The organism is Halomonas sp. KHS3 (assembly GCF_000830495.1).
Taxonomy (GTDB): Bacteria; Pseudomonadota; Gammaproteobacteria; order Pseudomonadales; family Halomonadaceae; genus Vreelandella; species Vreelandella titanicae.
The window spans coordinates 459,072-500,059 of record NZ_JWHY01000004.1 but is presented as its reverse complement, the minus strand read 5'-3'; the positions used below and the strand labels follow the sequence as shown (position 1 = coordinate 500,059).

Genomic DNA, 40,988 nt, shown 5'->3' with positions numbered 1-40,988 from the left:
TAGCGTTGCACTACTAGTAACTTGAACGCTTCATTATGTTTCGTCATGAAAAACACCCCAATCGTTGGATGAGCGTCCAACTTTTGGGGTGCAGTTCAGAAGCTGCCCTTTTGGGTTTATAACATTCACGCCCTGCGTCTACTTAGTATCGGCTAAACGGCGCTCAAACAGCGCCTGTCGCTCTTCAACATCGGGTTGGTAGCGAACGCTGATAAAACTTAGCGCGCGCAGGGCATCCTCGGGATGCTGGTCATCGCGCAGCGCCATGGCAGTAAAACCACAACGGCGCATATACTCCAGCTGATCGACCAGGACATCACCCACCGCGCGCACTTCGCCGCTATAGCCGTAGCGCTCGCGCAGCAGGCGGGCGATGCTGTAGCCACGGCCATCGGTGAAGGCAGGGAAGTCAATAGCGATGGCTACGGCATTACCAAGCTGTTTGCCTAATTCGGCCGTCAGCTCGGTATCGCTGGTGAGTAGTGGTGCCAGCTCAGCGTCTTCCTGATTGGCCTGCCACAACGCCAGCGGCACAAACGCTGGGCGCTGTTCGGGCAGGGTGTCTGCATCGTAGGAAACACACCAAGCGTTTTCCGCCGCAAGCTCGCCATTGAAAATCAAGTGATCGACATGAACCGGTGTCTGTTCAACCGCTTCAGCTTGCGTCTCAGCTGTTTTATTAGGCATAGACACGCTCCTTAAAGGGTTTTAGGCCAATACGGCGGTAAGTATCCAAGAAGCGTTCGTCCTCATGGCGCTGCGACACATAGACTTCCAATACTTTTTCAACCACATCCGGCACGTCTGAGCGGAAAAAGGATGGGCCTAAAATCTTACCAAGCGAGGCATCGTCGGTGGAGTTGCCGCCAATCGATATCTGATAGAACTCTTCGCCTTTTTTATCCACGCCCAGGATGCCGATATGACCCACATGGTGGTGGCCACAAGCATTCATGCAGCCGGAGATATTCAGATCCAGCGGGCCAAGGTCATACAAGAAGTCGAGGTCTTCAAAACGTTCCTGCAGCGCCTGGGCAATGGGAATGGAGACCGCATTAGCCAAGCTGCAGTAGTCGCCTCCAGGGCAGCAGATAATGTCGTTGAGCGTGCCCACGGTGGGGTTCGCCATACCCAACGCTTCAAGCTCTTCCCACAGCGCTTCCAGTTCATCGACCGGTACGTCAGAAAGCACCAGGTTCTGTTCGTGGGTAACACGCACTTCACCAAAGCTGTAGCGATCGGCTAAATCTGCGACGGCTTCCATTTGGTCAGCGGTGACATCCCCAGGCGCGTGCTCGCGGCGTTTCAGTGACAGCGTTACGGCCTTATAGCCGGGCACTTTGTGGTCGGTCACGTTGTTGGTGACAAAGCGTGCGAAGCTGCGGTTTTCAGCGCGCAAGCGGTCAAAATCCTCGTTAGCGCTCTCTGCAACCGGGCGACGATCAGGCTCAGGGAAGTGAACTTTGGCTGCGTCGACGGCTGCTTGGTTAAGCGTTTGCGGGCCGTCTTTCAAATGCGCCCACTCTTCTTCCACCCGGCGACGGAACTCCTCAATACCCAGGGCTTTTACCAGGATTTTAATCCGCGCCTTGAACTTGTTATCCCGGCGACCAAACTGGTTGTAAACCCGTACACAGGCTTCCAGGTAGGTGAGCAGATGCTGCCAGGGCAGATCTTCACGTACCACGTCTGCAATCATAGGAGTACGGCCAAGGCCGCCGCCGGCTAGCACTTTCACACGCAGCTCGCCGTCGTCGTTGTGCCATAGACGTAGGCCAATGTCGTGCACTTGAATCGCCGCACGGTCTTGGGCCGCACCGCTGACCGCGATTTTAAACTTACGCGGCAGATAGGCGAATTCCGGGTGCAGAGTCGACCACTGGCGGATTAATTCGCACCAGGGACGTGGATCTTCCACTTCATCGTTGGCGATGCCGGCAAACTGGTCGCTGGTGGTGTTACGAATGCAGTTACCACTGGTTTGAATCGCGTGCATTTGTACTTTGGCGAGATCTGCCAAAATATCCGGCACGTCTTCAAGGGCAGGCCAGTTGAGCTGCAAATTTTGCCGGGTGGTAAAGTGGCCGTAGCCGCGGTCATAGCGGCGGGTGATCTCAGCCAGGGCACGCAGTTGGCTACCCGCCAGCATGCCGTAAGGAATCGCAATACGCAGCATAGGCGCATGGCGCTGAATATAGAGGCCGTTCTGCAACCGTAAAGGGCGAAACTCCTCTTCTCCCAAACGCCCGGCGCGGTAGCGTTCCATTTGGTCGCGGAACTGAGCGACACGCTCGTCAACCAGGGTTTGGTCGTGAATATCATAACGGTACATGTGGCACGATCCTGCTAAAAAGCGAAATGGTCACGTTGAGACGGACGTTAATGTAGCGTCACCTTAACGCGGGCGTCATATTCTTCAAAAGAATATATAATTATCTTTTTATCTCTAAAAGCTATTTAGAACACCAATTACGGGTCAGGCAGACTGTTAGAAAGCAGGGGCCAGCCAGCGGCGTCGTTGCCATACCCATAAAAAGCCGGCTGAGTTTATCAACCGATAGAGCAGTTGCATAAGCCAGATACCTAATAAGCCCTGGTCTAAACCAATCCCGACCCACCAGGCCAGGGGTAAAAAAAGTAGCCACTGCATCCCCAGGGTCAACATCATCACCGTGCGTTGAGCGCCCGCGCCCATTAAGGCCTGGGCGAGCACTAAAGCGGCGGCATCCAGCACAATCATCACGCCGGTTATCTGCAACGGGAGTTTACCCAGCGCCACTAGCTCGCTACTGCTGAAAAATATCCCAAGTACCTGTTCAGGTATCACTAACATCGGCAGCGCCAGCACAAGTAAAAGTAGCCATGCGACTCGCAGCGCATCCAGACCCCAGCGGTGGGCTTCGTGCTGAGCATCGCGGCCTAATGCCTCACCCACCAAGCTCATCGCCGCAACGCCAATCCCCACCCCCGGCAAAATTAGCAGCAGTGAAAGATTAATCAACACATGGCCAACCGCGACACTGGCCGTGCCTAGCTGGCTAAGTAACCAAATGAGTACCGCATAACCCGCTGCAAATAAAAACTGCTGCAAAGAGTGAGGAGCGGCAAGTACCAAGGTCGTGCGCAGGGTGGCTAAGCAAGGTATGCGTGTCAAAAAATGCTGGATAGATGGGCTTTTTATGCTCACCCAACACCAAACAATCAAGCCAATAAACAGCGATAGTGTTGTACCAGCACCCGCACCGCTCGCGCCCATTTTGGGTAGCCCGGCGAATCCATAGATCAACCCCGCACTGGCCGCCACATTGATCAAGTGAACCGCCACAATGATACGCAAGTAGAGATGCGTTTGCTGGCGACCGTTCCAGTAGCCACGAAAGCAGAGCGTTAGCGCAATGGCCATTAGTGACACCACCCGCCAACGAAAATAGTCAACGGCGACGCTTTGAACATCATCGGCTTGGCTAATCAAACCAATCAGCAGCGGTGCTTGCCACCAAGCCCAGACGGACAGCGGCAGGCCAACCACAAGCCCAATCACCAGCCCCGAGTTAAGCGGATAGGCAATATCCGCGTGGGCAGCCCCCTCGCGCTGGGCGGTTTGTGACTGCACGCTGGAGGAGAGGCCAAACACAAGAGCACTGAGCATAAACATGGCGTAACCGCCCACGCCAACACCCGCAAGCGCTACCTCGCCTAAATGCCCCACCAGAACGGCATCGATCAAGTTAAGCATGCTCTGGGAGAGCATGCCCAACATGATCGGAAAAGCTAAGCGCATGACCTTGCCATGGCGACCGGGGACAAACAGCATTAATTAGCTCGGGTCGTAGGAAAGTACTGGTGAGAGCCAGCGCTCCATCTCCTCAAGGGGCATCTGTTTACGCTCGGCAATGGCCTCGACCTGATCCCGGGTAATCTTACCAGTGGAGAAGTATTTCGACTGGGGATGGGCAAAGTACCAGCCGGAAACCGCTGCCGCAGGCCACATGGCGAAGTTCTCGGTCAACGCCAAACCGGTATTCTCGGTGGCATCGAGCAACCGGAATAGCGTGGCTTTTTCGGTATGATCCGGGCAGGCAGGGTAGCCGGGGGCAGGGCGGATGCCCTGATACTTCTCAGCGATCAGGGCATCGTTGTCCAGCGTTTCTTCCGGTACATAACCCCAAAACTCTTTGCGTACCCGTTCATGCATGCGCTCGGCAAAGGCCTCCGCAAGGCGATCCGTCAACGCCTGCACCATAATCGCATTGTAGTCGTCGCCTGCCGCCTCATAAGCTTTGGTGAGCTCATCGACACCGTGCCCGGTGGTGACCGCAAAGCCGCCAATCCAGTCGGCTTTGCCACTCTCTTTGGGGGCAATAAAATCGGCCAGGCTGTAGCAGATACCGTCACGGCCTTTGGTGGTCTGTTGACGGATATGGAAGAGACGTTCGACGACTTCGCTGCGTGACTCATCGGCGTACACCTCGATGACATCATCATCAACACTATTGGCGGGCCACAGGCCGATAACACCACGGGCCTGAACGCGCTTTTCATCGACCAGCTTGCGTAGCATCACTTTGGCGTCTTCAAACAGGTTGCGGGCTGCCTCGCCGACGACTTTGTCGTCGAGAATTTTGGGGTACTTGCCCGCTAGCTGCCAGCTCATAAAGAACGGCGTCCAGTCGATGCGTTCGATCAGTTCTTCCAGATCGTAATCATCGAAGGTTTTTAACCCCAACATATTGGGCTCGGCGGGGGTGTGGTTGTTCCAGTCGGTGCGAAAACGCCGCTTGCGCGCCTGAGTGTAGTCAAGATCCGCTGCTTTGGGGCGGCGCTTGGCGTTACGCTCGCGAACTTTTTCGTACTCTTCACGGATCTCGGCGACGTAAGGTGTTTTTAAAGCAGGCGTCAATAATTTGCCCGCTACGCCAACGGCCCGGGAGGCGTCGGTAACGTAAATTACCGGGTGTTCGTACTGCGGCTCGATTTTTACCGCGGTATGCGCTTTAGAGGTGGTGGCACCGCCAATCAGCAGCGGTAGATCCATACCCCTGCGCTGCATCTCTTTGGCAACGTGCACCATTTCATCCAGCGACGGGGTGATCAGCCCGGAAAGACCGATAATATCGGCGTTATGCTCCTTGGCTGCCTGCAGGATCTTGTCTGCGGCGACCATGACACCGAGATCGATCACCTCGTAGTTATTACACTGCAAGACCACACCAACGATATTTTTACCAATATCGTGGACATCGCCTTTGACCGTGGCCATGACGATCTTGCCTTTGGCTTTGGTCTCTTCGCTCTTTTCGGCTTCGATATAGGGGATTAAGTAGGCCACGGCCTGTTTCATGACCCGCGCAGACTTAACTACCTGGGGCAGGAACATTTTGCCGTCGCCAAACAAATCGCCGACCACGTTCATACCATCCATCAGCGGGCCTTCGATGACCTCAATAGGGCGTTCGGCCTCGGCGCGGGCCTGTTCGGTGTCATCCTCAATATACACCGTAATACCTTTAACCAGCGCGTGTTCGATACGCTTGTTAACCGGCCAGCTGCGCCACTCAAGATCCTCTTTTTTAGCGGCACCGCTGCCGTCGCCTTTATACTTATCGGCAATATCCAGCAAGCGCTCGGTGCCGTCGCTGCGGCGATTGAGCACCACATCCTCTACTGCGTCGCGTAGCTCGGCGGGGAGGTCGTCGTAAACAGCGAGCTGGCCCGCGTTGACGATACCCATGGAGAGTCCTGCGCGGATGGCGTGATAGAGAAAAGCCGAGTGGATCGCTTCGCGCACCGGGTTGTTGCCACGGAACGAGAACGAGACGTTAGACACCCCGCCAGAAATCATCGCGTGGGGCAGGTTTTCGCGAATCCACTGGGTCGCTTCGATAAAGTCGACCGCGTAGTTGTTGTGCTCCTCGATGCCGGTGGCGATGGCAAAGATATTGGGGTCAAAGATAATGTCTTCGGCGGGGAAGCCGATCTCATCCACCAGCAGGCGGTAGGCGCGCTGACAAATTTCAGTTTTGCGGGCGAAGGTGTCTGCCTGGCCCTCTTCATCAAAGGCCATAACGACAATGGCAGCACCAAAGCGGCGGCACTTGGTCGCCTGTTCGCGGAAGGCGGCTTCGCCCTCTTTAAGCGAGATGGAGTTCACCACCGCCTTGCCCTGGACGCACTTCAGGCCGGCTTCGATGATCTCCCACTTGGAGGAGTCGATCATAATCGGTACCCGGGCGATATCCGGCTCACCGGCAATCAAGTTAAGGAAGCGCTCCATGGCTTCCTTGGACTCGAGCATGCCCTCGTCCATATTGATATCGATGACTTGCGCACCGCTTTCGACTTGCTCCAGGGCGACCTCTAACGCCGTGGTGAAGTCCTCTTCTACTATCAAGCGCTTAAAGCGCGCCGAGCCGGTGACGTTGGTGCGCTCGCCGACGTTGACGAACAGCGAATCGGCTTCAATATTGAACGGTTCTAGACCGGATAAACGGCAGGCGCGGCTGCGCTCAGGAATGACCCGGGGCGCCATATCTCGAACAGAATCAGCAATGGCGCGAATATGCTCGGGCGTGGAGCCGCAGCAGCCACCGATAATATTCACCAACCCGCTGGCAGCAAACTCGCTGACAATCTCCGACATCTCTTCCGGCGTTTGATCGTACTCACCAAACTCGTTGGGCAGGCCCGCATTGGGGTGGGCGGAGACAAAGGTATCGGCTTTGGTAGCGAGCTCTTCCAGGTAAGGACGTAGCTCCTCGGCACCCAAGGCACAGTTCAAGCCTACCGACAGCGGCTGAGCATGGCGTACCGAGTTCCAGAAGGCTTCGGTGGTTTGACCTGAAAGCGTACGCCCCGAGGCATCGGTAATGGTGCCGGAGATCATTACCGGCAAGCGCTCGCCGCGATCATCGAACAGCTCTTCCAGGGCATAGATCGCGGCCTTGGCGTTAAGCGTATCGAAGATGGTTTCGATCATGATCAGATCGGCACCGCCTGCAATCAGCGCTTCAGCGGCTTCATAGTAGTTCTCACGCAGCTCATCGAAGGTGACGTTACGCTTGGCGGGATCATTCACATCCGGCGATAGCGACGCGGTGCGCGAGGTGGGGCCTAACACACCGGCAACATAGCGGGGCACGCCGGTTTCAGCGGCCACTGCGTCGCAGACCTCACGAGCCAGGCGCGCTGATTCACGGTTGAGTTCAACCACCAGCGATTCCATGCCGTAATCAGACTGTGACAGCTGAGTGCTATTAAAGGTGTTGGTCTCAATAATGTCGGCACCGGCTTCCAGGTAGTCACGGTGAATCCGCGTGACCACTTCGGGGCAGGTTAGCGCGAGCAGATCATTATTGCCTTTGAGATCCGAGGGCCAGTCGCTAAACCGTTCGCCGCGAAAATCTTCCTCGCTCAACTGGGCATTCTGCAGCATGGTTCCCATGCCGCCATCCAGAATCAGGATACGTTGGGCAAGGCGTTGGGTGAGGGTTGCGATCAAAGCACTATCAGCCATGGCAGGGGGAGTTCTCCAGCGTCACAGTCGTCAAAGGGGATGTTGTTATCGTCGGAAAAGCAGCATCTGTCGTTATAAGGCGCATAATGATAACAAAAGGGATGGCAAAAGGCGCCCCTACGGAGGCTATACGCAAGATAAGGAAAGATAATTAATAGTCGCTCGTAAAAAGAGCTGTTTAAAATAGCCGACTAAAACAGTCGGGATTGTGTCAGCGCGCTGTTTTGCTTACCATAGACACAAATGACATGTGAAGTGGCGCCGCCACTACCACGGGAGGAAGACAGCCCTCATGACCACGACTAGCGAAAAAGAAACCAGTGTCGATACCCAAGGTATTGATATTACAAACAGTGCGCAAGAATACTTGGCAGAACTGCTGGAAAAGCAGAACGTTGAGGGTATTGCCGTACGCATTTTCATTACCCAGCCGGGCACACCCTACGCGGAAACCTGCCTGGCTTACTGCCGCCCCGGCGAAGAAGAGCCTACCGATGTCACGCTGGAGCTCGAGAAAATCAATGTATTTCTCGATAAAAACAGCTTAGCGTTTTTGGAAGAAGCGGTGGTGGATTTCAACGCCGACCGCATGGGTGGTCAGCTGACGATCAAAGCACCCAACGCCAAGATGCCTAAGGTCAATGCCGATAGCCCGCTGGAAGACCGTATCAACTACGTACTTTACAGCGAGATCAATCCTGGGCTGGCGGCCCACGGCGGCGAAATCAAGCTGGTGGAACTCACCGAACAGCAGTACGCAGTGTTGGCCTTTGGCGGCGGCTGCCAGGGTTGTGCAGCGGTTGATTTAACCCTGAAAGATGGCGTTGAGAAAACCCTGATGGAGCGCATTCCAGAGCTTGCCGGTATTCGCGACGTTACCGATCACAGCGATACCACCAACGCTTACTACCGCTAAATAAGCGATAGTAAGGCTCAAAAAAGCCCAGCTTGAATCGCTGGGCTTTTTTACTACGTCTCCAGGTTGATTACTGGCCTGGCTCACTGCCCTGTTTTGAAAGCGCATCGGGTAGCGCCGTTAGCTGTGTTTGCAGCGCTTCCATGCGGCTCCAAAGCTTCTCTTGCCACGCTTGCTGTAGCGCAGCTTCGCGCTCGGCATGCTGCTGGGCTTGGCGATCTAATGCTGCCTTCGCCTCATCTAGCTGCTCGGTTAACACTTGTTGCTGCTTCTCCAGCGATGTAATTTGCTGCGTCTGCTCACCAAGCTGTTGTTCGCGCTGGCTAGCCTCCAGCTGCAGAGTGTGCAGGGCCTGCTGCTTTGCCTTTAGCTCCTGACTCAATGCCTCAATACGCTGCTCAGACTGCTGCAGACGTTTTTGGAAAGTCTTCTCTTCCTGGGCGCGCGTCTGCTGAGCGCTATCCAGCATCGCCATTAGTCTTCCTTCAGCCGCCTCATGGCGCTGCTCCTCTTGTGCTAACCGCTGCTCCCACGCTACCTGCTGCTCGCTGAGGGCATTGCTATGCGCATCGCGCTGTGCATCTGCTTGGCTCTCTAGCTGTTTTTGTACCTGCTTCAGTTGAGTTACTTCTTCTTGGGATGCTTCGGCTTGTTGATGCCAGTGATGTTCGCTGGTTTGACTGGCGGCTAATTCCCGATTTAACGCTTCCAGGCGCTGCTCCATATGACGCAAGTGCTCGGCGAGGGCGCTTTCGCGCTGTTCGGCGTTAGCGGCCTGCTGTTTAGCGTCCTCCGCGAGCTGCTGGGCCTCTGCCACTTGGCGATTGGCATCTTCGCGATAATGGAGCAGCGCTTGATTCGCTACCTCCTGGGCCTCGCGCCATAGCTCGCTGGCCATGGTCACCACGACTTCCGGCACACCCTTGGGCGGCGGCACGTCGCGATTCTGTTCCCGCTCACTGCGCCACAAGCGGAAGTGATCACTAATCGTCGTGAAGCTGCCGGTGCCCAGCACATCGCGAATACGCTGCACGCTGGGCGTGTCGCCCCGGGCCAACAGGGCATCAATGGCTTGTTGAACATCGCTGTACTGAATGCCGTTGCGGGCCATGAAATGATCCTTCCTTGAGAGCTTCTGTAACCACCATTGTCGGGACTTGTCGTATAAAAGGCAACAATTACGTATTATGTAATACGTAATTTTATTTATGATAATGTGCATAAATTCAAGATTACCCGTATTATCTTGAATTTATAGGGCTACAGGAGCACACTTAAGGCCAGATAATATAAACATCGGCTAAAAAGAAGAGAGTGGCGACGGGCATGGCGAACGAGGTTATTACACCCACTGGTCAACTACAGATATTGAAAGATTCGCCAAATGGCGGACGTATTAGCGCCCAAAACGATGCCCAGGCAGTGACCGCATGGCTTGAAGAGTACGTGGATAGCCCACAAACCTGGAAAGCGTACCGTCGCGAAGCGGAGCGGCTGCTGCTCTGGCTCGCCAGCCAAGGGCACACGCTGGCCGATATCAACCGCGAAAACCTGCGCCGCTTTGAAGCCTTTCTCGCCGACCCACAGCCAAGCGAGCAATGGGTAGGGCCCTCCAAACCCCGCGCGCACCCGTCGTGGCGGCCATTTCGTGGCGGTTTATCACCCGCCAGCCAACGCCAAAGCCTGGTGATACTGCAAGGGATGTTTGCCTGGTTGGTGGAAGCAGGCTGGGTTCACCACAATCCGTTTCGCTTGATGCGCGATAAATCGCGGCGCCTGAATAATCAAACGCCGCGTGTTGAGCGCTATTTGGAAAGTGATTTGTGGGCGTGGCTGTGGGAGTGGCTGAATAGCCCGTTAGAGGCTGGGGAGGGCAGTCGTGCCCGTTTTGAACATTCACGACGGCGCTTTATCTTTGGCTTTGCCTATTTGCTGGCACCGCGCATCAGCGAGATGGCCGATGCACGTATGGGGGATTTCCAGCGCAGCGAAGGGCGCTGGTGGTGGCATGTGGTGGGCAAGGGAAACAAGATGGCGCGCATTCCGTTGCCTGACGATATGCTTGATTGTTTGCGCCAGTGGCGCCATACGCTGGGATTGCCTGAATACCCTGAGCAGTTTGAAGCTGAAGCACCGGTGCTTCGCGCTCTGGATGGACAGCGTGGCCTGGGCCATAACCAGCTTTATCGGCTTATTCGCGCAACGTTTCAGCAGGCGGCACAAGCACTTGAAGATATTAACGGAGCATCGGAACATGTGACCGCGCTTAACCTGGCAACGCCGCACTGGTTACGGCACACATCGATCACCCATCAGGCTCAATCGGGTATTAGCCTGCGTCATCTGGCCGAAAGCGCTCGACACGCACGCCTCGACACCACCTCACGCTATCTCCATAGCGAAGACAACGAGTGGCATCTTGAACAGCAGCGACATCGATTGACTGTTTCCGACACAACCTCCCTCAAGACACCTTCGAGCCGTTATAATGGCCACAATGAGTAACCCTATGACGCAAAATGTCAGTCGCCAATATTCAGCCAATTCCAATAGAGAAGGAAATAGCATGAGCACTTCCGGCGCCGAACAGGCCCAGCAAGAGCTAATCGAAGATTTCGAAATATTTGATAACTGGATGGATCGTTATCAGTACATTATCGATATGGGCAAGCAACTGCCTGACTTTCCCGAAGAGTGGAAACTCGAAGAGTTTAAGATACAGGGCTGCCAGTCAAACGTGTGGATGCGCCATGAGGAGGAGGGCGATAAGCTGGTGTTCAAAGCGACCTCCGATGCCGCCATCGTATCCGGCCTGATTGCCGTATTGCTGCGCATTTACAGCGAACGCACCGCCGCTGAGATTCGTGCTACCGAGCCACACTTTTTGGCGGATCTGGGATTGGATAAGCACCTTTCACCTACGCGCAGCAACGGCCTGCATGCCATGCTGGAGAGGATCTACGCGGTAGCGCAGCAGAAGTAGGAAAACAAGCTAGCGAGGGTGATGGTCACAGCAAGAGGGCGGCGATCCCTTTTCGTCATCCTCGCGGCAAAGCTGTTCGCTGCGGCCACCGGGCACCGGATCCATACCGCCAGGATTGCCCGGGTGGCACTTAACGATCCGCTTAACGGCCATCCAGCCGCCCTTGATGGGCCCATGCACCTGAATCGCTTCAATCGTGTAGGACGAACAGCTCGGCCAGAAGCGGCAGCGCGGGCCTAAAAGGGGGCTGAGCGTATATTGATAGACTCTAACGCAGCCAATCATCACCTTCATCAATACCCAACGCGGGCCTGAGCGCAGGGCTGATATTAACCGAGTCATAGCTTGCATAGGCAGAACTAGGTTTTTTTGCCGTACAGGTCGTCAGGATCAATCAGCGGATTGCTGGTAATTGAGGCCTGCTCTCCATCCACGGCAATATAGAAACAGCTGCGCCGCCCGGTGTGGCAAGCAGGCCCTGTTTGTTCAACTTGCAACAACAGCGTATCACCATCGCAATCCAACGCAGCAGAAACAAGCTGCTGCTGCTGGCCCGATGACTCACCCTTGCGCCACAGTTTTCCCCGCGAGCGCGAATAGTAGCAAACACGCTGGGTGGTTAACGTCTCTTCCAGCGCCTCACGGTTCATCCAGGCCATCATCAACACTTCGTTAGTATCGTGCTGCTGAGCAATGGCAGGGATCAAACCATCAGCATTAAAACGCACCGCGGCTAGCAAAGTGGCCACAGCGGGAAGACTATCTTCTGGGGCAGCACGCTCGAGTTGCTTAAACAGAGCATCCGGCGCGACGTGATCAAAACGGGACATAAATTACTCGCTAACTGTTCGGCAGTCCTGACAAAGCCCTTGAAGCTCAATGGTTTGGCGCTCAACGTTAAAGCCCTGGCGTTTTGCCAGCGCCGCCAGTTGATCGCTTATCTCGTCCAAGTGCAGCTCTTCGACATAGCCGCAGTGACGGCAAATCAGTAGTTGAAAACCATGCGCATGCTCTGGGCAAGCGCAGGCCACGTAGGAGTTCTGCGACTCAATGCGATGCACCAAGCCTTGATCAATCAAGAACTCAAGCGCCCGATAAACCGTCGGGGGGCGGGCAGCAGCATGCTCAGTAGAGAGCTTATCGAGCAGGTCATAGGCTTTTAGCCCGCCGCCATTTTCGGCGATCATCTCCAGCACGCGTCGGCGAATAGGGGTGAAGCGGACGCCGCGGATATGGCACTGAGACTCCGCCTGCTGTAGTAGTGTACTCGCTTGGGTCATGGGCAACTCGTTGAACGTTGTTAGCCTAGGCTCTCGTTAGTAGTCTACGCGCCGGTGGAAGCGGTGTCAGAGCTTTCTACCGATTCGCTGTCTACCAGCTCACTTTGTCGCGCAAAATGGTGCTGGGCAAAAGCTACCCGTTGTTTAGCGGGCACGCCATCGGGTTGACGTTCAATCAGATCGAGGCGACGGCGCAAACCTTCACCATTGGTCATTTGAATAGCCAAGCCAGGCCTGGCGTTGAGCTCAAGCAGCATCGGCCCGTATTTACGATCCAGCACCATATCAGTACCCAGGTAACCTAGACCGGTCATTTCATAACAACCCGCCGCTAAGTTAAGCAGCGTTTCCCACTGGGGAACGACCAAACTTGCCAGATCGTGCCCCGTGTCCGGATGACTAAAGCAAGGGCGGTCAAACTGAACGGCGCGCAGGGCAGCCCCGGTAGCGATGTTCAAGCCAACGCCTACCGCCCCTTGGTGCAGGTTAGCTTTACCGTCGGATGCTGCGGTGGAAAGGCGCATCATGGCCATCACCGGGTAGCCCTTGAAGACGATAACCCGGATATCAGGAACACCTTCATAGGTGTAATCCATCAGGCTTTCATCGAAATTAATCAGTGTTTCAATCACCGCCACATCAGGCGAGCCGCCCAATGAGTAGAGCCCTGACAGAATATTCGACACATGTCGCTCAACGTCGGTAAGAGAGAGCGTGGTACCACTAGGCTTGATAAAGGCGTTATCTTCGACCTTTTCAATCACCAGGATGCCCTTACCGCCGCTTCCCTTAGCAGGCTTGATGACGAAGCCCGCGTGCCCCGTGAGCATGGCGCCAATATGCTTAACGCCAAATTGGGTTGTTACGGTGCCAATCAGCTCGGGCGTGGTAATCCCATACTGCTGAGCCAGTAGCTTGGTTTTAAGCTTGTCATCGACAAGGGGATAGAGACGGCGGCTATTATATCGGCCAATGTAGCGAATATTACGCCGATTCATGCCGATAATACCTTTATCCCGCAGGCGCGTGGGCCACGTCCAATTCTTCAGCCAACTCATGAGGGCTTCTCATCGTCAGTGATCGGCTTGAAGCGACGCAGCTCCAATAAACGGTAGCCGGTGTAATTGCCCAGCAGCAAGATCAACGCCATCAATATCAACTGAACGCCCAGGAAGTTGAAGGTGATATGACGTACCCAGGGATTATTCATCGCCAGGTAGGCAAGGATAGCCGTGATCAAACTGCCGCCGCCTTGGATTAGCACCTGCTTAGGGCCTTCCTCTTCCCAAAGTATCGACATCCGCTCGATGGTCCAGGCCAGGATGATCATCGGGAAGAAGGTGATCGTTAAGCCAGCACTGAGCCCCATGCGGTAGGCCAATACGGTGAAGATCGAGATAATCGCAATCACCGTTATGATCACCGCCGAGACCCTGGCCACCAGTAATAAATTCAAGTAGGAGAGATAGTTACGAATAATCAGACCGACGGCAACGATAAGCAGGAAGCCAATCAAACCCGTAGGAAGGGTGGTTTGAATGAAGGCGAGGGCGATCAGCACCGGCATAAAGGTACCGGACGTTTTGATGCCCACCAGCACACGCAAAAACACCACCATTAACGCACCAATGGGAATCAGCAAGATAGTTTGGAATAGCGCTTGCTCCTCCAGTGGCAGGCTGTGAATGGAGAAATTCAGTAGCGTATCTTCAGAGTAGTGGTTGCGCACCGCCGCCGAAGCAGGCTGGTCATGGGTCATCATTGAGAAAGAAACCCGTGAGTTGGTGCCGCCCTGAACTTCTAATACCGCTCGACCACCGGTTTCCCATAGCAGCAGGTTGTCAGGCTTACCTTGCTCACCCGTCAGTGGATGGAAAATTGACCATTCTTCACCTGACTCGTTAAACACCTGAATCCAACTGCTAAGCGTTTGGCGACGACGACCATCTTCCAGAAGCAGGCCGCTCACTTCACGCGCTAATACGCCTGCCTGGTTTAGCAACCGCACCACCAAGGCCGCCGGATTCTCTTGCGTCAGCAGCAGACGGGCATTTTCAGATTGACGCTCGCCGTTAATATCACGTATTAACTCACGGGCGAAGGTGGCGTTATTGGCACTGCGCGCCCAGGCTTGTTCGATAAGCTGATTAGCCGCAGTGTCATAGGGGCTTTCCCAAGGCGTTGTGACGGGGATTTCAGGGGGTGTCTGCACCGGCGAGCGAGCATCTTGAGATACCAGCATCTGAACCGAGTAGTATAATGTTTGGCTACCCACTGCTTCACGAATAGTCCAGCGGGCGGTGCGGCCTAAATCATCCGCCTGATAAGCAAGCCCATACCCTGATGATGCGGTGTTTTCAGTCAGTACACGGTAGCCTGCCTGATGGGAAGGCAACGCCAAGTCGACCTGGACGGGGCCGTCCTGAGCATTAAAGGTAATGCCCGCCTCAATCTCCCACACCTGGCGCTGTTCACCAGGCAACCATGGAATTTCAAACTGCACATGGCGGTGCACGCTGGTCGCTACGCCCGCGACTAGCAAAAGGCCGACAATAATATAGAACATTAACCGTGACATGGAGATTCCTTTCCTCGTGAAGCGTCAGAGCGGTTACTCTTCGCTATCGTCTTCGTCAACTGCTTCATCTTCAGCAGCTTGGTCCGCTGGTTCGCCACCAGGAAATTCGGGGCGCTCATGCAAGTAAGTATCGGCTACATCAATTACCGCAATATCCATCAAAAAACGCCGTCCTAGCAGCACTGGATAATCAAGATGAGAGCGGTCATTGAGGGTAAATTCGACATTTTCACGAATCGGCCCTAGAGTCATTAACAGAGAAATGACGGGGCGTGACTCTTCGCCAGAGGCTTGAACAATGCGCACTCGGCGCACGATAGGCGCTTCAACCCACTCATCGCGCTGCGACTCAACCGCCACGTCGTCGTCGTTCAGCGCCAACTTGAAGCGCACCCAATCTTCACCGTCACGCTCGAAGCGAGTGATCTCGGCAGCAGAAAGGGACGAGGTGTTGGCTCCTGAATCGACTCGCGCTTTGAGGTAGGTGCCAAGGCTTGGTAAGCCAACCCATTCGCTGCGGCCCAGTAACGTTTTAGTGGTCAAGCTCTCATCAATCTCACACTCTTCACGTATGATGACCGGCTCTTCACCGCGAGCTTCCAATTGCTGTACGTCTTGGCGAAGGTAACGCAATAAACTGCCCACTTCACGCATATCAGCGGTCAATGCCTGCTGGTGATCAAGCTGGCGTTGCTGCAAATTAATGCGGGTGTCACATTGTTGCGTTAGCTGGCTCTCTAACTCCAGGATACGAGAATTGAATGAGGCTTCGCTTAAAGGGGGCGGTTGATTCGTTTCCGGCTGGGTTGCTGCACAGCCTGCGATCGAAAGCGACAAGCCAGCGATAAGCCACAAAACACCTGGGCGCATAACGAGAGATATCCTTGGACAATAGGTTGGGGAATGATAAGGAGATGGGGGTCTAGTGTCCAACGCCATCATCGCTTTTGGAGCACCTATTTTATCTAATTTAACATAATATATATTAAGCGAACCAGTGAGGCCGCTATGGGTAAAATTGCGCTCGTCCATTTCAAAAAAGGCAGCCCGCATATTTAGCAGGCTGCCTTCTGATCTATCACGTAGTCTATCTCACGCTAGCACGATTTACTCTGGGGCTGCGTACGAGCCATCTTCCTGGTGAACTTCATTACCTGTGATCGGTGGAGTAAAGACGCAGGCAACCGTCATGCCCTTCTCTTTGCCACGCAGCAAGTGTTCATCATGCTGGTCGAGTAGATAAATGTCGCCTGCTTTGATCGGCCAGATTTTACCGTCAGCCAGGGTTTCAACTTCGCCTTCACCTTCGTAGCAAAACACTGCTTCGTAGTGATTTTTGTAATGGATATGTGTCTCGGTGCCTGGAAAAATGCGGGTAATATGGAACGAAAAACCTGCATTATCGTTGGCCAGAACAAGGCGCGTGCTGTCCCAGTTACCATTTTCAGCGGTCACTAGGCGATCTGTTTTACGCGCTTCATCAAGATTACGAACGATCATAGGAGTACTCCGTTGCAAAACGACTGGCGACTACCAGCCGCTATATCCCTAACTAAAAACTGTGAGCTACTGCTTCAGCGTAACGCTTAATATACCGCCAGGTTATTCGCTAGCAACAGCTTTAACGCACATTTCGAGAATATCCAAACCTTCCAGCAGGTCATCATCGCTAATGGTTAGCGGGCATAGGCACTTAACCACTTCACCATCCTGACCACTGGTTTCAATTACCAGACCATGCTCAAAGGCTTTACTGGTAATTTTATCGGCAATATCACCCGACACAACGTCAATACCGCGCATCAAGCCACGACCACGTTCAGTGGCAGGCATGCCGTGCTCCGTTAACAGCGCTGCTAACTTCTGGAAGCGCTCTTCTACAATACGCCCTTTGCGCTGAACATCACGCTCAAAGGTGTCATTAGTCCAGTATTTTTTCAACGCAGCGGTGGCGGTCACCATCGCCAGGCTGAAACCACGGAAAGTGCCGTTATATTGACCCGGTTTCCATTTATCCAGCTCTGGGCGCATCAAAACATGGGCAAATGGCAGGCCAAAACCGGAAAGCGATTTCGAGTTGGTAATAATGTCGGGCGTAATACCCGCGTGTTCGAAGCTAAAGAACTTACCTGTACGGCCACAACCTGCCTGAATATCATCGATAATCAGCAGAATGTCGTGGGCACGGCAGATCCCTTCGAGACGCTTCAACCACTCCAAGCCTGCAACGTTAATACCGCCCTCGCCTTGCACGGTTTCAATGATGACACCCGCTGGAATATCCAAACCGCCAGATTTGTCGCTGAGCAGCTTTTCAAAATAATCCAGCGTATCGGTATGCTCACCCATGTAGCCATCATAAGGCAGGAAGCTAGCACCCTGGGTGGGTATGCCACCCGTGGCTTCACGGAATTTACGATTACCCGTGGTCGCCAAAGCCCCCATGGTGACGCCGTGGAAACCATTGGTGAAGGTGACAATGTTGTGACGGCCTTTAGCCACACGAGCCAAGCGGATAGCGGCCTCTACGGCATTGGTACCGGTTGGGCCAGGCAGATGCACTTTATAATCCAGCCCGCGTGGCTTGAAAATAACTTCTTCCAGCGTTTCAAGATAATCACGCTTGGCATTGGTCCACATATCCAAACCGTGAACAACACCGTCAGTCGACAGGTAATCAATCATCGCCTGTTTCATATGCGGATTATTGTGGCCGTAGTTCAGCGTGCCCGCGCCGGCGAGGAAATCAATGTACTCACGGCCATTCTCATCGGTTAGGCGCGCATTTTGCGCTTTGGTAAATACCACCGGAAACGAACGAGAATAAGTACGTACATTGGATTCCATGCGTTCAAGCGTCTGGGTCTGCATTAGCGACCTCCTTGGTTGATCATTTTAACTTTAGGCATTACTTGCCCGAAGCAACATGAGCGGGAAAAACGGTAAGTCCGATACGTGTATCTAGCAAAACGACGTATTAGATGCGATCTGTTTGGAACGGGCCGATACGAACCAGGTTTTCCGGGTCATGCTCTCCTCCGAGCTGTTCGGTAGAGAAGTATTCGCGGCTATTGAGCGGCGCATGCCAGCGTGCCGCCAAGCGACGGAATAAGCCCCAAGAGGCTAGATTGTCAGGGGTGATGGTGGTTTCAAGGTGATGCACATCATCAAGCTCAGGGCGGGACATAATAGCCTCGACCAAGCGTCGCGCTAGCCCTGTACCACGTGCTTTTTCACCGACAGCCACTTGCCATAAAAAGTAGGTGTCTGGAGCATTATCCTTAACATAGCCAGAAACAAAACCAACGATTTCGCCCTCTTCATTGGTAGCCACTGCGCAGGTATCACGAAACTGAGTCGCCAGTAGCAAGTAGGCGTAGGCTGAATTCACATCCAGCGGAGGGCAAGCTTTGACCAGCTCGTAAACTCCCCAGCCATCATCCGCATTGGGTTTGCGAATAAACAGCGGCATCTCCGCATGACCCACAACAGCATCAGCCACCGTTGGCCTAGCAAGGTCAGCAGAGGGGGTAAAAGGTTGTGTCGGCGTACTCATAGTTATGCTTCGCTGTAGCGAATTTGATGTTCATTATAACAGCTGATTATGAGCAATTCAAAAATCATATTATTCTACACCTCGCTTTCCATAATTTTTTGTTATGATCGAGTAGCATAACCACCGCTCGCCGCTATCTCTTTTAGAATAGTGCAAGTAGCCTACAAAAAAAGGCGCGCCCATGGGCACGCCTTCACTTTTAATATGCTTATCTGCGTGTCAGCGTACGCAGCGTGACGAACTCCTCGGCCCCCGTTGGGTGGATGCCTACGGTGCGGTCAAAGTCCAGCTTGGTAAGGCCAGCTCTTACCGCGATAGCAATTCCCTGAATAATTTCACCCGCGTCATCTCCGACCATATGGGCCCCTACGACCACATCGGTAGCATCGTCCACGACCAGCTTCATTAAGGTGCGCTCTTGGCTACCCGATAGGGTGTGCTTCATGGCGCGAAAATCGGTGCTATACACGCGAATATGGGTGAATTTTTCCCGCGCGGCCTCCTCGGAAAGACCCACGGTACCGATGTTGGGATGGCAAAAAACGGCGGTAGGGATCGTAGTGTAGTCCAACGGTTTGGGAACCGTATCGGCAAAGTGGGCGTCGACAAGCTGCATCGCCTCAGCCAGTGCTACCGGTGTTAATTCCGGCCCAGCCGTCAGGTCGCCCAAGGCTAAAATTGAAGGCAGCGCTGTTTCAAACCGCTCGTTTACGGGGATTTTGCCCGCCTCATCCAGGCATAGGCCCAACGCTTCAAGCCCTAGCTCACGGATATTCGCCTTGCGCCCTGTGGCTGCGAGCACCACATCGACTTCAAGCACGTTGCCGTTGGTAAGGTGAACATTGTAGCCGTCTTGGCTGCGCTCAATACGCTCGATGTTAGTGTTGAAATGGAGGTTGACTCCCTTTCTTTCCATTTCCGCGCAGGTGAACTCGCGAACCTGTTGATCAAAGCCTTTTAAAAACAGCTCGCCACGGTAGATGAGGTGCGTCTCGCTGCCCAGACCATTAAAGATACTCGAAAATTCCACCGCAATATAGCCACCGCCAAGCACTAAAAAGCGCTTAGGAAAAGTATCTAGATCAAAAATCTGATTGGAATCCAGTGCGTGTTCACTGCCAGGAAAATCGGGTACCCAGGGCCATCCACCAGTAGCCAGAACGATTTTTTGTGCAGTCACCGATATATCGCCATGCTCGCCGCTTAAGGTCACCGTGTGTGCATCGGCCAAGCGTGCTCGTGCATTGAAGAGCGTTACTCCAGCGCCTTCCAGCATGCGCTGATAAATGCCATTCAGGCGCTTGATTTCACTGATTTTGTTGTCGCGCAGTGTGGCCCAATCGAAGCTGGCGGGGCCAGGCAGCTGCCAGCCAAAACCTGCCGCATCATCAAAACTGTCATGGAAATGGGCAGCGTAGGAGTAAAGCTTCTTGGGCACACAGCCAACGTTGACACAGGTTCCGCCCAGGTAGCGATCTTCGGCAATGGCCACTTTGGCGCCGGTAGCCGCGGCCATACGCGCGGTGCGTACACCACCAGAGCCTGCGCCAATAACCAGAAGGTCATATTCGTATTCAGAAACGTCTGCCATGATTTGCTCCTGGGGAGTTAGAATTCGTATGAATCAATATCGGGTTGCCCATTGGTCAAGTGCAGTGGTTGACCTGACTACCCGGGAAGGTTAAAACCTTCTGCTGCTATTTTGTACTGGCCTAGGTTATACAAGGCCTAATTCCACCCTGAGTAGGGCTTTGATAACCCGCTTATCTACCAGCGACTTAACGCCCTTTAACTTTTCTGGAGACGCTATGTCTGACCCTATTGCGACGCTACTCGACAATAATCGCGCCTGGGCTGAGCGTATGTGCGAAGAAGACCCCGACTACTTTAAGCGCCTTTCGAACCAGCAGAACCCCGATTATTTATGGATTGGCTGCTCCGACAGCCGAGTACCGGCGAATCAAATTATTGCACTCCCGCCTGGGGAAGTTTTCGTACACCGCAACGTCGCCAACTTGCTACACCACACCGATATGAACGCCCTCTCGGTGGTTCAGTTCGCGGTGGATGTTCTTAAAGTCAGCCATATCATGATTGTCGGTCACTATGGCTGCGGGGGCATTAAGGCCGCCATGATGGGAGGCGAATGTGGCGTGGTGGATTACTGGCTGCACTCAGTGCGCGAACAGTACAACCATCACAGGAATTCGCTTGACCACCTCCCACTGGAAGATCAAATCGATCGCATGTGCGAGCTCAACGTGAAAGCCCAGGTAAACAGTTTGTGCCGCACCAAAATTTTGCAGCGCGCTTGGCAGCGAGGTCAGCAGATTTCGGTGCATGGCTGGGTCTACGGATTAAGCGATGGCCGCGTTAAAGATCTTAACTGCACCGTAAGTGGTTTAGAACAAGTGGAAACACTTTACCGTATTGACCGCATCCAGCAAGGCGATTAAGCACTCCCCCAATGCCTACCGCTACGCTTAGTCGTAGCGGTAGGCACGATGGCAGCTCTTACAGCTCGCGCCCACTTCTGAAAGCGCTCGGGCAGTGTTTCGAGTATCCTCTTGCTCGGCTACATCAATTAAATTAGCGATTTTATCCTCCAGATCGCTAAAACCGGCGGCGAACTCACCCCACTCTTCCCATATGGATGCCCGCGCTTCAGAACCACTGCCGTGGGTGCCCTCAATAAACGCAGGTAGCAAACGATCAGCGCTGGCACGCTCTTGCAGCTCAAGTAACCGCGGCATTGCAGCCTCAAGATCTTGATTATTGATTAGATCAAAGCGCAGCTGACGCACCAGACTTTCAATATCTTTAAGCTCTTCTCGGCGCCAAACCACGGCTTCGCGCTCACTTGCGAATGGCGTGTCGCTGACGGCTTGGGGCATGGCCAGGGCGCTCGTTTCCTCGCCTGCCCAAGCCAGCGGCGTGCAGAGCATTAATGCTAAAGCGCTGGCTGCCGTGCCGCGGGGGGAAGCCCACTTCAGGTAATGGCGTTGCTGCATAATGGCTTCCTGTCGATGATTCGGTAGTCAAAGGTTTAGTGCGCACGTTTTAACCTATCGGGCAGGTGACACCCGTACCTTTTAAGCCGCAGTAGCCATGAGGGTTTTTATCCAGGTACTGCTGATGGTAAGCCTCTGCGTAATAAAATGTTTCTAGCGGCTTAATCTCAGTAGTGATTGCCCCTCTGCCCGCTTTGTCGAGCGCCTGTTGGTACGCTGCCGCACTCTGCTCGGCTACCGTTTGCTGCGCTTGGCTGGTGGTAAAAATGGCGGAGCGATACTGCGAGCCAATATCGTTCCCCTGGCGATTGCCCTGGGTCGGGTCGTGCCCTTCCCAGAAAACCTGCAACAACGTTTCCAGCTCGACTTGCTGTGGGTCATAAACCACCCGTACCACTTCGGTGTGGCCAGTACGCCCCGTGCATGTCTCGTCGTAGGTGGGGTTAGGTGTCTCACCACCGGCATACCCCACCGCAGTGACATAGACTCCTGGCAACTGCCAAAACAGGCGTTCAACGCCCCAGAAACACCCCATGCCTAGCACGATCTCCTCGTGGCCTTCGGGAAACGGAGGATGTATCGAGTGCCCATTAATGGTATGCACCTGACTGGTTTCTATGGGCGTATCACGTCCAGGCAGTACACGGCCTGAACCTGAGCTAGCGTTTGAAAATAGTGACATATCACCCTCACTTATTGCTGCTGAATGATTTCAGGATTACCGGAACGGGTAAAGGTGTAGATTAAGTCCACCGCTTGGTTGGTACCCGAGACGGCCTGTACATAAAGGTTACGCCACAGCGTGTAGCGTAGTGTTAGTTCGGCAATTGGCGAGAAAATTCCCACACCGTAACTAATTCTAAGATCATCGGTGAGTTGGCCACTGACAGCGACTTGGCTATCATCGCCAGCCCCAGTGGTGTCCAGAGTTAAGTCATCAATGCCGAAAGCTTCACCAATGGAACCAACCGCCCCACCGGTGCGCCCTAACGACATGCCTATCAGCGCGGTAGTCAGTGCGCTATCCACACCGCCCCCAGAAGCATCAGGTGCGCGACCCCGTAACAGGTAAGAGAGCGCACGGGATTCATCCATCGCCGGTTCAGAAAAGATCAGTACGTTCGGAGATTCGGCACTACCTGTTACCCGCAAGCCCGCAATAACGTCATCTTCGGTAATGTCAGGGTTGCGAATGGCCTCGAAGTCGAGCGTAGGTAGACCGGGTGGCCCACTAAACAGCAGTTCACCGCGGCGGATAACCAGGTCTTGGCCGAAAGCCTGGAAACGACCATCGACCAAATTAACGTCGCCGAATAACTGTAACGCGCCGCTGCTTTGGCGAATTTCCAGCGCGCCTCCCAAGCCAGATTCCAAGCCGTAGGCTGAAATTTGCATATCGCTACCCAACGTTAAGGTCACCAGTACGTCAATGGCCATACCGGTGGCGGCAAGCTCGTCCGCGGCACTTGGATCATCCTCATTGGCAGCCGCTCGCTGAGCCTCAATTTCGGCCTGGCGATCGTCGCGCTCGGTAATAATCACTTCATCGCCACTTGGGGTGACTGCTGATGAGGGCATATCGCCAATTTCAAGCCGTGCCCAGGGTAAATTCACATCCCCCCTCACTTGCAGCCTTTCCGGCGTGACCCGGATACGGATATCAGGCGCTACTTCAAGACGTCCAAACTGGGGCAAAACGACCAGGATAGGCTCCTGCACAGCATTCAGATCGACGCCAATCCGCCAATCATCACTGCTTGGCCAATATGCATCACCGGTGATTTCCAAACGCCCGCGCTCAGCGGCCAGGTAGCCGTCAATATCCCCCTGTTCACCGTCGAAAGAGACCACCAGTTCGCCACCCTGAATATCGACAGGAATATCCGGGCCACTTACCCCTATACCGCGCAGTCCAAGCTGGCCTTGTAAGTCAGGCGCGGCGGTGGTGCCAGTAATTTGGACGTTGCCCGTTAATTCGCCCTCCAGTCGCTCCATTCCTACCAACATGGATCGATAGGGCTGCAGCGAAACATCTTCTGCACGCAGCTCGCCAGTTAACGCGCCGGCCCCCAAGGGATCATTAACCGCTAGGTCCAAGTTGATATCGCCCGCTTCGGCAAGCGAAAGCGACACATTGGTATTCGCCTGGGCTTGGTTGGCCTCGATCTGAGCGTCGAAACTGACTTCTGGCAGTTGCACAGGCTGGCCATAATCATTAACGGCGGTAATGGCGAGTTCGCTAAGAATTTGTAGATCTGCCTGCCACTGGGCACCCCCTTGACGCCAGTTGGCAACAAGATCCGCGGTTGTATCCCCCTCTAACTGCCACTCTTCAGGCAAAAAGGGCTCCAGCATTTCCATTGGCACTTCACGTACCGAAAGCACGGCGTTGCCCTGTTGCGCAGAGGCAGTGATCTCCTCTTCAGAACAGACTAGCCCACCTTGCTCCCGGCGCAGGCAGAACGGCGATAGGCGCGCCTGACCATTGGCTAGGTCATAGCGCAGGTCTAGAGGCGCTTCAAGACGAATATCCCCCGCCTCAGAATCAACTTCCAGTGGCGTTACGCGGGCTTGGTAAAGCTGGTCTTGCTGGTCAAAGCGGCCTTCCAGGGCAATCAGCGCACGGCTTAAAACGCTGTTGTCTGTGCCCTGGGCGGTCAGTTCAAGCTGATGCTCAGAGAGGCGCCCGGCCAAATTGGCCTCTATGTTTGCAAGGGCCTGCCCCCCAGCATTGACGTTTTGTAGTGCGAGCTGTACGTCGAGGGAAGGATCATCAATGCCCTGTACATCAGCATCTAGGACAAGCCGTTCAATACGATTCTGACCAAAACGCACGCCATCACCCTGTAAATTGGCGAGTAATTGCGGTTGATTAAAACTACCGCTGGCCTCTAGCGTACCGACGATAGTGCCCGCCAAGTCTGGCGATAGTGTTTGCAACTGGCGTAGTGCAATGTCCGCGTTTAACGACATGGCCTGTTCGCTAATTTGCCCCTTTGCTGTTAAGCGATTCTCCCCCTGGGTAAACAGCAACTCGTCAATCTCCAGCTCCAGGTTGCTGTTAGCATCAAAGGCCGCTTGCAGGGTTAGCGGGTAGTCGCGCAGTTCACCGTCAATCGCTAAGTTGGGTACGCTAACTGCCCACTGATCCTCTTGCTGACGCAGCGTAAGCTCGATGTCGCCGTTTAAATTACCCTCAAGCTGATCCACGAAGTGGGCAGGGTTAAACTGATCCAGACGAATAGTGGTGTTGACCTGTAGCGGTGCAACCCAACTGATGTTGCCTTCGCTGCGCAGGGAACTTTCGTCGACTGCGAGGGTGAGCGGTTGCCAGCTAAACTGCTCGAGATCGCCCTCTCCGGTGACGTTAATTTGAGTGCGCGGCAGGCTCGGGCCCTCAACCGCCAGAGCCAATTGAGCACTATAATCGCTCAGGCTGCCGGTGACCTGTAGATCCAGGTCATCGACTATATAGGCTTGGGCTGTCTCTTCTTCAGTGCTGTCATCGACGCTTTCATTGCTACTCTCATCTGCGCTGACAGGCAGCGGCCACTGAACTTGGTCACTTTGTAGCTGCAGTTGAAACGGCAGCGTCGGGGCGAGTGCATCGACTTGCCCCCTCAAGGACGCATTGACCGCGCCAGAGGCATCCAACTGCGCTTCAAGCGCATCCAGTGGGCCAGACAGCGTTAAGGTTAAAGCTTCGCCACTTAGCTCAGGGTATATCTCAGGTAAAAATAGTTCGACGCCCAAGCGAGCTTCGAGTGGGTAGTTGCCGGTTAGAGTGGCGTTCGCGGTTAATTCCGCCTCAGCATCCGGGGTAACAACGGAAAGCTCAGTTACTTCGACGTTATCACCTTCGGTTAACAGCCCAAGCCGCAGTCGCTCGACGCGGTACTCGGTAGCCCCTTCCAATCGAAAATCGTTGAGCGTGAATTCAGGTATCTGGATATCAACCGGTAGCGTGATCTCTGGTAGTTCCAGGCGTTCGCGTTCTTCAAGCTGCTGCTCTGGAGATTCCACCGACGCCACGGCTTCTTGGGGTGGTTGGTTGAGCAAGATAGCGGCATCGATGGCTTCAGCATAAAGCGGCGTTTCAATGCCCTGGGTTAGCAGAACACCTGGGGAAGGTGGCAAATAGACACGAGGCTGCTCCAAATGGGTTGGCGAGAGGCGTACTGTGTTTCCTTCAGCGGTGGCTGCCGAGCTTAACGAGCGCCACGCTACTTCGGTACCATCGGCAAGCCTGAGGTTAACATCGTCCAGCAACAAAGAACGTAGTTCGATGGGGAAAGGAAAACGAATAGTCAGCGGGCTCTCTTCCTCTTCGGGAGGTGGCGCTTGCTCACTGGATGGGCCTAGCTGGATGTCGGCGCCCACCACACGCAGTGTGTCGATGCATAGGCGCCCTGACAGAACACAGTCATCTGCCCACTGGAGTTCGAACTCATCCACGGTTATACGGGTTTCGCCTAGCTGTAGCTGGAAATCTTCGAGCTGGAAATGGTCGAGCAAGCCGCCTTCATGATGCGTGTAGGAGAAAAAATCACGCTGCTCCCCCTGCGAGAGCAGCACCCCAGTGCCCCAGGGTGATAACGCCACCCCGACAATCAGCGCCACAATACCGAACAGCCAAATAGGCAACACGATGACAAGACGCACAAGGCTCCAGAACAGTAGCCAGGCACGATACTTTGGAGACAACATACGGCGTTTATCAGACGCAGCTGGTTCAACCTGAGACAAGTCTCTCTCCTAGAATTCCGGTCCGATAGAAAAGTGCAAACGCCAATCGTCTTCGTGGTCAAAAGGGTGGGCGATGTCAAAACGAATTGGCCCCACCGGCGAGACCCAACGTACCCCGACCCCGGCGCCCGTTTTCAAATCATTAGGCCCCCAGTTATCAAACGCATCGCCGTTATCTATAAACGTGGCCCCCCACCAATCCCCCGTCACGCGACGCTGATACTCCAGGGTCGAGGTGAGCATTTGCTGCCCACCTCGCAGTCGGCCCTCGTCGTTGCGGGGAGATAAGCTCTCATAGGAGTAACCACGCACACTGCGGTCGCCACCCGCGAAAAAGCGCAGCGATGGCGGTATTTTGGCAAAATCATCGGTTTCAATGGCGCCTAAGCTAATACGTGCCAAGAAGCGGTTATCGTTGCCAATCATGCGGATCCACTCCGTATCCCCCGTGATACGAGCGAATGTCGCATCCGAACCCCAAACGGTATCCGAATACTCTAACGAGAGCTGCTGGCGATCACCCCATAACGGAAAGCGCTGAGGGCGTGTCCGCGTACGCGACCACTGAATACCTGGATAAAACAGCCATACTTGATCCGCTTCGCCGCCCTGTTCAAAGTCTTCATAAGTAGTGCGGAAATAGATCGTTTGCACCCAATCGTTATCAAACTCCCAACGCCGGGCTAGCTCGACAGTGCCTTCTAACGACTTGGTGTCGCTGTCATCGACATTACGAACCCCGTACTGAAGCCGATAGCTGTCGCGAAGCGGGTCTTCCAGTGGCACATTATATACCCCGGTAAAACGCTGCTCTGGGGCAGATAAATAGAGGTCGTGATCAAGGCTATGACCAAAGCGGTTAATCCATGGTTGATCCCAACCAAAGCGCAGCCGTGGCCCTACATCGGTGGCGTAACCAATACCCACTTCAAACTGATGGCGATCAGCAGGTTCAACACTGACATCGATAGGCAGTTGGGTATCACTGGGCTTATTAAGACTTAGCGCGCTGGCCAAAGCAGCACTGGTGACTCTCGGGCGCTCCGGCTGAGAGGCGGTGGCTTCACTCCACCAGGGGGCACCACCGCCAGGAGGAGAAATAACCAACTCTTGGGCGGTCTCAAGGCGCGGACGCACCGAGACCGAGCTAAACCAGCCGGTTTCCGCAAGCGACCGATTATAGTCTGCCAGGGTCTGCGCCAAATAGGGGTCGCCCGGCTCGAAGGGCTGCATGCGACGCAATCGATCAAGCTCAATATGGCTTCCGGTAATGGAGGATTCACCAAATTGGTAGCGTGGGCCACTGTCAAAATCCATATACAGGCGCGCACTTTGCAGATACGGACGCACTTCCATGCGTCGATCGGTAAACCCCCAGTCAAAGTAACCGCGCTCAATAGCCAGCCCCGAAAACTGGCTGCTTAATCGATCCCAGGGGGCGTGCCGCAACACATCCCCTTCTTCCAAGGGAAAGTCCTCTACGGCCTGTTGGAAAGGTGGGTCTTCACTCGCATCGCCTTCCACATTGATTGACAGAATTTCAATTTCAACCTGAGGGCCGGGCTCGATTTCCAGCCACGCACGTTTATCAGTGGCGCGCTCAAGGGTTATCTCGGGTTCGTAATAGCCGTAAACACGCATTGCTTCCTCGGTGCGTCGGCGGATCTCACCCTCTAAACGCACCTCGGTATATTGTGCCGCATCGATATTCTGTAAGTAGGCTTGGATGTTGCCTTCGACCTCATCGGAAACACCCGTGACAGTCGCTTCTAATGCCCATGCGCTAGGTGATACGCATAACAGCGGTAGCACAACAGTAACGGTGCGCTTTGTGGCTGATGTCCATCGCCGTTGTCTTCCCATACATTTTTATCCCAACCTAAATCAGCGGCTTCATCGCCTAAGCATTTCAACGCATTAGCATGTTAAAGATTAAGCAATCACACTCATACTTCCGTCGCGCCTTATTAACGCAACATCTCTAGCTGGGCACTGAAAGCAAGCTGCGCCTGGCGTACTTGGCGCACATCGCTTTCCAGCGAATTCAGCCGTTGAGACCACTCCTGCTCCAATGCTTCCAGGGCTGCTTGATCTGCGGGTGCTTCTATCTCTGCAACGGATGTTTCCAGCTCATTAAAGCGTGCCTCGAACGCTGCTCTTTGTGCTGATAGCTGCTCTTCCCAAGCGCTACTGACACTGTTGAGCTGACTATCCAGGCCATTGATGCGCCGTTCGGTCAATTGCTCCAGATGGGAGACTTCCTCAACAAGATTTTGACGGCCCGAGGAACCCGTTTGTTCCAAGGCGTCAAGAGATTCCCTCACCGCCATTAATTGACTGTCGCGCAGTTCGGCTTGCTCTCTAAGTTGAGACAACTGCTGCAACAGTGTATTGATGGAATCACTAGAGACAGTATCCTCGCTAGAAGTGAGAAAACCGTACAACTCTTCCCGAGTAGCGGCTAACGACACTGACAGCTGCTCCTGCTCTTGGAAAAGCGTCGACATCTGAGCTTGTACAAAGGTTATCGTATCTTGTACATCCGTGTCATCCGAATCCAACCGAGCGTGCACATTGGAGACTTCCCCACTTACCCGGTGCAGCTCACCCAGCAGTCGTTCACGTTCATACCAAAGTCCAGCCGCCGCCGCGCCCATAAGCGCAATGATCAGTAGCAAACATAGCCATAGTGGCCATAGCGTGGGCCCCTTTCGGTGACGCAAGTGTTGCGCCGTCAAGCTTTGATCCACATCGGGCACAATACGAGAGGATGCGGTAGCGTCTGGCATGACATTTCCTCAAAGAGTCTTCGGGTCGGCACGGCGGCCAATACCTCGGTACATTAATCCACAGCTGGCAACGAACTCAGGGTCGTAAATATTGCGTCCGTCTAGTACGAGCTTAGCGTTTAAAAGCGAGCCGAGTCGGTGCCAGTCCGGGTTCCAATACGTTTTCCATTCAGTCACCAGCATCAGTACATCGGCCCCCTCACAGGCTTGGTAAGGGTCATGCGTATAGGTGCGCAGGTCGTCACGTTCGCCCACCAAGGCATGAAGAGCTGGCACTGCTGCTGGGTCGTGGAGATGAACTTTAATTCCTTGCGCCCAAAGAGCCTCAAGCAGCGTTAATACCGGGGCGTGGTCAATACGCGCTGTGCCGGGCTTAAACGCCGCACCCCATATCGCCACGGTTTTACCCGCCAGTTCACCTGCAAAGTGAGCCCACAGTTTGCGAAACAGGGTCTCTTTCTTCTGCTCGTTAATATCCATTACCTGCTCAAGCAGTGCTGAATAGCGACCACTTTGCAGTTGCACATCGGCCAAGCGCATCAAATCCCGGGAGAAATTCGGCCCGCCAAACCCACATCCGGGGTAGAGATACTCAAACCCGATCCGTGAGTCAGCGCCCATTCCCTGGCGGACATGCTCAACATCCACCCCCAGGGTATCAGCCAAGCCAGCAATTTCATTCATATAACTGATACGGGTAGCCAGCATGCCGTTAATTGCCAGCTTGGTGAGCTCTGCAGCGCGGCGCGGCATACACTGAAATACTTCGCTGCGGCGATTAAAGGCGCGTAGTAGTTCCCTGGTCACCTGCTCACCAGTGGCATCATCGCAACCTAGCAGCCGCCTAGTGGGGCGGGTAAACGACTCCCACGCCCGCCCCTCTTCCAACGTATCTGGGAGTGCCACGCTGGTGTGCTGCATGCCCATCAGTGCATGCAGGCGCTCGGTCTCGCCGACCGGAAACGTTGAATTATTGATAAGCACTATGCCCTGCTGATCGACCAATAGCGGGTCTTCAACCAACGCACTGGCTGAGCTACGCTGCGCAGGAGATAACGCTAGCCAGATCACTTCAGGCGTGCGCGCCTCTTTAAGCTGCTCAATGACCTCCAGTGTCCCATCCGCCAAACCCTGCTCCAGATGAGCCATCAGCTGAGGTTCGCTGCGCAGCCAGTCCACTCGGGAAAGTGCTGACCAGGGGGCGTCAGCGTGCGGCAACCACTGCACCTGATGCCCGACCCAGGCCAACGCAGCGGCGGCCGTCGCTGCGCTCAATTCGCTACCGTAAAGCAACACCCGCATGGGTTACTCTCCTTGTTGGTAACGTGATAACAGGGCTTGGAAACCCTCACCAAACTCGGGGTGACGACGCGCGTAGGCAAGTGTGGCTTCAAGATAACCCAGCGGCTGGCCACAATCGTAGGTCGTGCCCTGCATACGGTATGCCTGCACCCCCGACTGTTCGCGCAGGGTCTCCAGCGCATCAGTGAGCTGAATTTCGCCACCGGCACCGGGCTTGGTGGCTTCTAAAATGGAGAAAATATGGCCTGGCAGCGCGTAGCGACCAATCACGGCTAGGTTTGAAGGCGCTGCATCGCGCTTTGGCTTTTCCACCATTCCCACAAGATCTGCCGATTGGTTAGGTGCAGGCACATCGCCAGCGGGTGCCACGATGCCATACTTCTCAACTTGCTCCCAAGCCACCTCTTCCACCATTAGCTGCGCCGTTTGCTGTTGATCATAAGCTGCCAACATGCCGGCCAAGTCGGTCGTTTGGTTGGCGCTGTTGTCGACCAGCACATCGGGAAGCAGCACTGCAAAAGGTTCGTCGTCGCCGATGATCGGGCGAGCGCATAGCACCGCATGGCCTAACCCCAGCGGTACACCCTGACGAATACTGATAATGCTGACATCATCAGGCACCAAATTGCGCAACATCGCCAAAAGCTCGTGTTTACCTTTCGCTTCCAGGCTGGCTTCTAGCTCGGCGTGGGTGTCAAAGTGGTTTTCAATAGCGCTTTTATTACTACTGGTGACCAGCACAATCTCACGAATACCCGCGGCAATGGCTTCTTCGACCACATATTGAATAACCGGCCTATCGACAATCGTAATCATCTCCTTGGGAATAGCCTTCGAAGCCGGTAAGCAGCGGGTGCCAAACCCAGCAACAGGAAGTACGGCCTTGCGAATCATAAAGAGGTCCTTTTCATGCGTTCCGACACAGGAGTGGTTAGAATGTCCATAATACTGAAGGCGTGGATGGATGCCACCTCGCCAATGGACGATAACCAGTGCAAATGGATAATAACCAGTAACTAAGCGTCAACTCTTCGCTTAATGCGTAACGACAATGGGAGTCACAACATGCAAGCGACACCACAGGATAGCACTGCTGGTCACTATCAAGGCAATGTCGATGCAGCAGAAGTCGCCAAATTTGAAGCGCTTGCTAGCCGCTGGTGGGATCCGCAGGGTGAATTTAAACCACTCCACGAGATTAACCCTTTGCGGCTCGATTTTATTGATGCGCGTGCGGGCTTGGCAGGAAAAAAAGTGCTGGATGTGGGCTGTGGCGGCGGCATTTTGAGCGAATCAATGGCCAACCGCGGAGCTAAAGTAACCGGTATTGATCTCGGTGAAGCACCTTTAGCGGTGGCTAGGCTGCACGCGGAAGATCGCGGTGTCGAGATCGATTATCAGCACATCAGTGTGGAAGCCATGGCGGCTCAAAAGCCCGGTTTTTACGATGCAGTGACCTGCATGGAGATGCTTGAGCACGTACCCGACCCCGCCTCCGTCATTCGTGCCTGCAGCGCCCTGGTTCGCCCTGGCGGCTATGTGTTTTTCTCTACGCTGAATCGCACCGCCAAGTCCTATGCGTTTGCCATTCTAGGCGCCGAGTACGTGCTTAGACTGCTCCCCCGGGGTACGCATAACTACGCGAAATTTATTCGCCCTTCAGAAATGGCCGCCTGGTCTCGCGACTGTGGCTTAGAAGTGCGTGAGCAGACGGGGCTTACCTACAATCCGCTAACCCGGCACTATCGTTTGGTAAGCCATGATGTTTCGGTCAACTACATGATGTACTGCCGTAAGGTGAGCGATTAAATGCCGATGCAAGCGCCCCAAGCGATTCTCTTCGATCTAGACGGCACCCTGGTCGATACCGCTCCAGATTTAGCCCACGCAACCAATGCGCTACGTATTCACCACGACTTAGAGCCACTTCCCTTTGAAGTGATCCGCCGCCAGGTCTCTAACGGCGGTAGTGCGCTGGTGACGCTGGCGCTAGGGTTAGAAGCGACAGCGGATGGACATACTCAAGCACGCCAGTTCTTGCTGGATGCCTACGAGCAGGCGGTCGCGGTGCACAGCCAGGTCTTCTCGCCGCTCGATGTATGGCTGAAAGAGTGGCATGGCAACCAACGACCCTGGGGGATTGTGACCAATAAACCGCGTCGCTATACGCTACCGTTATTGGACGCATTGGCGCTTCAGCCGGGCGCCCTACTATGTGCAGATGACCTGAGTGTAAAAAAGCCAGCCCCTGAGCCGCTCTGGGAAGCTGCCCGGCGGCTAGGCGTTGAGCCGGGTCAGTGCTGGTACATCGGCGACCATGCACGGGATATCGAGGCCGCCGTCGCTGCGGGGATGACGGCCGTGGCCGTTGGCTACGGCTATATCAGCGCAGAGGATGACTATCAACAGTGGCCTGCTGACTTATGGTTTGGAGAGTGTCACGCGCTGGTCGATGCCCTTAACGGTTTCAGACGCTAGCGACAATTTCAAGCGTAAGTACCGGCGGGCATCGACGTGCTGATAAGGGGTTTAAAAGTAAGCGCTATACCCGTGGCGGCTGGGCATCAAGCTTTTGACCGTTGGTGCCTGCACTGTCTGGCCCCATAAGCCATAAGTAGGTAGGCATGATGTCTTCCGGGGTGCGTAGTGTGAAGGGATCCTCACCGGGGAACGCGGTACGCCGCATTTGAGTCCGTGTGGCACCCGGATTGAGTGAATTAACGCGTACCGTGGATTGGTTATCCAATTCGTCGGCCAACACCTCGACAAACCCTTCGGTGGCAAACTTAGAGACCGAGTACGCTCCCCAATAGGCGCGGCCTTTACGGCCAACGCTGGAGGAGGTGAATATCACCGATGCATCGTCAGACGCCTGCAGTAGCGGCAATAGTGCCTGGGTCATCCAGATGGGCCCATTGATATTCACCTGCATCACCTGCTGCCAGAGCTCAGGGTTATACTGCTCGAAAGGCGTGATGCGACCCAACAACCCAGCGTTATGCAACACCCCGTCCAAACGGCCAAACTCTTTATCCAGCGTTTCCGCCATATCATGAAAATCTTTTAGCGTAGCGCCTTCAAAGTTGAGCGGAAAAATCGCTGGCTGGGGGCCACCGGCCGCTTCGATTTCATCGTAAACGCGCTCTAACTTGGCAATAGTGCGCCCCAATAGAATCACGGTGGCTCCATGTTGGGCATAGCTCAAAGCTGCCGCACGGCCAATCCCGTCCCCTGCGCCGGTTACCAACACGATGCGATTTTCCAATAGGTTGGGCGCTGGTTGATAGTCGATCTTGCAGCTCATGCTGATTCCTTGAAGCAAAAGATATTAACTTGCTGATTGGCGTAAAAAGTCATTGGCAAGGCCCGCGGCACTGCTTTGCGGGTAGTCATCGCGCACTTGCTCGAGTAGCTCACGGCTGCGCTCTGCTTCGCCTTTACGTGCTTTCACTAAGCCTAGCTTATAGATCGCATCCGGCACTTTACTGCTGCCGCTGTACTCCTCGATCACACGGCTAAATGCCTGGTCGGCGGCATCCAGCTCGCCTTCTGCAGCATATAGCTCGCCCAGCCAGTAGTGACCATTAGCCGTTAGACTAGTATCAGGATGGTCGCTAACAAAAGCCTCAAAGGCCGCAATCGCCTCATCAAAACGGCGCGCTTGAACATGCGCAAAAGCCGCTTGGTAATCGGCCTGGGCGTCCTCACTGACATTGCGGCTCGAAGGCGCGTTGACAACTTCTTCAGCGGCCTCAGGCTCGACTGCTGGTGTTGACTGCTCAATCTGAGTTGGGCCGCTGCTCATCAGGCGGTCTTCAATATCGAGATACTGCTGCTGGGATTGACGACGCAGCTGTTCCAACTGGTGGCGTAACTCTTCAATTTGACCACGCAGCTGCTGGATCTCCTGCTGGTGCTCCTGCACCTGGTTAAACAATACCAGGTTACCGCTGGACGCTTCCTGGCGCTGCGTTTGCTGGTAAAAGCTGCTGTTGGAAGAGTTGGAAAGATCTTGAACGAGCGGCTGTTGAGCGGTGGCCGTTAGGGGCAATACGGACAGCGGGAGCACTATGGCTCCCGCACCGCACAGCCTCTCAACGTAACGCTTGAGACTGTGATTCATGATGACTCCGTAGACGTAAACGGCGTGCGATAAGCCGCACGCCGAATTCATCAGTGGTTAAGCATTCAATCGTTAAATGCTCAGTAGTTAAATACAACACGGCGGTTCTGAGCGTAAGCGCTCTCGTCTTGGCCATTGACAGCCGGACGCTCTTCACCATAGCTAACCACGCTCATTTGTGAAGGAGAGACGCCCTGAATATTCAAGAAGCGTTCTACCGCATTAGCACGACGCTCCCCTAGCGCCATGTTGTATTCACGGGTACCGCGTTCATCAGTATGCCCGTGGAGTACCACTTGAGCGTTCGGGTTAGCACGCAGATAGCGCGCATGAGCCATTACCACGGATTCGTACTCGCTCTTAATTGTATCGCGGTCGTAATCGAAATAGATGGTGCGTACTTCTGGGATGCGTGAATCAGCCTGCTGACCAGCGCCTGAACCAGAGGTGGAACCATACTGACTACCCGTGCCTGTACCCGAGGTGCTAGACCCAGTCGTGCTGCCATCCTGGCTACCGTACGAGTCACCGTCTTGGGTTCCGCCGGTGCTGGAACAGCCAGCGATTACCACGATAGATAGCGCTGCTGCTAATGAGCGAGCCAACGGTTTAAGTTGCATAATCAGACTCCTTGCCTGAAAACTGAAATTTTGATGTTAATCAATTTAAGAAGGGTGACCAAGCTGGATCACGAACATCGCCTTGTGCTGACGGCAGCCTGAATGAAGAGCGACCATCGGCAGAAACAGCACTTAGTACCCCACTGTTACCCTGCTGGGTAGCGAAGATTACCATGGTCCCGTTCGGCGCAACACTAGGAGATTCATCTCTTGTTGATTCACTCAATACCACTAAGCGGTCACCGCTTAGGTCTTGCCTTGCTACTTGATAACCACGGCTAGAGCGATGGATCAAGAATATTTGCTCGCCATCCGGCGAGAAGCGGCCACGCGCATTATAATTACCGGTAAATGTCAGGCGCTGGGCCTCTCCGCCACCCAGTGTATATTGATAGAGCTGGGGGCCGCCGCTACGATCAGAGGTAAACAACAGGCTGCGTCCATCCGGCGCCCAAGCGGGCTCCGTATCAATACTGTTGTTATTGGTAATACGTTCTACTGAACGGTTGGCAACATCCATAATGTAAATTTCAGGCTGGCCATCTTTAGACAGTGACATGGCGATACGCCGCCCATCCGGTGACCATGCTGGCGCGCCGTTAATGCCATCGAAGGAGGTCGCCTGCACGCGCTGGCCCGTCGCCACATCCTGGATATAGATCGCCGGACGCTCAGTCTCAAAGGAGACATAGGCGAGCTTGGTGCCGTCGGGCGACCACGCCGGTGACATGATCGGTTCATCAGAGGTCAATACCTGCTCACTACGGCGGCCATCGGCGTCTGCAACGTACAGACCAAACTGCATATCGTCACCGATACCTTGGGCCGTGACATAAGCAATTTTGGTGGAGAACGCGCCGCGGATATCAGTAATCTCTTCAAAAATTTGATCGCTGATATAGTGTGCTGCACCGCGCAGGTCATTACCCCTCACTGTCACGGTTTCACCGATCATTCGACGCTGACCACTGATATCCATCAGTTCAAACTGTAGTTCAAAGCCACCGTCAGTTTGTTCTGCCTGGCCGACGACCAGATAGCGCACGTCCAGCGAACGCCAGGTACCGAACTGCACATCGTCAGATTGGCTAGGCTGCTCAAACATAGCGCTGCGCGCCAAGGGGGCAAAATAGCCACTGCGTTCAAGGTCATCTTGAACAATCTGTGCTACATCTTCGGGCAGGCCGTCTGAACCGGCAAACGGCACGACACCAATCGGCAGCGCTTGATCGCTGCCCCGCGTGATCTCAATGGTTAAGTTAGCACTTGCCACACTGCTAAAAGTGAACAGCAAGCACAATAACCAAAATTTCTTTAACACTTGAGTTTGCATCAACGGACTCCCCCTGGGGAAAAGTTCAAAGTGATATTGCGTCGGATTTCACGCTGTTGATCTTCTGATAATTGTAGTAGCTCAGAAAACGGTGCCGCTTGCTCAACCGCCTGAATAATGGATTGATCAAAGGCACTATCGCCACTCGATGATGTTACGTTTACTAATAATACCTCCCCCGAAGGCCCCAGACGCACATTGACAGAAGCCCGCATACTATCACTTGATCCACCAGGAATTATCCAGGCTTGTTCAATAGCTCGTTTCATTATGTTGCTGAAATTATTTGCAGCCTGCTCAGCCTGCTGGGCATTGGCAGCTGCTTCGGCCTCACCGTCCAGTTGGCGCTGCATAGCCGCCTCGGCAGCTTCTGCGGCTTGGCGTTGGCGCTCAGCTTCTGCTTCACGACGCTGCTGCTCTTCGGCTTCACGCTGACGCTGTGCTTCGGCCTCTCGCTCTCGCTGAGCCTCCTCTTGCTCACGCAATCGCTGTTCTTCAGCTTCGCGTTGGCGTTCAGCCTCCTCCGCTTCACGGCGCTGCTGCTCTTCAGCTTCGCGCTGACGCTCGGCTTCTTCCGCTTCACGGCGCTGCTGTTCTTCGGCTTCGCGCTGGCGTTCTGCTTCTGCCTCTTCGCGTTGCTGCTGCTCGGCGGCTTCCTGCTGGCGTTGTGCCTCTTCCACTTCACGCTGGCGCTTTGCGGCAGCTTCCGCTTCGGCTTCACGTTCAGCCGCTTCAGCAGCCTGCTGTTCGGCCTGCTCAGCCGCTTCTTCAGCTCTACGTTGGGCCTCAGCTTCCGCAGCCGCACGTGCTTCTTCTAGCGCCTGCGCCTCGGCTTCCGCCGCCTGTTGGGCGGCTTCTTCTGCGGCTTGCTGCTCGGCTGCGGCCTGCTGTTCACTAGCTGAAGGCTCTTCCGGTGCATCAGGCTCGGTGGGGGCTTCAGCAGGCGCATTCATCGCCGCCTGTTCTTCCGTTGCTTGCTGCGCCTGGTCGGTAAAGGTTTCGGTGCTTACCAGCGTTGCCTGTACGATCGAGGAGCTGTCAGGTTCTGCGTCTCGATTAGGCAGGCTGATCAAGCTAAACGCTACAATCGCTACGTGCACACCTATCGCCAGAACAATCGGCCACTTATAGCCGACGTCTTGAGGATCGCGCGGGGATTTCAGTGCCATGTGCTGCGCCTTGCCCTTACCCATCTTTTGACGGCTCAGATAGCAGCCCCACATTAGCCACGCCAGCGCCTTGCAGAGTGCTCATCAAGACGACAATCTGACCGTAGGCCACATTACGGTCGCCGCGTACCATTACCGGTGTGCCTGGGCGACGCTCTATAATCGTTGTCACTCGTGAGGACATCTCATCCAGCGACACCGACGTGGAGTCTTCCCCAAGCGTGATGAAGTACCCACCGTCGCTATCAACCGAGATAATGATCGGATCATTATCCTCCTGGATATCAATGGGCTGAGAGGTGACTTGCGGCAACTCAACTTGTACGCCCTGGGTCAACATGGGCGCGGTGATCATAAAGACCACCAGCAGTACCAGCATGATGTCAATGAAAGGGACGACGTTAATCTCCGCCATTGGCTTGCTTTTGCCGCTACGATTGAATGGTCCTTGCATGGCTCTCTCCCTTAGCTGGCGCTCGGTTTGCCGTCACGACCTTGCAAATTGCGGTGCAGGATAGCGTGAAACTCTTCGGCAAAGTCTTCATATTTGCCCAGCAGGCGAGAAGACGAGTTGGATAGGCGGTTATAGAAAATCACCGCTGGAATCGCCGCAAATAGACCCATGGCTGTGGCAATGAGCGCTTCAGCAATCCAGGGAGCCACCGTAGCAAGGGTCGCTTGCTGAGTCAGTGATAGTGCCTGAAACGACCCCATGATGCCCCATACAGTGCCGAACAAGCCGATATAGGGGCTAGCTGAGGCTACCGTGGCAAGAAACACTAAATGCTGGGTTAAGCGATCCTCTTCCCGAGACCACGCTACGCGCATGCTACGCTGAACGCCTTCCAGCACGGTATCCGGGTCACGGGTTTTAGGCATCAAACGGTTAAATTCACGAAAACCAGCTTGAAAAATATGCTCGGCGCCGTGGCGCGGGTCATCGGCAGGAATCTCACGATAGAGTTCGTTTAAGTCGACACCTGACCAAAAAGACTCCTCAAATTGGTTGTACTCTTTCTTGGCGCGGCCCAGCGCAATACTGCGCTGAAAAATCACTACCCAAGAGAGGATCGACCCCACCAGTAGCAGCAGCATTACCAGTTGCACTACAGTACTGGCATTCATTATCAAATGGGGAATGGACATGGTGTTATCGTTCACAGGTGCCCTCATCAATCTATTAGGGTCGGGATTGCCGACGCAGTGAGTGACCTCTTGGTTAAGAGGCCTGGGTCAAAACTTTAAGCGATGCTGGCCATGCTTTTGGCCGTAAACGTTCGGTGCTCAAGCAGGCTATCTCGACTGTGGCAGAGCATAGGAGTTCCTCATTACGCCAAACCTGCTGTTCAAATGTCATCCGACAGCGCCCAACGTTGGTAACGTGAGCACTAATTTCCAACGCGTCATCCAAGTAAGCCGGTTTCGCGTAGTGACAGGCCAAGCGGTATACCACTAGCTGTGTACCTTCGTCTAGCAGCGTTTGCTGATTCAGGCCCAACTGGCGGAGCCATTCACTACGCGCACGCTCCATAAACTTCAAGTAGTTAACGTAGTAGACAATGCCGCCTGCGTCAGTATCTTCCATATAAACGCGCAGCGGCAGTCGATAACCTTCTCTTGTGCAGCTACTCACGGACGGCGCTCTCCTTCCATATCGGTTGCCTGTGCGTGGGGCACGCGCTCAAAGTGCAGCCACGCCTGGCGGGTGGCCACCCGGCCGCGGGGAGTGCGCATCATCAAGCCCTGCTGAATAAGATAGGGCTCAATAACGTCTTCGATCGTGTCACGTTCTTCACTGATCGCCGCGGCGAGTGAGTCAATACCCACCGGCCCACCGTCAAATTTATCGATCATGGCCAGCAGTAGCCGCCGATCCATATGATCCAAGCCGTGGTGATCCACATTAAGCATATTGAGAGCCGCATCAGCCATGGCGACATCGACGACGCCGTTACCTTTCATTTCGGCGTAATCCCGCACCCGGCGTAGCAGTCGGTTGGCAATTCGCGGCGTGCCCCTTGAACGCCTGGCCACTTCAATGGCGCCATCATGGCTGGTTTCAACGCCTAACAAGCGCGCTGAACGCGAGACAATTTCTGTTAGCTCTTCCAGGTTATAAAACTCAAGCCGCTGCACGATACCAAATCGGTCACGCAGCGGGGAGGTCAATAATCCTGCCCGGGTCGTGGCGCCCACCAGGGTGAAGCGGGGAAGATCCAGTTTAATCGAACGTGCCGCAGGCCCTTCGCCAATCATAATATCGAGCTGAAAATCTTCCATGGCCGGGTAGAGCACTTCTTCGACCACCGGTGACAGGCGATGAATTTCATCGATAAAGAGTACGTCGCCAGGCTCTAAATTAGTCAGCATGGCGGCTAGATCGCCTGCCCGCTCGAGTACCGGCCCGGAAGTCGACTTCATACCGACGCCCATCTCGGTGGCAATAATATGCGCAAGGGTCGTTTTACCTAACCCTGGGGGGCCAAATACCAGAGTGTGATCCAGGCTCTCTTCACGCAGCCGCGCGGCGCCGATAAAGATTTCCAGTTGTTCACGCACACGCGGCTGGCCAATATAGTCATCCAGCCGCTTGGGGCGAATCGCGTAATCAATGCGCCCCTCCCCCTGTTCAGGCTCAGCGGCGATCAGCCGATCGTGTTCTAACATAGGTGCTCTTCTTTATGGCGATTCAAAAGGTCTATTCACAAAGGTCTATCCACTACCCACAATTTCGTACTCACACCGCTGCCTGCTTAGCCACCCATGCGCTGGGTGAGCGCGGCTTTAATCAGCGCTTCGGTAGACTGATTGGGGTCAATATCGGCGAGCATTTTCGACGCCTCAGTCAGTTTATACCCCAAGCTAACTAACGCGGCTTCCGCATCGGCAAGACTATCGCGGGTAGAAGCACGGCCATTGGTGGCTTCAAGGGGCAGTAGCGCGTCGCTGCCATCTTCCCACTCGGGAAAACGGTCGCGCATTTCAATAATCAGCCGCTCTGCGGTTTTCTTACCCACTCCTGGCAGGGTTGTCAGCGCTTTGCTGTCGTCATCACGGACGCAGCGCATA

General features: G+C 54.5%; 38 protein-coding genes (1 of these 38 only partly in view). 6 read left to right on the top strand and 32 right to left on the bottom strand.

From position 1 onward, the window contains the following. Positions 1 to 138 precede the first annotated feature (138 nt). The 4 genes from RO22_RS13130 to metH all read right to left on the bottom strand — a co-directional run bounded on the left by RO22_RS13130 (position 139) and on the right by metH (position 7,513). Complete coding sequence (locus RO22_RS13130; RefSeq protein WP_041158467.1) at positions 139 to 687, bottom strand: DUF934 domain-containing protein; 549 nt, start codon at positions 685 to 687, stop codon at positions 139 to 141. Next, positions 680 to 2,332 carry a nitrite/sulfite reductase gene (locus tag RO22_RS13125; RefSeq protein ID WP_027959435.1) on the bottom strand — a complete coding sequence of 551 codons (1,653 nt, stop codon included), beginning with the start codon at positions 2,330 to 2,332 and terminating at the stop codon, positions 680 to 682. Before RO22_RS13125 ends, RO22_RS13130 begins: the two co-directional genes overlap by 8 nt. Before the next feature lie 156 nt (positions 2,333 to 2,488). Beyond that, positions 2,489 to 3,814 carry an MATE family efflux transporter gene (locus RO22_RS13120; protein WP_041158466.1) on the bottom strand — a complete coding sequence of 442 codons (1,326 nt, stop codon included), beginning with the start codon at positions 3,812 to 3,814 and terminating at the stop codon, positions 2,489 to 2,491. Between the two features lie 3 nt (positions 3,815 to 3,817). Then, positions 3,818 to 7,513: a methionine synthase gene (metH, locus tag RO22_RS13115; protein ID WP_041158465.1), complete on the bottom strand. Its 3,696-nt coding sequence runs from the start codon at positions 7,511 to 7,513 to the stop codon at positions 3,818 to 3,820. 292 nt (positions 7,514 to 7,805) lie between these two features. On the opposite strand from metH, the gene nfuA reads away from it, so the two are divergent. After that, the gene (gene nfuA, locus RO22_RS13110) at positions 7,806 to 8,429 is read left to right on the top strand and encodes a Fe-S biogenesis protein NfuA (protein ID WP_041158464.1); all 624 of its coding nucleotides are present in this window, start codon (positions 7,806 to 7,808) and stop codon (positions 8,427 to 8,429) included. A gap of 70 nt (positions 8,430 to 8,499) precedes the next feature. On the opposite strand, the gene RO22_RS13105 is transcribed toward nfuA, so the two are convergent. Further along, a complete protein-coding gene (locus RO22_RS13105; RefSeq protein WP_041158463.1) occupies positions 8,500 to 9,540 on the bottom strand; it encodes a DNA-binding protein in 1,041 nt (346 codons plus the stop codon). A 215-nt stretch (positions 9,541 to 9,755) separates the two neighbouring features. Here RO22_RS13105 and RO22_RS13100 point away from each other — a divergent pair, with 215 nt between their 5' ends. Then, positions 9,756 to 10,934 (top strand): tyrosine-type recombinase/integrase, encoded by a 1,179-nt coding sequence (locus tag RO22_RS13100; protein WP_041158462.1) that lies wholly within the window; start codon positions 9,756 to 9,758, stop codon positions 10,932 to 10,934. A 61-nt stretch (positions 10,935 to 10,995) separates the two neighbouring features. Continuing rightward, complete coding sequence (locus tag RO22_RS13095) at positions 10,996 to 11,412, top strand: SufE family protein (RefSeq protein WP_027959429.1); 417 nt, start codon at positions 10,996 to 10,998, stop codon at positions 11,410 to 11,412. A gap of 9 nt (positions 11,413 to 11,421) precedes the next feature. On the opposite strand, the gene yidD is transcribed toward RO22_RS13095, so the two are convergent. From yidD to gorA, 10 genes are all read right to left on the bottom strand, one after another. Next, positions 11,422 to 11,754, bottom strand: a complete 333-nt coding sequence (gene yidD, locus RO22_RS13090; RefSeq protein ID WP_027965443.1) for a membrane protein insertion efficiency factor YidD — start codon at positions 11,752 to 11,754, stop codon at positions 11,422 to 11,424. A gap of 17 nt (positions 11,755 to 11,771) precedes the next feature. Further along, a complete protein-coding gene (gene hisI / locus RO22_RS13085; RefSeq protein WP_027959427.1) occupies positions 11,772 to 12,242 on the bottom strand; it encodes a phosphoribosyl-AMP cyclohydrolase in 471 nt (156 codons plus the stop codon). Between the two features lie 3 nt (positions 12,243 to 12,245). Continuing rightward, positions 12,246 to 12,692 carry a transcriptional repressor gene (locus RO22_RS13080; RefSeq protein WP_027959426.1) on the bottom strand — a complete coding sequence of 149 codons (447 nt, stop codon included), beginning with the start codon at positions 12,690 to 12,692 and terminating at the stop codon, positions 12,246 to 12,248. 44 nt (positions 12,693 to 12,736) lie between these two features. After that, positions 12,737 to 13,750, bottom strand: coding sequence for an alpha-L-glutamate ligase-like protein (locus tag RO22_RS13075; protein WP_009286711.1), 1,014 nt, complete (start codon positions 13,748 to 13,750; stop codon positions 12,737 to 12,739). Then, positions 13,747 to 15,270 (bottom strand): inactive transglutaminase family protein, encoded by a 1,524-nt coding sequence (locus RO22_RS13070; protein ID WP_009286710.1) that lies wholly within the window; start codon positions 15,268 to 15,270, stop codon positions 13,747 to 13,749. Before RO22_RS13070 ends, RO22_RS13075 begins: the two co-directional genes overlap by 4 nt. A gap of 33 nt (positions 15,271 to 15,303) precedes the next feature. Continuing rightward, on the bottom strand, positions 15,304 to 16,140 hold the full coding sequence (locus RO22_RS13065) for an ATP-dependent zinc protease (RefSeq protein WP_022523469.1): 837 nt from the start codon (positions 16,138 to 16,140) through the stop codon (positions 15,304 to 15,306). Between the two features lie 237 nt (positions 16,141 to 16,377). After that, positions 16,378 to 16,770 (bottom strand): ectoine synthase, encoded by a 393-nt coding sequence (locus RO22_RS13060; RefSeq protein ID WP_022523470.1) that lies wholly within the window; start codon positions 16,768 to 16,770, stop codon positions 16,378 to 16,380. 102 nt (positions 16,771 to 16,872) lie between these two features. Next, on the bottom strand, positions 16,873 to 18,141 hold the full coding sequence (ectB, locus tag RO22_RS13055) for a diaminobutyrate--2-oxoglutarate transaminase (RefSeq protein ID WP_022523471.1): 1,269 nt from the start codon (positions 18,139 to 18,141) through the stop codon (positions 16,873 to 16,875). 106 nt (positions 18,142 to 18,247) lie between these two features. After that, the gene (gene ectA, locus RO22_RS13050; RefSeq protein WP_009286706.1) at positions 18,248 to 18,826 is read right to left on the bottom strand and encodes a diaminobutyrate acetyltransferase; all 579 of its coding nucleotides are present in this window, start codon (positions 18,824 to 18,826) and stop codon (positions 18,248 to 18,250) included. 208 nt (positions 18,827 to 19,034) lie between these two features. Then, on the bottom strand, positions 19,035 to 20,417 hold the full coding sequence (gene gorA / locus RO22_RS13045) for a glutathione-disulfide reductase (RefSeq protein ID WP_041158461.1): 1,383 nt from the start codon (positions 20,415 to 20,417) through the stop codon (positions 19,035 to 19,037). Between the two features lie 217 nt (positions 20,418 to 20,634). Between gorA and can the strand changes: the two genes are divergently transcribed. Continuing rightward, positions 20,635 to 21,282: a carbonate dehydratase gene (gene can, locus RO22_RS13040; RefSeq protein ID WP_022523472.1), complete on the top strand. Its 648-nt coding sequence runs from the start codon at positions 20,635 to 20,637 to the stop codon at positions 21,280 to 21,282. 27 nt (positions 21,283 to 21,309) lie between these two features. Here the strand turns inward: can and RO22_RS13035 are convergent, their stop codons facing one another. From RO22_RS13035 to galU, 7 genes are all read right to left on the bottom strand, one after another. Further along, positions 21,310 to 21,837: a cytochrome c gene (locus RO22_RS13035; RefSeq protein WP_009286703.1), complete on the bottom strand. Its 528-nt coding sequence runs from the start codon at positions 21,835 to 21,837 to the stop codon at positions 21,310 to 21,312. Positions 21,838 to 21,886: 49 nt separating this feature from the next. Beyond that, on the bottom strand, positions 21,887 to 22,519 hold the full coding sequence (gene msrA / locus RO22_RS13030) for a peptide-methionine (S)-S-oxide reductase MsrA (protein ID WP_009286702.1): 633 nt from the start codon (positions 22,517 to 22,519) through the stop codon (positions 21,887 to 21,889). 11 nt (positions 22,520 to 22,530) lie between these two features. Further along, positions 22,531 to 26,583, bottom strand: coding sequence for a translocation/assembly module TamB domain-containing protein (locus tag RO22_RS13025; protein WP_041158460.1), 4,053 nt, complete (start codon positions 26,581 to 26,583; stop codon positions 22,531 to 22,533). A gap of 9 nt (positions 26,584 to 26,592) precedes the next feature. Further along, positions 26,593 to 28,446, bottom strand: a complete 1,854-nt coding sequence (locus tag RO22_RS13020; RefSeq protein ID WP_009286700.1) for an autotransporter assembly complex protein TamA — start codon at positions 28,444 to 28,446, stop codon at positions 26,593 to 26,595. Positions 28,447 to 28,550: 104 nt separating this feature from the next. Beyond that, entirely contained in the window at positions 28,551 to 29,372 is an 822-nt protein-coding gene (locus RO22_RS13015; protein ID WP_009286699.1) for a hypothetical protein, read from the bottom strand. 9 nt (positions 29,373 to 29,381) lie between these two features. Further along, a complete protein-coding gene (locus RO22_RS13010) occupies positions 29,382 to 30,674 on the bottom strand; it encodes a nucleotide sugar dehydrogenase (protein ID WP_039858492.1) in 1,293 nt (430 codons plus the stop codon). A gap of 3 nt (positions 30,675 to 30,677) precedes the next feature. After that, entirely contained in the window at positions 30,678 to 31,568 is an 891-nt protein-coding gene (gene galU, locus RO22_RS13005) for a UTP--glucose-1-phosphate uridylyltransferase GalU (RefSeq protein WP_022523480.1), read from the bottom strand. Between the two features lie 171 nt (positions 31,569 to 31,739). Between galU and ubiG the strand changes: the two genes are divergently transcribed. After that, positions 31,740 to 32,483, top strand: coding sequence for a bifunctional 2-polyprenyl-6-hydroxyphenol methylase/3-demethylubiquinol 3-O-methyltransferase UbiG (ubiG, locus tag RO22_RS13000; protein WP_022523481.1), 744 nt, complete (start codon positions 31,740 to 31,742; stop codon positions 32,481 to 32,483). Continuing rightward, entirely contained in the window at positions 32,484 to 33,152 is a 669-nt protein-coding gene (locus RO22_RS12995; RefSeq protein ID WP_022523482.1) for an HAD-IA family hydrolase, read from the top strand. Between the two features lie 64 nt (positions 33,153 to 33,216). On the opposite strand, the gene RO22_RS12990 is transcribed toward RO22_RS12995, so the two are convergent. From RO22_RS12990 to ruvA, 10 genes are all read right to left on the bottom strand, one after another. Next, the gene (locus RO22_RS12990) at positions 33,217 to 33,978 is read right to left on the bottom strand and encodes a YciK family oxidoreductase (protein WP_022523483.1); all 762 of its coding nucleotides are present in this window, start codon (positions 33,976 to 33,978) and stop codon (positions 33,217 to 33,219) included. Positions 33,979 to 34,002: 24 nt separating this feature from the next. Beyond that, positions 34,003 to 34,797 (bottom strand): tol-pal system protein YbgF, encoded by a 795-nt coding sequence (gene ybgF / locus RO22_RS12985; RefSeq protein ID WP_022523484.1) that lies wholly within the window; start codon positions 34,795 to 34,797, stop codon positions 34,003 to 34,005. An 80-nt stretch (positions 34,798 to 34,877) separates the two neighbouring features. Beyond that, positions 34,878 to 35,417, bottom strand: coding sequence for a peptidoglycan-associated lipoprotein Pal (pal, locus tag RO22_RS12980; RefSeq protein WP_009286695.1), 540 nt, complete (start codon positions 35,415 to 35,417; stop codon positions 34,878 to 34,880). Positions 35,418 to 35,457: 40 nt separating this feature from the next. Next, on the bottom strand, positions 35,458 to 36,750 hold the full coding sequence (gene tolB / locus RO22_RS12975; RefSeq protein WP_035537371.1) for a Tol-Pal system beta propeller repeat protein TolB: 1,293 nt from the start codon (positions 36,748 to 36,750) through the stop codon (positions 35,458 to 35,460). Beyond that, the gene (gene tolA / locus RO22_RS12970) at positions 36,750 to 37,919 is read right to left on the bottom strand and encodes a cell envelope integrity protein TolA (protein ID WP_041158459.1); all 1,170 of its coding nucleotides are present in this window, start codon (positions 37,917 to 37,919) and stop codon (positions 36,750 to 36,752) included. Before tolA ends, tolB begins: the two co-directional genes overlap by 1 nt. A gap of 16 nt (positions 37,920 to 37,935) precedes the next feature. Beyond that, on the bottom strand, positions 37,936 to 38,373 hold the full coding sequence (gene tolR / locus RO22_RS12965) for a protein TolR (protein ID WP_022523488.1): 438 nt from the start codon (positions 38,371 to 38,373) through the stop codon (positions 37,936 to 37,938). Between the two features lie 11 nt (positions 38,374 to 38,384). Then, a complete protein-coding gene (tolQ, locus tag RO22_RS12960; protein WP_007114222.1) occupies positions 38,385 to 39,080 on the bottom strand; it encodes a protein TolQ in 696 nt (231 codons plus the stop codon). Positions 39,081 to 39,138: 58 nt separating this feature from the next. Continuing rightward, complete coding sequence (ybgC, locus tag RO22_RS12955; protein ID WP_009286692.1) at positions 39,139 to 39,552, bottom strand: tol-pal system-associated acyl-CoA thioesterase; 414 nt, start codon at positions 39,550 to 39,552, stop codon at positions 39,139 to 39,141. Then, entirely contained in the window at positions 39,549 to 40,586 is a 1,038-nt protein-coding gene (gene ruvB, locus RO22_RS12950) for a Holliday junction branch migration DNA helicase RuvB (RefSeq protein WP_009286691.1), read from the bottom strand. The genes ybgC and ruvB overlap by 4 nt, the downstream gene beginning before the upstream one ends. An 86-nt stretch (positions 40,587 to 40,672) precedes the next feature. After that, positions 40,673 to 40,988 carry the 3' portion of a Holliday junction branch migration protein RuvA gene (ruvA, locus tag RO22_RS12945; RefSeq protein ID WP_009286690.1) on the bottom strand. Its footprint extends 293 nt past the window's final position, so only the last 316 of its 609 coding nucleotides appear in the window; its start codon lies beyond the right edge, outside the window; its stop codon occupies positions 40,673 to 40,675.

Coding starts and splice junctions, on each gene's coding strand:
- msrA (WP_009286702.1), bottom strand. CDS start 22,519: ATGTCACTATTTTCAAACGCTAGCTCAGGTTCAGGCCGTGTACTGCCT.
- tolB (WP_035537371.1), bottom strand. CDS start 36,750: ATGCAAACTCAAGTGTTAAAGAAATTTTGGTTATTGTGCTTGCTGTTC.
- RO22_RS13100 (WP_041158462.1), top strand. CDS start 9,756: ATGGCGAACGAGGTTATTACACCCACTGGTCAACTACAGATATTGAAA.
- RO22_RS13065 (WP_022523469.1), bottom strand. CDS start 16,140: ATGCGCCCAGGTGTTTTGTGGCTTATCGCTGGCTTGTCGCTTTCGATC.
- tolR (WP_022523488.1), bottom strand. CDS start 38,373: ATGCAAGGACCATTCAATCGTAGCGGCAAAAGCAAGCCAATGGCGGAG.
- RO22_RS13120 (WP_041158466.1), bottom strand. CDS start 3,814: ATGCTGTTTGTCCCCGGTCGCCATGGCAAGGTCATGCGCTTAGCTTTT.
- RO22_RS13070 (WP_009286710.1), bottom strand. CDS start 15,270: ATGTCACGGTTAATGTTCTATATTATTGTCGGCCTTTTGCTAGTCGCG.
- galU (WP_022523480.1), bottom strand. CDS start 31,568: ATGATTCGCAAGGCCGTACTTCCTGTTGCTGGGTTTGGCACCCGCTGC.
- ruvB (WP_009286691.1), bottom strand. CDS start 40,586: ATGTTAGAACACGATCGGCTGATCGCCGCTGAGCCTGAACAGGGGGAG.
- RO22_RS13080 (WP_027959426.1), bottom strand. CDS start 12,692: ATGACCCAAGCGAGTACACTACTACAGCAGGCGGAGTCTCAGTGCCAT.
- RO22_RS13060 (WP_022523470.1), bottom strand. CDS start 16,770: ATGATCGTTCGTAATCTTGATGAAGCGCGTAAAACAGATCGCCTAGTG.
- yidD (WP_027965443.1), bottom strand. CDS start 11,754: ATGACTCGGTTAATATCAGCCCTGCGCTCAGGCCCGCGTTGGGTATTG.
- RO22_RS13015 (WP_009286699.1), bottom strand. CDS start 29,372: ATGCCAGACGCTACCGCATCCTCTCGTATTGTGCCCGATGTGGATCAA.
- RO22_RS13010 (WP_039858492.1), bottom strand. CDS start 30,674: ATGCGGGTGTTGCTTTACGGTAGCGAATTGAGCGCAGCGACGGCCGCC.
- RO22_RS12990 (WP_022523483.1), bottom strand. CDS start 33,978: ATGAGCTGCAAGATCGACTATCAACCAGCGCCCAACCTATTGGAAAAT.
- RO22_RS13105 (WP_041158463.1), bottom strand. CDS start 9,540: ATGGCCCGCAACGGCATTCAGTACAGCGATGTTCAACAAGCCATTGAT.
- ybgF (WP_022523484.1), bottom strand. CDS start 34,797: ATGAATCACAGTCTCAAGCGTTACGTTGAGAGGCTGTGCGGTGCGGGA.
- RO22_RS13095 (WP_027959429.1), top strand. CDS start 10,996: ATGAGCACTTCCGGCGCCGAACAGGCCCAGCAAGAGCTAATCGAAGAT.
- ectA (WP_009286706.1), bottom strand. CDS start 18,826: ATGAGTACGCCGACACAACCTTTTACCCCCTCTGCTGACCTTGCTAGG.
- pal (WP_009286695.1), bottom strand. CDS start 35,417: ATGCAACTTAAACCGTTGGCTCGCTCATTAGCAGCAGCGCTATCTATC.
- ubiG (WP_022523481.1), top strand. CDS start 31,740: ATGCAAGCGACACCACAGGATAGCACTGCTGGTCACTATCAAGGCAAT.
- RO22_RS13125 (WP_027959435.1), bottom strand. CDS start 2,332: ATGTACCGTTATGATATTCACGACCAAACCCTGGTTGACGAGCGTGTC.
- RO22_RS13075 (WP_009286711.1), bottom strand. CDS start 13,750: ATGAGTTGGCTGAAGAATTGGACGTGGCCCACGCGCCTGCGGGATAAA.
- ectB (WP_022523471.1), bottom strand. CDS start 18,141: ATGCAGACCCAGACGCTTGAACGCATGGAATCCAATGTACGTACTTAT.
- RO22_RS13035 (WP_009286703.1), bottom strand. CDS start 21,837: ATGCAGCAACGCCATTACCTGAAGTGGGCTTCCCCCCGCGGCACGGCA.
- RO22_RS13130 (WP_041158467.1), bottom strand. CDS start 687: ATGCCTAATAAAACAGCTGAGACGCAAGCTGAAGCGGTTGAACAGACA.
- gorA (WP_041158461.1), bottom strand. CDS start 20,417: ATGGCAGACGTTTCTGAATACGAATATGACCTTCTGGTTATTGGCGCA.
- tolA (WP_041158459.1), bottom strand. CDS start 37,919: ATGGCACTGAAATCCCCGCGCGATCCTCAAGACGTCGGCTATAAGTGG.
- can (WP_022523472.1), top strand. CDS start 20,635: ATGTCTGACCCTATTGCGACGCTACTCGACAATAATCGCGCCTGGGCT.
- metH (WP_041158465.1), bottom strand. CDS start 7,513: ATGGCTGATAGTGCTTTGATCGCAACCCTCACCCAACGCCTTGCCCAA.
- nfuA (WP_041158464.1), top strand. CDS start 7,806: ATGACCACGACTAGCGAAAAAGAAACCAGTGTCGATACCCAAGGTATT.
- hisI (WP_027959427.1), bottom strand. CDS start 12,242: ATGTCCCGTTTTGATCACGTCGCGCCGGATGCTCTGTTTAAGCAACTC.
- RO22_RS13020 (WP_009286700.1), bottom strand. CDS start 28,446: ATGGGAAGACAACGGCGATGGACATCAGCCACAAAGCGCACCGTTACT.
- RO22_RS12995 (WP_022523482.1), top strand. CDS start 32,484: ATGCCGATGCAAGCGCCCCAAGCGATTCTCTTCGATCTAGACGGCACC.